The organism is Photorhabdus sp. RW14-46, from assembly GCF_963887965.1.
GTDB classification, from domain to species: Bacteria; Pseudomonadota; Gammaproteobacteria; order Enterobacterales; family Enterobacteriaceae; genus Photorhabdus; species Photorhabdus laumondii.
This window is the reverse complement of the sequence record NZ_CAWPHH010000001.1, coordinates 173,014-230,684: the sequence shown is the minus strand read 5'-3', so window position 1 is coordinate 230,684 and position 57,671 is coordinate 173,014. Positions and strand designations below refer to the sequence as shown.

52 protein-coding genes and 1 other RNA gene (2 of these 53 only partly in view) are annotated in these 57,671 nt (G+C 41.9%); 31 read left to right on the top strand and 22 right to left on the bottom strand.

All coding sequences use genetic code 11. The annotated features are described in order from the left end of the window. From ppiD to AACQ38_RS00950, 3 genes are all read left to right on the top strand, one after another. Positions 1–832, top strand: the end of a protein-coding gene (ppiD, locus tag AACQ38_RS00960; RefSeq protein ID WP_011148004.1) for a peptidylprolyl isomerase. It extends 1,040 nt beyond the left edge of the window; 832 of the gene's 1,872 nt are visible here — the last part of the coding sequence; its start codon lies beyond the left edge, outside the window; the stop codon is at positions 830–832. Positions 833–982: 150 nt separating this feature from the next. Then, positions 983–1,357 carry a ComEA family DNA-binding protein gene (locus AACQ38_RS00955; RefSeq protein WP_011148003.1) on the top strand — a complete coding sequence of 125 codons (375 nt, stop codon included), beginning with the start codon at positions 983–985 and terminating at the stop codon, positions 1,355–1,357. 153 nt (positions 1,358–1,510) lie between these two features. Then, positions 1,511–1,918 carry an acyl-CoA thioesterase gene (locus AACQ38_RS00950; RefSeq protein WP_011148002.1) on the top strand — a complete coding sequence of 136 codons (408 nt, stop codon included), beginning with the start codon at positions 1,511–1,513 and terminating at the stop codon, positions 1,916–1,918. Between the two features lie 28 nt (positions 1,919–1,946). On the opposite strand, the gene queC is transcribed toward AACQ38_RS00950, so the two are convergent. Both queC and AACQ38_RS00940 read right to left on the bottom strand, forming a co-directional pair. Continuing rightward, entirely contained in the window at positions 1,947–2,645 is a 699-nt protein-coding gene (queC, locus tag AACQ38_RS00945) for a 7-cyano-7-deazaguanine synthase QueC (RefSeq protein WP_011148001.1), read from the bottom strand. A 32-nt stretch (positions 2,646–2,677) separates the two neighbouring features. Beyond that, on the bottom strand, positions 2,678–3,730 hold the full coding sequence (locus AACQ38_RS00940) for a PLP-dependent cysteine synthase family protein (RefSeq protein WP_011148000.1): 1,053 nt from the start codon (positions 3,728–3,730) through the stop codon (positions 2,678–2,680). Between the two features lie 127 nt (positions 3,731–3,857). Here AACQ38_RS00940 and AACQ38_RS00935 point away from each other — a divergent pair, with 127 nt between their 5' ends. The 5 genes from AACQ38_RS00935 to amtB all read left to right on the top strand — a co-directional run bounded on the left by AACQ38_RS00935 (position 3,858) and on the right by amtB (position 9,777). After that, a complete protein-coding gene (locus AACQ38_RS00935) occupies positions 3,858–4,319 on the top strand; it encodes an Lrp/AsnC family transcriptional regulator (protein WP_011147999.1) in 462 nt (153 codons plus the stop codon). 86 nt (positions 4,320–4,405) lie between these two features. Then, on the top strand, positions 4,406–6,175 hold the full coding sequence (locus AACQ38_RS00930; RefSeq protein WP_165577199.1) for a SmdA family multidrug ABC transporter permease/ATP-binding protein: 1,770 nt from the start codon (positions 4,406–4,408) through the stop codon (positions 6,173–6,175). Beyond that, on the top strand, positions 6,168–7,952 hold the full coding sequence (locus AACQ38_RS00925) for a SmdB family multidrug efflux ABC transporter permease/ATP-binding protein (protein ID WP_011147997.1): 1,785 nt from the start codon (positions 6,168–6,170) through the stop codon (positions 7,950–7,952). The genes AACQ38_RS00930 and AACQ38_RS00925 overlap by 8 nt, the downstream gene beginning before the upstream one ends. Before the next feature lie 180 nt (positions 7,953–8,132). Continuing rightward, positions 8,133–8,471: a P-II family nitrogen regulator gene (gene glnK, locus AACQ38_RS00920; protein ID WP_049582557.1), complete on the top strand. Its 339-nt coding sequence runs from the start codon at positions 8,133–8,135 to the stop codon at positions 8,469–8,471. Positions 8,472–8,493: 22 nt separating this feature from the next. After that, positions 8,494–9,777: an ammonium transporter AmtB gene (gene amtB, locus AACQ38_RS00915; RefSeq protein ID WP_041381107.1), complete on the top strand. Its 1,284-nt coding sequence runs from the start codon at positions 8,494–8,496 to the stop codon at positions 9,775–9,777. 72 nt (positions 9,778–9,849) lie between these two features. Here the strand turns inward: amtB and tesB are convergent, their stop codons facing one another. Continuing rightward, positions 9,850–10,713 (bottom strand): acyl-CoA thioesterase II, encoded by an 864-nt coding sequence (gene tesB / locus AACQ38_RS00910; protein ID WP_011147994.1) that lies wholly within the window; start codon positions 10,711–10,713, stop codon positions 9,850–9,852. Between the two features lie 250 nt (positions 10,714–10,963). Here tesB and AACQ38_RS00905 point away from each other — a divergent pair, with 250 nt between their 5' ends. Then, positions 10,964–11,410, top strand: a complete 447-nt coding sequence (locus AACQ38_RS00905; protein WP_011147993.1) for a YbaY family lipoprotein — start codon at positions 10,964–10,966, stop codon at positions 11,408–11,410. A 133-nt stretch (positions 11,411–11,543) separates the two neighbouring features. Next, positions 11,544–11,640: signal recognition particle sRNA small type (ffs, locus tag AACQ38_RS00900), an RNA gene on the top strand. 81 nt (positions 11,641–11,721) lie between these two features. Here ffs and AACQ38_RS00895 read toward each other — a convergent pair. From AACQ38_RS00895 to AACQ38_RS00885, 3 genes are all read right to left on the bottom strand, one after another. Then, a complete protein-coding gene (locus AACQ38_RS00895) occupies positions 11,722–11,925 on the bottom strand; it encodes an HHA domain-containing protein (protein ID WP_011147992.1) in 204 nt (67 codons plus the stop codon). Between the two features lie 1,054 nt (positions 11,926–12,979). Beyond that, positions 12,980–16,129: an efflux RND transporter permease subunit gene (locus tag AACQ38_RS00890; protein WP_165577198.1), complete on the bottom strand. Its 3,150-nt coding sequence runs from the start codon at positions 16,127–16,129 to the stop codon at positions 12,980–12,982. A gap of 27 nt (positions 16,130–16,156) precedes the next feature. After that, positions 16,157–17,350 (bottom strand): efflux RND transporter periplasmic adaptor subunit, encoded by a 1,194-nt coding sequence (locus AACQ38_RS00885; protein WP_165577197.1) that lies wholly within the window; start codon positions 17,348–17,350, stop codon positions 16,157–16,159. 129 nt (positions 17,351–17,479) lie between these two features. Here AACQ38_RS00885 and acrR point away from each other — a divergent pair, with 129 nt between their 5' ends. The 4 genes from acrR (at position 17,480) to AACQ38_RS00865 (ending at position 20,424) form a co-directional block, all read left to right on the top strand. Then, complete coding sequence (gene acrR / locus AACQ38_RS00880; protein WP_165577196.1) at positions 17,480–18,121, top strand: multidrug efflux transporter transcriptional repressor AcrR; 642 nt, start codon at positions 17,480–17,482, stop codon at positions 18,119–18,121. A gap of 413 nt (positions 18,122–18,534) precedes the next feature. Then, the gene (locus AACQ38_RS00875; RefSeq protein ID WP_011147988.1) at positions 18,535–19,209 is read left to right on the top strand and encodes an energy-coupling factor ABC transporter ATP-binding protein; all 675 of its coding nucleotides are present in this window, start codon (positions 18,535–18,537) and stop codon (positions 19,207–19,209) included. Then, entirely contained in the window at positions 19,206–19,835 is a 630-nt protein-coding gene (locus AACQ38_RS00870; RefSeq protein WP_165577195.1) for an energy-coupling factor transporter transmembrane component T family protein, read from the top strand. The genes AACQ38_RS00875 and AACQ38_RS00870 overlap by 4 nt, the downstream gene beginning before the upstream one ends. A 40-nt stretch (positions 19,836–19,875) precedes the next feature. Then, positions 19,876–20,424: a biotin transporter BioY gene (locus AACQ38_RS00865; RefSeq protein WP_011147986.1), complete on the top strand. Its 549-nt coding sequence runs from the start codon at positions 19,876–19,878 to the stop codon at positions 20,422–20,424. A 131-nt stretch (positions 20,425–20,555) separates the two neighbouring features. Here AACQ38_RS00865 and AACQ38_RS00860 read toward each other — a convergent pair whose 3' ends face one another. Further along, positions 20,556–21,320, bottom strand: coding sequence for a 2OG-Fe(II)-dependent halogenase WelO5 family protein (locus AACQ38_RS00860; RefSeq protein ID WP_165577194.1), 765 nt, complete (start codon positions 21,318–21,320; stop codon positions 20,556–20,558). A 122-nt stretch (positions 21,321–21,442) separates the two neighbouring features. Here AACQ38_RS00860 and AACQ38_RS00855 point away from each other — a divergent pair, with 122 nt between their 5' ends. Next, on the top strand, positions 21,443–21,880 hold the full coding sequence (locus tag AACQ38_RS00855; protein ID WP_109791804.1) for a DUF1284 domain-containing protein: 438 nt from the start codon (positions 21,443–21,445) through the stop codon (positions 21,878–21,880). Positions 21,881–22,008: 128 nt separating this feature from the next. On the opposite strand, the gene rsmS is transcribed toward AACQ38_RS00855, so the two are convergent. Continuing rightward, on the bottom strand, positions 22,009–22,176 hold the full coding sequence (gene rsmS, locus AACQ38_RS00850) for a pleiotropic regulatory protein RsmS (RefSeq protein ID WP_011147983.1): 168 nt from the start codon (positions 22,174–22,176) through the stop codon (positions 22,009–22,011). Positions 22,177–22,198: 22 nt separating this feature from the next. Beyond that, positions 22,199–22,741 (bottom strand): primosomal replication protein PriC, encoded by a 543-nt coding sequence (gene priC, locus AACQ38_RS00845; protein ID WP_011147982.1) that lies wholly within the window; start codon positions 22,739–22,741, stop codon positions 22,199–22,201. 143 nt (positions 22,742–22,884) lie between these two features. Between priC and apt the strand changes: the two genes are divergently transcribed. From apt to AACQ38_RS00795, 10 genes are all read left to right on the top strand, one after another. Beyond that, entirely contained in the window at positions 22,885–23,436 is a 552-nt protein-coding gene (gene apt / locus AACQ38_RS00840) for an adenine phosphoribosyltransferase (protein ID WP_011147981.1), read from the top strand. Positions 23,437–23,532: 96 nt separating this feature from the next. Next, a complete protein-coding gene (gene dnaX / locus AACQ38_RS00835) occupies positions 23,533–25,509 on the top strand; it encodes a DNA polymerase III subunit gamma/tau (protein ID WP_165577193.1) in 1,977 nt (658 codons plus the stop codon). A 56-nt stretch (positions 25,510–25,565) separates the two neighbouring features. Next, the gene (locus tag AACQ38_RS00830; RefSeq protein ID WP_011147979.1) at positions 25,566–25,895 is read left to right on the top strand and encodes a YbaB/EbfC family nucleoid-associated protein; all 330 of its coding nucleotides are present in this window, start codon (positions 25,566–25,568) and stop codon (positions 25,893–25,895) included. Beyond that, on the top strand, positions 25,895–26,500 hold the full coding sequence (gene recR / locus AACQ38_RS00825; RefSeq protein WP_165577192.1) for a recombination mediator RecR: 606 nt from the start codon (positions 25,895–25,897) through the stop codon (positions 26,498–26,500). Before AACQ38_RS00830 ends, recR begins: the two co-directional genes overlap by 1 nt. A gap of 257 nt (positions 26,501–26,757) precedes the next feature. After that, a complete protein-coding gene (gene htpG, locus AACQ38_RS00820; protein ID WP_207631755.1) occupies positions 26,758–28,650 on the top strand; it encodes a molecular chaperone HtpG in 1,893 nt (630 codons plus the stop codon). A gap of 183 nt (positions 28,651–28,833) precedes the next feature. Then, a complete protein-coding gene (gene adk / locus AACQ38_RS00815) occupies positions 28,834–29,478 on the top strand; it encodes an adenylate kinase (protein ID WP_011147975.1) in 645 nt (214 codons plus the stop codon). Positions 29,479–29,654: 176 nt separating this feature from the next. Beyond that, entirely contained in the window at positions 29,655–30,632 is a 978-nt protein-coding gene (gene hemH, locus AACQ38_RS00810) for a ferrochelatase (RefSeq protein WP_011147974.1), read from the top strand. Between the two features lie 183 nt (positions 30,633–30,815). After that, positions 30,816–31,919, top strand: a complete 1,104-nt coding sequence (wzz(fepE), locus tag AACQ38_RS00805) for an LPS O-antigen length regulator Wzz(fepE) (RefSeq protein ID WP_011147973.1) — start codon at positions 30,816–30,818, stop codon at positions 31,917–31,919. Positions 31,920–32,017: 98 nt separating this feature from the next. Next, complete coding sequence (locus tag AACQ38_RS00800) at positions 32,018–33,328, top strand: inosine/guanosine kinase (RefSeq protein ID WP_011147972.1); 1,311 nt, start codon at positions 32,018–32,020, stop codon at positions 33,326–33,328. Between the two features lie 1,122 nt (positions 33,329–34,450). After that, a complete protein-coding gene (locus AACQ38_RS00795; protein WP_113024580.1) occupies positions 34,451–35,062 on the top strand; it encodes a LysE family translocator in 612 nt (203 codons plus the stop codon). A 412-nt stretch (positions 35,063–35,474) separates the two neighbouring features. Here AACQ38_RS00795 and ybaL read toward each other — a convergent pair whose 3' ends face one another. Both ybaL and AACQ38_RS00785 read right to left on the bottom strand, forming a co-directional pair. Then, positions 35,475–37,181, bottom strand: coding sequence for a YbaL family putative K(+) efflux transporter (gene ybaL, locus AACQ38_RS00790; protein WP_011147969.1), 1,707 nt, complete (start codon positions 37,179–37,181; stop codon positions 35,475–35,477). A 241-nt stretch (positions 37,182–37,422) separates the two neighbouring features. Further along, complete coding sequence (locus AACQ38_RS00785) at positions 37,423–38,640, bottom strand: MFS transporter (RefSeq protein ID WP_011147968.1); 1,218 nt, start codon at positions 38,638–38,640, stop codon at positions 37,423–37,425. A gap of 390 nt (positions 38,641–39,030) precedes the next feature. Between AACQ38_RS00785 and ushA the strand changes: the two genes are divergently transcribed. Then, positions 39,031–40,689, top strand: a complete 1,659-nt coding sequence (gene ushA / locus AACQ38_RS00780; protein ID WP_165577190.1) for a bifunctional UDP-sugar hydrolase/5'-nucleotidase UshA — start codon at positions 39,031–39,033, stop codon at positions 40,687–40,689. A gap of 61 nt (positions 40,690–40,750) precedes the next feature. On the opposite strand, the gene ybaK is transcribed toward ushA, so the two are convergent. Continuing rightward, positions 40,751–41,227 (bottom strand): Cys-tRNA(Pro)/Cys-tRNA(Cys) deacylase YbaK, encoded by a 477-nt coding sequence (gene ybaK / locus AACQ38_RS00775; RefSeq protein ID WP_011147966.1) that lies wholly within the window; start codon positions 41,225–41,227, stop codon positions 40,751–40,753. A gap of 200 nt (positions 41,228–41,427) precedes the next feature. Then, positions 41,428–42,240, bottom strand: a complete 813-nt coding sequence (locus AACQ38_RS00770; protein ID WP_011147965.1) for a TraB/GumN family protein — start codon at positions 42,238–42,240, stop codon at positions 41,428–41,430. A 180-nt stretch (positions 42,241–42,420) separates the two neighbouring features. On the opposite strand from AACQ38_RS00770, the gene AACQ38_RS00765 reads away from it, so the two are divergent. Continuing rightward, positions 42,421–42,738 carry a type II toxin-antitoxin system PrlF family antitoxin gene (locus AACQ38_RS00765; protein WP_011147964.1) on the top strand — a complete coding sequence of 106 codons (318 nt, stop codon included), beginning with the start codon at positions 42,421–42,423 and terminating at the stop codon, positions 42,736–42,738. Between the two features lie 126 nt (positions 42,739–42,864). Here the strand turns inward: AACQ38_RS00765 and copA are convergent, their stop codons facing one another. Then, a complete protein-coding gene (gene copA, locus AACQ38_RS00760; protein WP_165577189.1) occupies positions 42,865–45,600 on the bottom strand; it encodes a copper-exporting P-type ATPase CopA in 2,736 nt (911 codons plus the stop codon). A 141-nt stretch (positions 45,601–45,741) separates the two neighbouring features. On the opposite strand from copA, the gene cueR reads away from it, so the two are divergent. Further along, entirely contained in the window at positions 45,742–46,143 is a 402-nt protein-coding gene (cueR, locus tag AACQ38_RS00755; RefSeq protein ID WP_165577188.1) for a Cu(I)-responsive transcriptional regulator, read from the top strand. On the opposite strand, the gene AACQ38_RS00750 is transcribed toward cueR, so the two are convergent. The 5 genes from AACQ38_RS00750 to tesA all read right to left on the bottom strand — a co-directional run bounded on the left by AACQ38_RS00750 (position 46,137) and on the right by tesA (position 49,934). Next, positions 46,137–46,592, bottom strand: a complete 456-nt coding sequence (locus AACQ38_RS00750; RefSeq protein WP_011147961.1) for an NfeD family protein — start codon at positions 46,590–46,592, stop codon at positions 46,137–46,139. The genes cueR and AACQ38_RS00750 overlap by 7 nt on opposite strands. Positions 46,593–46,594: 2 nt before the next feature. Then, a complete protein-coding gene (locus AACQ38_RS00745) occupies positions 46,595–47,515 on the bottom strand; it encodes an SPFH domain-containing protein (RefSeq protein ID WP_011147960.1) in 921 nt (306 codons plus the stop codon). Positions 47,516–47,539: 24 nt separating this feature from the next. Continuing rightward, on the bottom strand, positions 47,540–48,397 hold the full coding sequence (locus tag AACQ38_RS00740) for a co-chaperone YbbN (RefSeq protein ID WP_058588449.1): 858 nt from the start codon (positions 48,395–48,397) through the stop codon (positions 47,540–47,542). Between the two features lie 68 nt (positions 48,398–48,465). Further along, positions 48,466–49,251, bottom strand: coding sequence for an SDR family oxidoreductase (locus AACQ38_RS00735; RefSeq protein ID WP_011147958.1), 786 nt, complete (start codon positions 49,249–49,251; stop codon positions 48,466–48,468). A gap of 50 nt (positions 49,252–49,301) precedes the next feature. Further along, entirely contained in the window at positions 49,302–49,934 is a 633-nt protein-coding gene (gene tesA, locus AACQ38_RS00730; RefSeq protein ID WP_207631754.1) for a multifunctional acyl-CoA thioesterase I/protease I/lysophospholipase L1, read from the bottom strand. Here tesA and ybbA point away from each other — a divergent pair. Next, positions 49,905–50,591 (top strand): putative ABC transporter ATP-binding protein YbbA, encoded by a 687-nt coding sequence (ybbA, locus tag AACQ38_RS00725; protein WP_011147956.1) that lies wholly within the window; start codon positions 49,905–49,907, stop codon positions 50,589–50,591. The two genes, tesA and ybbA, sit on opposite strands and share 30 nt — an antisense overlap. Beyond that, positions 50,588–53,020, top strand: coding sequence for a putative ABC transporter permease subunit YbbP (gene ybbP / locus AACQ38_RS00720; RefSeq protein WP_165577186.1), 2,433 nt, complete (start codon positions 50,588–50,590; stop codon positions 53,018–53,020). Before ybbA ends, ybbP begins: the two co-directional genes overlap by 4 nt. A 219-nt stretch (positions 53,021–53,239) precedes the next feature. Here the strand turns inward: ybbP and AACQ38_RS00715 are convergent, their stop codons facing one another. From AACQ38_RS00715 to AACQ38_RS00705, 3 genes are read right to left on the bottom strand one after another with little or no spacing between them, the layout of a single operon-like run. After that, positions 53,240–54,304: an LLM class flavin-dependent oxidoreductase gene (locus AACQ38_RS00715; RefSeq protein WP_165577184.1), complete on the bottom strand. Its 1,065-nt coding sequence runs from the start codon at positions 54,302–54,304 to the stop codon at positions 53,240–53,242. Positions 54,305–54,364: 60 nt separating this feature from the next. Beyond that, positions 54,365–55,639: an MFS transporter gene (locus tag AACQ38_RS00710; RefSeq protein WP_011147953.1), complete on the bottom strand. Its 1,275-nt coding sequence runs from the start codon at positions 55,637–55,639 to the stop codon at positions 54,365–54,367. 55 nt (positions 55,640–55,694) lie between these two features. Beyond that, the gene (locus AACQ38_RS00705) at positions 55,695–56,582 is read right to left on the bottom strand and encodes an outer membrane protein OmpK (RefSeq protein WP_339367016.1); all 888 of its coding nucleotides are present in this window, start codon (positions 56,580–56,582) and stop codon (positions 55,695–55,697) included. Positions 56,583–57,620: 1,038 nt separating this feature from the next. Between AACQ38_RS00705 and AACQ38_RS00700 the strand changes: the two genes are divergently transcribed. Continuing rightward, on the top strand, positions 57,621–57,671 hold the beginning of the coding sequence (locus AACQ38_RS00700; RefSeq protein WP_011147951.1) for a riboflavin synthase. 615 nt of this gene lie beyond the right edge of the window; the window shows 51 of its 666 coding nt (coding positions 1–51); its start codon is at positions 57,621–57,623; the stop codon falls past the right edge of the window.

Genomic DNA, 57,671 nt, shown 5'->3' with positions numbered 1-57,671 from the left:
TAATGGCTTCGCTATTTTCCATTTGGATGATGTTAAACCCCAAATAATTAAGCCCTTATCTGAAGTTCGTTCTGAAATTGAGAAAATGGTTAAGCAGGAAAAAGCGGTAGATGCTTTCTATGCTCTGCAACAGAAAGTCAGTGATGCTGCTACCAGCGATAATGAATCTTTAGCTGCGGCTGAGGAAGTTTCAGGTATTAAGGTTGTGACGACTGATTGGTTTGATCGCAATAGTGTGCCGGCAGAGATTAATTTTGGTGCCGTTATTCATGCCATTTTTGAAGGTAATCTTGTTGATGGACAGGGGCCAACAGGAACTAATTCTGATGTTATCTCCGTTGAAGGTGATCGTGCATTTGTTCTGCGTGTAGATAATTATAAGCCAGAAACAGTACAGCCTTTCGAGAAAGTTAAAGATCAGGTTACTGAACTGGTTAAACGCCAGAAAGCTGAAAAACAGCTTCAAGTCGAAAGTGAGAAATTACTGACCGCCTTAAAAGAAGGTAAAGGTGAGCAAGCCTTGAAAGATGCAGGTATTCAATTTGGTGAATCTCAGGTTATTCAGCGTACATCTCAGGATAATGTGTTAGTTGGTGCAGTATTCGCTTTACCACTGCCAAAAGAAGGTAAGGCAGAATATGGTTTGACGAAAAATAGTTTGGATGACGTTGTGTTGATCCAACTGGATAAAGTTACTCCAGGTGTTGTATCCGAAGAACAAATTAAAAGCATGACTGATGGCTATCAGAGTGAAATGGGTAACGCTATGCTGGAGTCTTTACTGATTAGTTTGCGTGAAAAAGCCAAAATTAAGTTAGGGCATACCGAATAAAAATTTGCGGAGAATATCGCAAATATCTTTGTAATTATCTTGTCAACAAAGGCCGCTTTCGCGGCCTTTCGCATATCTGATCTTTGTCCATTGTGCTCAAATTTATCTGTGGCAATCTTTTTTCCGTTCATAAAACATGGAGGAATTAATATGAAAAAATCGGGAATTTTATCTGTTTTGCTCGCTGGCTTGCTTTATGCGTGTGGAGGGCAATTCGCGATTGCCGCCGAGCAAGTAAAAGATAAAGTCGCTAAAGCAGCCAGTACTACCAGCCATTCTTCACCAGAAAAGCAATTACAGCAACAGGACGCTTTGAAAGTAGAAGAAAAGGGAAAGGTGAATATTAATACTGCAAGTGCTGAAGAGTTAGCAAGAGCATTAAATGGTATTGGGGTAAAAAAAGCACAAGGAATTGTTGAATATCGAGAAAAACATGGTGCGTTTACTGCGGTGGAACAATTGCAGGAGGTTCAGGGAATCGGGCCAGTTTTTATTGAACGAAATAGAAGTAAGTTGAGTTACTAGTATATTATCTATCATCCTCATTCATGATTTTTTTGTGAATGGGGATGTTGTGATCAAGGTTGCAAATAAATCACTTTAATTAGTGTGAATTTTTTGTTTTGCTATTGTGAAATCAACCTAGTCAGACGAGTGACTTTAACATAAGGCAATATTATGAGTTCAATTATAAAAGTTCATGGTTATCATATAGATTTGTTTCAACATGTGAACAATGCTCGCTATTTAGAATTTCTGGAAAGTGCTCGGTGGGAATGGTTGCATAAGCATTCTGTAGTGGAATGGATACAGAGAAACAATGTTGGGTTTGCAGTGGTCAACATTAATATTAATTATCGTAGTTCAGCAGTTCTTGGCGATGAATTGGAAGTGGATTGCCGATTGACGGAACTGAGGAACAGAAGTGGTGTATTTTCTCAGGAAATCATACGTAGAAGGAATAATCAACTCATTGCAGATGCTAAGACTACGTTTGTCTGGATTGATAGAAAGACACAAAGAGCATTATCTATTGAAGGTGAATTACGTGAAATAATGGGGGCTTTGGTGAAAACAGGGCAATGAGAGGGAAAGGCTCTCATTGCCATTTGGATTAAACTAGATGTGTTTTTGCTTTCATTTCAGTCATTATTTTCTCCGGAGCATTCAGATATTGTTCTAATCCGTTAGCTCTGAGATGACAAGCTGCACATGTACCACATCCATTACCTTGAATGCCGTTGTAGCAAGTTAGTGTCTGACTACGAACAAAGTCTAAGTGCTGGTAGTAGTCGGACAATGCCCAAGTTTCCGCTTTGTTGAGCCACATCAATGGAGTTTCAAAACGGATATCACGGGCAATGCCAAGGCTTACAGCTTTGTTCAATGCCTTGACAAATTCATCACGGCAATCAGGGTAACCGGAGAAATCAGTTTCGCATACGCCAGTAATAACTGCTTCGGCTTCAACTTGATAAGCATATATAGCAGCCAGTGTCAGGAACAAAATATTGCGGCCAGGGACAAATGTACTGGGTATGGCACTTTTTTCGCTTTCACTGTGGTCGGGGACAGGGATGTTATCACGAGTCAGACTGCTGAGAGCCAGTTCATTAAGTAATGTGACATCCAGTACTTTATGTGCAACAACACCAAGAAAATGGCTGACATTACGTGCAACATCAATTTCGGCACGATGGCGCTGGCCATAATCAAAAGTGACACAATGTACTTCGTCATATTGATTAATTGCCTGAATCAGGCAGGTAGTGGAATCTTGTCCCCCACTGAATACAACAACAGCTCGTCTCATTGTAACATCCTCATTGGAATAAAATGGTTATGTTACTTATAACTACGGAAATTGGGTAGTTGTTTGAGATAAGGAGAGATATCGCCGATGTTATTTTTTACCCAATCTGGATTGTAATAAGTATCGAGATAACGTTCACCACTGTCGCACAGTAAAGTTACTATTGCACCTTGCTCTCCACGCTCATGCATTTGGTTAGCAAGCAGAAGCGCTCCCCAGACATTAGTCCCCGTAGATGCGCCAACTTTTCTGCCTAGTAATTTTTCCAACCAGTAAATTGTTGCAATGCTGGCGCAATCGGGTATTTGGATCATGTCATCAATGACTGAGGGAATAAAAGAAGGCTCTGCTCGAGGGCGGCCAATACCCTCAATCTTGCTGCTATAATTGCCACGAATATCACAGCAATTTTGACGGTAATAGTCATAAAATATAGAGTTTTCTGGATCGACAACAATTAGTTTAGTGTTATGCCCTTGGTAACGGATATAGCGTCCTAAAGTTGCAGAGGTTCCCCCAGTACCAGCGCTCATAACGATATAATCTGGTTCAGGAAATGGTTCCATTTGCATCTGGCGAAAAATACTTTCAGCAATATTGTTGTTACCTCGCCAGTCTGTTGCTCGTTCGGCGTAAGTAAATTGATCCATATAATGACCATTTAGTTCTTTCGCTAGTCGTTCTGATTCGTCATATATTTGTGCTGAATGGTTAACAAAATGGCATTTACCACCATAAAATTCAATTTCCTGAATTTTACGTTTCGCAGTGTATGAGGGCATAACAGCAATAAAAGGTAGCCCAAGCAGGCGGGCAAAATAGGCTTCGGATACAGCAGTGCTACCCGATGAGGATTCAATAACCGGGGTACCTTCCTTTATCCAACTATTACTCAGCGCGTAAAGGAATAAAGAACGAGCAAGCCTATGTTTCAAACTGCCGGTTGGATGGGTGCTTTCATCTTTTAGATATAAATGGATACCTGGAAAAACTGGCAAATTAAGGCGGATAAGATGAGTATCAGAGCTGCGTTGATGGTCTGCTTGAATCTCTCTGATTGCCTTGGTGGTCCAACTGTGTGACATTAATTATTAACTCTATAATTTAAAAATAATTGGCAGCGGGTAGATTAACTTGATACTGGGAGAAATAGATTGTTATTTTTCTTAATATGTGGTTTCTTTATGGAAAATTTTTCTATAAGAGGTAGCTATGTTGGATAAAACAGACCGCAAGTTGCTTAAGTTACTACAGAAAGATTGTAGTCTGTCTCTGAATGCATTGGCGGAAGCTGTTAATCTTACCTCTACTCCTTGTTGGAAACGGTTAAAACGACTTGAAGATGAAGGCTATATCGTTGGTAAAGTTGCTTTGCTTGATAGCGAAAAATTAGGATTAGGGCTGACAGTGATTGTTATGATCAGAACTCAGCAGCATAGCAGTGATTGGTATGAGCAATTTGTTGCATTTATAAAGCAAATGCCAGAAGTCCTAGCTTTTTATCGTATGGCTGGTGAATGTGATTATTTAATGCACGTAGAAGTTGTGGATATGAAAAGTTATGATCTTTTCTACAAGCGTATGGTTAATGGTGTTCCGGGGTTGATTGATGTGACATCGAGTTTTGCAATGGAAAAAATCAAATACACTACAGCATTGCCGATACCAGATTAACCAATTATTAATCTATTGCGTTAATTCAATTATTCTGAGTGTCGTTCAACATTTCTACTATCTATTTCATTTCGGGATATACACGTGTGAGATTGTTTTCTCAATTAAGTTGGTACTTCCGTAGCGAGTGGCGTCGCTATCTTGGGGCAGTAACTCTGCTTATTATTATCTCTATTCTACTACTCATTCCTCCATATCTGGTGGGTGTAATCGTTGATGGGATCAGCACTGCGTCTATGTCATTTTACCAATTGATGGTGTGGGCGGGAGTTATACTGGTTATCGCATTGATTGTCTATATCTTGCGTTATATATGGCGTTTATGGTTGTTTGGGGCGTCATATCAATTAGCCGTTAAATTGCGGAATAATTTTTACCAGCAACTTAGCCGACAAAGCCCTGAATTTTATTTGCGTCACCGCACAGGGGATTTAATGGCTCGCGCTACTAATGATGTGGATCGTGTAGTGTTTGCTGCGGGTGAAGGTGTGCTTACGTTAGTTGATTCGCTAGTTATGGGCTGTGCAGTGCTAATTATGATGAGCATACAAATTAGTTGGCAATTAACTTTACTGTCTCTGTTACCTATGCCGATTATGGCAATCATTATTAAACGATATGGTGATCAACTTCATCATCGCTTCAAATCTGCACAAGGCGCATTTTCTGCTCTGAATAACCAGGCTCAAGAAAGTCTGACCAGTATTCGTATGATTAAGGCGTTTGGCCTTGAAGATCTGCAATCAAATCAGTTTGAACAAGTTGCCGTGGAAGCTGGTCGTAAGAATATGTATGTTGCTAGGGTGGATGCGCGATTTGATCCGACAATTTTTATTGCTATCGGTATGTCAAATTTACTGGCTATCGGTGGTGGTGGCTGGATGGTGTTAAATGGTGTTTTAACACTCGGTGAGCTCACTAGTTTTGTGATGTACCTTGGCTTGATGATTTGGCCAATGTTGGCACTGGCATGGATGTTTAATATCGTTGAACGGGGAAGTGCCGCTTATAGTCGTATCCGTAGCTTGTTGCAGGAGCTTCCAGTCATTAAGGATGGTATTGGCAATTTATTGCCTGAGCGCGGTATTCTGGATGTGAATATCAAAGCGTTTAATTATCCGCAAAGTAACAAAACTGTTCTTAGTCAAATTAATTTCCAGTTATTACCTGGACAGTTATTAGGGATCTGTGGTTCAACTGGTTCAGGTAAGAGCACATTACTTGCGCTGATACAGAGACAGTTTGATGTGACTGATGGAGAAATTCTTTTCCAATCGCTCAAAATTGCAGATATCAGGTTAGATGAATGGCGAGCACGATTTGCTGTTGTCAATCAAACCCCCTTTTTATTTTCAGATACTGTTGCCAGGAATATCGCTTTGGGACGTCCTGATGCAACACAGGAACAGATTGAAGAAGTTGCCCGTCTTGCCAATGTTCATGAAGATATTCTTCGTTTACCTGAGGGGTATCAGACAGAAGTAGGCGAGCGTGGGGTAATGCTTTCTGGTGGGCAAAAGCAGCGTATTTCCATTGCGAGGGCATTACTTTTAGATGCCGAGATTTTGATTCTGGATGACGCTTTATCTGCGGTTGATGGGCAAACTGAATACAATATCCTACAAAACCTCAGTCAGTGGAGGCAACAACGGACGGTTATCATTAGTGCCCACCGTCTGTCTGCATTAACTGATGCGGATAATATCCTGGTGATGCAGCAAGGTTCTGTTATACATCAGGGACGGCATCCGCAACTGGCAGAGCAGCCGGGATGGTATCGTGATATGTATTATTATCAGCAACTTGAAGCAGAATTGGATGGCGAGGAAACAGCAGAAGGGGATAAAGATGACTAAAGTTCGTCAATTGTGGCCGTCTCTGAAGCGTCTGTTGGTTTATGGAAAAAATTATCGTAAGCCGTTGGGGCTGGCTGTGCTCATGTTATGGGGGGCTGCAATTGCGGAAGTCAGTGGTCCGGTTCTCATTAGTTATTTTATCGATAATATGGTTGCAACGGGTAATATGCCTACTAGAGTGGTTATCGGGCTAGCTATAACTTTTATTGTTCTGCAACTGATTACGGCGGCGTTACACTATTTTCAGGCTTTATTGTTCAATCAAGTGTCAGTTGATGTGGTTCAGCAGCTTCGTACTGATGTGATGAATGCAGCATTGCGCCAGCCTCTGAGTGCTTTTGATAATCAACCGGTAGGGCAGTTGATTTCCCGTGTAACGAATGACACCGAAGTCATTAAAGATCTTTATGTTAATGTAGTTCCATCGGTATTTCGCAGCATGGCATTGATTGGTACGATGCTGATTGCTATGTTTATGTTGGAATGGCGTATGGCATTGATTGCAATTCTTATTTTTCCTGTCGTATTGATTGTTATGGCAATATATCAGCATTTTAGTACACCCATTGTCCGCCGGGTACGTAGTTATTTGGCTGATATTAATGATGAGTTTAATGAAGTCATTAATGGAATGAGTGTTATTCAGCAGTTCCGGCAGCAGGCGCGTTTTGGTGAACGTATGTTGTTAACCAATCGGGCCCATTATCAGGCGAGAATGCAAGCGTTGAGATTAGATGGGCTTTTGTTACGCCCATTATTGAGTTTGCTATCTGCTATGGTACTGTGCGGTCTTATCGTGTTGTTTGGAATTAGTGGGCCAGGGGCGATTGGTATCGGGGTATTGTATGCTTTTATTAATTATTTGGGGCGGTTGAATGAACCTCTTATTGAGCTGACATCTCAGCAATCGATTTTGCAACAAGCTGTCGTTTCTGGCGAGAGAATATTTGAATTAATGGATAGCCCTCAACAAGGTTATGGTATGGATGGTCAGCCACTATCCAGTGGTCGAATTGATATAGAAAATGTCAGTTTTTCCTACCGGCATGGAAAAATAGTTTTGCAAGATATTAACTTACAGGTTCCGGCTCATGGTTTTGTTGCTTTGGTTGGTCATACTGGTAGTGGTAAAAGTACGCTGGCAAATTTGCTGATGGGATATTACCCGTGGCAGAAAGGGGAAATTTATCTCGATGGCCGGCCTGTATCATCTCTGTCTCATTCGGTATTACGCAATGGTGTGGCAATAGTTCAGCAGGACCCGGTTGTTCTTGCGGACTCTTTCTTTGACAATATTACGCTTGGTCGGAATATTTCAGAAGAGAAGGTTTGGCAAGTACTGGAAACGGTTCAATTAGCTGAGTTAGTACGTACATTGCCTGATGGACTTCATACTATCTTGGGAGAGCAGGGTAATACGTTGTCAGCCGGTCAAAAACAATTGCTTGCTATGGCGAGAGTGTTAGTGCAAACGCCACAAATTTTGATCCTTGATGAAGCGACTGCAAATATTGATTCTGGTACGGAACAGGCGGTACAACAGGCTTTGAGATTGATTCGTCAACAAACAACATTGATCGTGATTGCTCATCGTCTGTCTACCATTGTGGAGGCTGATACTATTCTGGTGCTGCATCGTGGTGCAGTTGTTGAACAGGGATGCCATCAACAATTATTTGTGAGTCGTGGACGTTATTATCAGATGTATCAGTTGCAACAAGTAGGTGAGACATTAAATGAATGTGGCACAATCTCTGAGAAAGAGGTGTTAATTTAATCAAGCTTGCACTAATTCGGTGCACTCACGGGAGAGTATATTCGCTGCTCTCCTCCCTTCTTAATTCTCCATAATTTTTACTCTCTTTATTATTCTTTGATTTTTATATGTTTTTAATTTCTGGCACACCCTTTGCTATTTCCTTATTGAAAACATAATAGCAGGATGGAAGGGGGATATATGAAGCTCATTACGACAATTATAAAACCATTCAAATTGGAGGATATTCGGGAAGTTCTTTCTGGTCTTGGTGTTCAGGGGTTGACCATAACAGAGGTAAAAGGATTTGGGCGTCAGAAAGGACATGCGGAGCTGTATCGTGGAGCTGAATATAGTGTCAATTTTTTACCTAAAATAAAGATAGATATTGCTGTAGCAGATGAATTGGTTGAGGAGGTCATTCATGCTATTCAGCAATCAGCTTTTACTGGAAAAGTTGGCGACGGTAAAATCTTTGTCATTGAATTACAACAGGCTATTCGTATTAGAACAGGAGAAACTAACGATGCGGCACTGTAACTCACTGATAGAGAAGATAGATATGAAAAGGCAATTCTCAGTGGCTGCCAGTGTTGTGGCCAGTTGTGTACCATCATTATCTCAGGCTGCGGAAGGCGTTGTTGATAAAGCGGATAATGCTTTTATGATGATTTGTACAGTACTTGTTCTGTTTATGACCATTCCGGGAATTGCTCTGTTTTATGGTGGATTGCTACGGAGTAAAAACGTTTTATCGCTAATGGCTCAGGTCATGGTGAGCTTTGCTTTAGTATGTGTGTTGTGGGTGATTTATGGTTATAGCCTGGCTTTTGAGCCAGGGAATGGTTTTTTCGGTGGTTTTAGTCAAGTGATGCTAAAGAATTTGGCATTCACTGACTTAAGTGGCAATTTTTATCAGCTAATTCATGTGGCATTTCAGGGCTCTTTCGCTTGTATCACTGTTGCTTTGATTATTGGCGCGTTAGGGGAGCGTATTCGCTTTCCGGCTTTGTTAGTTTTTACTGTGTTGTGGCTGACATTTTCTTACTTGCCTATGGCGCACATGGTTTGGGGGGGAGGTGTGCTTTCACAAGATGGAGCATTGGATTTTGCTGGTGGTACGGTTGTTCATATTAATGCTGCTGTAGCTGGATTGGTTGGTGCTTACTTACTGGGAAAACGTACTGGCTTTGGGAAAGAAGCATTTAAACCGCATAACTTGCCGATGGTCTTCACGGGCACTACTGTGCTCTATATTGGTTGGTTTGGTTTTAATGCTGGTTCTGCTAGTGCTGCTAATGAGATAGCTGCTTTGGCATTTTTAAATACCATTGTGGCGACTGCCGCCGCTATCCTGTCATGGGTTTTTGCAGAGTGGCTTTTCCGTAATAAACCGTCTCTTTTAGGGGCATGTTCAGGCTGTATTGCTGGGCTGGTTGGTATTACACCTGCGGCAGGAATGGTTGGTGTTGGTGGTGCATTAATCATTGGCCTGATTGCGGGTTTTACCGGACTTTGGGGGGTGGTGGCCTTAAAACGGTGGTTACGTGTTGACGATGTGTGTGATGTATTCGGCATACACGGCGTATGTGGGATCGTAGGTTGCCTTCTAACAGGGGTTTTTACGGCTAAATCTTTGGGAGGGATCGGTTATGCAGAGGGTATAACCATGTTGGGACAAGTTGGTATTCAGGCTTTTAGTATACTGGTTTGTGTGATTTGGTCAGTCGTTGTTGCCTTTATTGCTTTTAAAATAGCAGATCTGTTGGTAGGGCTGCGGGTTACGGTTGAAATTGAAAGGGAAGGGTTGGACATTAATTCTCACGGAGAGAGTGCTTATAATTAAGTTGTAATATAAAAGGGCAGCAATAAGGCCATAAAATGTAATGTTGGTTTCTTAGTTTGCTGCCTTACTCATTTATCTATTGCGTTTCCTAATCAGACCTTCCTGTACAGTGGAAGCAACAAGTATCCCTTCACGATTATAAATCTGTCCCCGAACAAAACCACGGGCACCGGAAGCTGAGGGACTATCTACAGCATATAGCAGCCAGTCATCTAGTCTAAACGGGCGGTGGAACCACATAGAATGGTCAATTGTTGCTATCTGAATATTTTTCTCAAGGAACCCGACACCATGTGGCTGTAATGCTGTTGGCAGAAAGTTAAAATCGGAGGCATAGCCAAGCAGATATTGATGAATAAAAGGATTATCAGGCATATTGCCGTTACTGCGGAACCAAACATAGCGTATAGGTTCTTCTGGTGGACAATTGAATGGACTGTGATATTTTACGGGTCTCATTTCTAACGGGCAGGGAAAAAGAAGCGTATTCTGCATCTTCTGTGGCAGCAGATGCGACATTTTTTTCACAATTTCATCCTGAGGGATAAGTTCTTCTGGATAGGGTACATCCGGCATTATATTTTGGTGTTCAAAACTTTCTTCGTGACTTTGAAATGAGGCAGTCATATAAAAGATAGGTTTACCATTCTGTATTGCACTAACTCGCCGGGCACTAAAACTTCCCCCATCCCGCAAAATCTCAACATCATAGACGATAGGCTTGTGACTGTCACCGGGGCGTAAGAAATAGCTATGGAAAGAGTTGCCCATTCGGTCATCGACAACGGTTTGTTTGGCAGCATACAGTGCCTGACCAATCACTTGTCCTCCGAAAACCTGAGGAAAACCGAGATCTTCGCTTTGCCCTCGGTAAATACCTTCCTCAATTTTTTCCAATTTCATCAAATTTATCAGATTCTGTAATGACTTGCTCATAATATGCCTTTGTTTTCTATTAGGTTATCGAGAGTACAAGGGATGATTATTGTCTCATTAATAGATGATTAATAAATAACTAAATTGTAAATGTTTTAAGTCCTAACAGCGGTGCAATAAAGAATGTGAGATTTATTGGCGTTTTATGTTCAAATTTTTAATCTATAATTCAAATGATTTAGATTTAATGATTTGATATTTCAATTTATTTTAATATTTATATAGATTAGTTAATAATGGAGGAATGTGTATGAAATTATGGCAGTTACCCGCTGGCGTATTACTAGCGGTTGCTTTGGTTGGGTGTAATGTCAAAGGTGCTGAGGTAGCAGATACTCAGGTGGAACAGATTGAAAATCTAATGAAACGGTCTTTTGTTGAAGGTAATATTAATATACTACAGCGTATAGCATTGCCAGCAGATGCTGTTTTGACAGTGGCGTTATCTGATGTGTCTTTGGCTGATGCGCCTTCAGTTACTTTGTCTCAGAAGGTAGAGCGTTTAGGTGGGAAACAATCACCTTTCCATTTTGTTTTGCCTTATCAGCCAAACAAAATTAAGCCGAATGCACGCATTGTTGTCAGAGCTTCTGTTTCGCTGCATAGCCGCTTGATGTTTGTTACAGATACAGCATATGAAGTGATTAATAATGGGAAGACTAAAGATGTCGAAATTACGTTGAAAGCCGTTAGATAATACATTTCCTTATTGTATTGATTTGCAATGTGCAATAAACCAGCATTCGGGCCTGCTTGTCTTGCTATTTAAGTAGGTATGAATGATAATGGCGACGCTTTAGAGTTAAAGCAACACGTCACAATGGGGGCTCTGTTGGTTCTCCCGCAACGCTAACTTGTTAACTTGGTCAGGTCCGGAAGGAAGCAGCCATAGCAGGGGATGTGTGTGCCGGGATGTCGCTGGCAGAGCCCTCGCCAATTTCATTGGTAACCTAATAAGCCGATAGCACTTTACCGGCTCGGATCACTTTCTATCTGATAAAGACTATTTTAGCGAACGTATTTCCATACTGAAGGTGGAATTCTATCATACAGTTTATTCATGGTCAGCTCAGCTAGGCGATGATCCGCAGCAGAGTAGAATAGTTCAAGTTCATCTCCTGAAAGTTCATATTTGTTCTTTTCAATCACACGTTCCAGTGTATCAATCGTGGTGCATTTTCTTAAACGCATCAGATAATCAGTTTTAGTCATAATCGCCTTTCTTATTTAACATATATAAAAAATTATTGAGGGAAATATTCAATCAAATTTTGCTCAAGGAGCAATTTAAATCCTGTAACAGGACGCTGGTTAAGCGTTCATTAGTTTTTTTACCATTCCATAAGTTTAGAAACGCTAATCTTAATTTGTTTCTAAACAAAGTATAACTATATGTATTATCAATACATTTATCAATTCAAGTGAGAAGGCTGAAATCATCAGAATATTTTATTTTAAAGTACCAAACGAAAGTTGATATGTATTCAATCTATTTGTTTAGCTTTAAATTATCCTGAGATGTAGAAGCCATTTTTACAACCAGTCTCATCTCTGTGTACTCTACACTAGAAGTACTTCTCGCCTTAGATTTTCACATAAGCATTCTAATTCATCAATGTTATGTCATCTTGAGTGAATATTCATCCATGCTATGTTGATCTTGCTGTATATGCCATTACTTAATTTTTTTGAGTTAAACACTAAGCATATACACGTAAAATAAAATTTTTTTCAAGAGATTATTATTATGTATCTATAATCGTTCTTTGGGATTATTTATCTTTTCTACAGATGGCTCTGATTCGCTTCTAGTAAACCAGAATCAGCTCTTAACAAAAATTCATACCTTAACTCAATAAACTATAAATAGCGGCTAGTATGTGTGAGTGAATATGTAGATTTATATAAAACAGTATTACCCTCAGATACCAGTAACGGCAGATTATAGCCTGATGGCTACAATAATCAATGAATATAACATCATTATTACATAAGTCACTATGTGCTGGTATTGTTTTTTGTCATTTAGTGTAAAAAAAGATAAAGTAATTTTTGTCCGACAAATTTTATATTAATTTTATTAAAGTCACTAATGCTTGGATTTTTAAAGCTATTTTATACTCATAAGTGGTGATTATAATTAAATTTAAACGAAATTACTTAAATATTAAGCGGATAGATTAATGTTCAGAATCTTATCAGATGGAAGCAACGATTATATTTAAGAAGGCCGATTTGACGGCCTTCTGGTTATTGTTGGTAGCATTTAGTGAGATTCTGATGCGGGTTCAATCTCCTCAGCTTTCTTACTGAAACGTCGTCTTATAACCACAAAGAATACCGGCACGAAAAAGATGGCTAGCGAGGTTGCTGCAATCATTCCGCCTAATACCCCAGTACCCACTGCGTTTTGAGAGCCGGATCCTGCACCATTACTCAGTACTAGGGGGATAACACCTAACATAAATGCTAGTGATGTCATTAGGATTGGGCGAAGACGCATTCTTACCGCATCTAGCGTAGCTTCTATCAACCCCTTGCCCTCTTTTTCCATCAGGTCCTTGGCGAATTCAACGATGAGTATCGCGTTCTTAGCTGACAAACCGATAGTGGTCAACAAGCCAACTTTAAAGTAAACATCGTTATCCAAGCCGCGGAATGTTGTTGCTAACAAGGCTCCAACGATACCTAATGGTACTACTAGCATAACTGAGAATGGAATTGACCAGCTTTCATACAGTGCAGCCAGACAGAGGAATACCACTATCAATGATAATGCATATAGAGCTGGGGCTTGATTACCAGACAAACGTTCCTGATAGGACATACCTGTCCAGTCGAAACCGATTCCATTTGGTAGCTTAGATGCCAGCTCTTCCATTAGGGCCATTGCATCACCGGTACTTTTACCCGGAGCGGCTTCACCCAGAATTTCCATTGATGGTAAGCCGTTGTAACGTTCCAGACGTGGTGAACCGTAGGTCCAGGGTTCTTTGGACGTGTCTGTAAAGGCAGAGAATGGAACCATTTCACCCTGTTTGTTACGGACATACAGCTTGTAGATGTCACTTGGCAACATACGATAAGGTGCTTCCGACTGAACGTAAACTTTTTTGACACGACCGCGATCAATAAAGTCGTTCACATAGTTACTACCAAACATCGTGCTGAGTGTTGAGTTAATATCAGCGATGGAAACACCGAGAGCTTCAGCTTTTTCCTGATCAATTCTGAGCCGATATTGAGGGGTATCTTCCTGACCATTAGGACGAACACCTACTAACATATCTGGATGCTGTTGTATCATGCCAAGTAATTGATTACGGGCTGCTGTCAGTTTGTCATGTCCAAGGTTTGCTTTATCAATTAATTCAAAATCAAAGCCAGTTGCTGAACCTAACTCTACAATTGCCGGGATGTTAAACGCAAAAACCATACCTTCTTTGATTGTCTGGAAGTGAGCACTAGCCCTGGCAACAATAGCAGGTACTTTGTTTTCAGCCCCCGGACGTTCACCCCAGTCTTTCAGGCTTATAAATCCCAACCCAGTGTTTTGACCTTGCCCACTAAAACCAAAGCCACTGACAGTAAATACAGAAACCACACGATCTTTTTCTTCTGTATTGAAGTAATCGCTTACTTTATCTAGAACTTTTTCTGTTTGTTCCTGTGTCGCCCCCGCAGGTAATTGAACCATTGTCAGCAATACTCCCTGATCTTCTTCAGGAAGAAAAGAGGATGGTAAACGTGTGAACATGACGGCCATACCTGCCACCAGGAATACATAAATTACCAGATAACGGCCTGTATTACGTAGAATGCGACCAATGCTGTCAGTATAGTGGTGGGTACTTTTGTCAAATATGCGGTTGAACCAGCCAAAGACGCCGGTCTGCTTACCATGGCTACCTTTGGCAATGGGTTTCAACATGGTAGCACATAGAGCTGGTGTCAGGATTAATGCTACCAGCACAGACAATACCATTGCAGATACGATAGTGATCGAGAATTGACGATAAATTGCACCGGTTGAACCGCCGAAGAAGGCCATTGGGATAAATACAGCAGACAGCACCATTGCAATACCAACTAAGGCGCTTTGGATTTGTCCCATTGATTTCTTGGTTGCTTCTTTTGGCGATAGACCTTCTTCCTGCATAACACGTTCAACATTTTCTACAACAACAATGGCATCGTCTACCAGTAAGCCAATGGCAAGAACCATAGCAAACATGGTTAATGTATTTATTGAATAGCCAAATGTAGCGAGTATTGCAAATGTTCCTAAGAGTACGACTGGGACTGCAATGGTTGGAATGAGTGTTGCGCGGAAATTTTGGAGAAATAGGTACATTACCACGAACACCAGCATAATTGCTTCAACCAGTGTTTTTACCACTTCGTTAATAGAGATTTTAACGAATGGTGTGGTGTCATATGGATAGACGATTTTCAGCCCGTGAGGGAAGAAAGGTTCCATATTTTTTAGCGCTTCTTTTACTGCTTTGGATGTATCCAAAGCGTTAGCGCCTGTCGCTAGTTTGACACCGATACCCGCAGCAGGTTTACCGTTATAGCGGGCAATGATGTTGTAGCTTTGTGCACCTAGTTCCACCTTTGCTACATCTTTTAGACGGACCTGAGAACCGTCGGTATTGACGCGCAAGAGAATATTACTGAACTCTTCCGGTGAAGTTAGACGTGTTTGAGCAATGATCGACGCATTCAGGCGTTGACCTGGAACCGGAGGGGTTCCCCCTAATTGACCGGCGGCTATTTGGTTATTTTGCGCTTTGATTGCATTTATTACATCCAAAGTCGTCATCTTGTAGTTAACGAGCTTGTCAGGATTTAACCAGATACGCATGGCATACTGGTTACCGAAAAGCATTGTATCACCTACACCGGTTACGCGACTTAAAGGGTCCTTGACAGTTGCACCAACGTAGTCAGAGATATCGTCCTGTGACATTGAACCATCTTCAGAGATGAATCCGGCAACCATCAAGAAAGAGGTCGTGGACTTATCTACACGTATACCTTGCTGTTGCACTTCTTGTGGTAACAGAGGCATAGCGAGTTGTAGCTTGTTTTGCACTTGTACCTGTGCAATATCGGGATCAGTACCGGCCTCAAAGGTTAGTGTGATATTCATGTTTCCAGCAGAATCACTGTCGGAAGACATATAAACCAGGTTATCGATACCATTCATGTTCTGTTCGATAACCTGAGTCACTGTGTTTTGTACAGTGGTGGCATCTGCGCCGGGATAAGTTGCAGAGATAGAAATCGCCGGTGGTGCAATAGTAGGATATTGCGCTACGGGTAATTTCATAATTGCCAACAGCCCAGCCAGCATGGTGATAATTGCGATTACCCATGCAAAGATTGGCCGATCTATAAAAAATTTAGGCATGAATCACTGACTCCTATGAATCCTAAATTAAGACTTTTTCGCAGGTTCAGCTTGGTTCGCAGCAGGTTTTGCATTTAAGTCCACTTCTTCTGCTTTAACCGGGATGCCGGGTTTAATTTTTTGCAAACCAGTAACGATGACCCGATCACCTGCTTTCAGACCGGAAGCTACTAGCCATTTATCACCAATAGCTTGGTTGGTAGTGATAACGCGCGGTTCGACTTTTTCGTCTGCACCAACCACCATGACAGTAGCTTCACCACGAGGTGTACGGGTAACTCCTTGCTGAGGAACCAGTATTGAATCCTGGCGAATACCTTCTTCCAGTTTTGCACGAACAAACATGCCTGGAAGTAGCTCTTCATTTGGGTTAGGGAATATTGCACGGATAGTGATAGAGCCTGTTGTTTCATCTACAGTAATATCAGAGAATTCTAAGTAACCTGTTTCACTGTAGTTTTTACCATTTTCCATGATTAGGTGAACTTTAGCCTTATTGTCCTCTTTCTGCACAATACCTTTAGCGATTTCATTTTTAAGACGCAGATAATCATCACTTGACTGAGTGACATCCACATAAATTGGATCCAGTTGTTGAACAGTTGTCAGTGCTGTTGGTTGACCAACAGAAACCAGAGCACCTTCAGTTATCGTAGATTTGCCGGAACGACCACTAATCGGCGCTGTAACTTTGGTATATGCCAAATTGATACGGTTGGTCTCTACGACCGCTTTTGCTGCCTGTACTATAGCATCCGCTTGTGCGTAGTCGGCGCTGGCTTTATCAAATTCCTGTTGACTAACATAGTTTGTACCTAACAGTGATTTATATCGGTTCGCTGTCAAGCGTGTGATCTCTGCATGAGCCTGAGCTTTTGCCAAATCAGCTTTAGCACTGTCATAGTCAGCCTGGTAAGTTGCTGGATCTATCTGATATAAAGAAGCGCCTGCTTTTACATCGCTACCTTCTTTATAATTTCGTTTCAGAATTATACCACTTACTTGTGGACGAACTTCTGCAATGCGGAAGGCTGATGTTCGGCCTGGAAGTTCCGTCGTGACCATCAGAGGTTCAGTTTTCAGCGTCACGATACCGACTTCAGGAGCCTGTTGGTTCCCAGCAACTTGCTGAGAGTCTTTGTCGTTACATCCTGAAAGAGCTAAGCTGCCTGAGAGTACCAGTACTGTAGCCAGAGGCAAAACTCCCCTGTTTATTCGCATAAGTAAACCTCAATATTTTTAGATGTTGACCCTTCAATCCGTAAAACCATTACTCCATTAATAACAGCATGCTATAATACAAACATACGTGAATGTATGTAAATCCATTTTAGGTTAAAAATAGAGTGTATGGCACGAAAAACTAAACAACAGGCTGAGGAGACCCGGCAACAGATTATAGACGCAGCTATAAAAGAGTTTTCTGAGCGCGGTGTCTCGGCTACTTCACTGACAGATATTGCCACAACGGCTGGGGTAACCCGTGGGGCAATTTACTGGCATTTTAAAAATAAAGTAGACCTGTTTTCCGAAGCCTGTAGAATAACAGATTCTAAGATTGACGAATTAGAAAAAGAGTATCAAGCAAAATATCCTAATAATCCACTCCTGATTTTAAGAACTTTAATCATCCATATCCTGACGTCGGTCGTTGATGATCCGAAAAACCGGCTATTAATGGAGATTTTTTTCCACAAATGTGAGTTTGTTGGTGAAATGTCTGCCTTGGTGGAAGTGCGTCAGGAACTGTGTGTTGCAGACTATGTTCGTATTGAAGAGTCTCTTTCTGGTTGTATTGCATTAGGCCAGCTTCCTTATAATCTTCATCTGCGGCGAGCGGCTATCATGTTAAGAGGATTGATAACGGGCTTGTTGGAAAATTGGTTATTTGCACCAGATAGTTTTGATATTCAGAAAGAAGCGGAGTCGTTAGTGGATAGTTTTATCGATATGCTTAAATATAGTGAGCATATGAAAATTGCTGAAAAATGAAGAACCAGAATAATAGAGGTGAATTCTATTTTGGTAATTGCTAACAATGTGGTTAATGGCCAAAAGTCATTATCTTATGCTTTTTGCTTATCTGCTGTTATATAAGGGATTAGACTGAGAAACTAAGCTGAAATTATTTCTAATATCAGATACTGCTGCCGGTTTTGTTAGAGAAGAGATCAAAGAAAGGCTATACCCTAAGGTAAATGTTGAAGATTCTGGTTGTGTAAAATGTACTGATTAAATTCGGCAAGTGTGGAGTAAGGGCTTGTAATATCAGTAAGTTGGAACTGATTGATAACGCTGAAATCAGTGTATTGATTGAATTTTCCCTACGGATTTTGCAGGTAGACACCGTGCTAAATGGGGGCAGTGTTAAGTTGCGGGCCACAATTGTTAAGGGATAACCATCTATGCTGGAAATACGAAATGTAACGTACGCCTATGGCGAGCGAGTGATATTGCAAGAATTAAATTTGCAGCTAAAGGAAAAACGCATTGCCATCATAGGTAGCAACGGTTGTGGTAAAAGTACATTTGCACGTCTTCTTAATGGATTATTGGTGCCGAAAAATGGTGATGTTTTGGTGGATGGTTTGAACACCAGAACGGAGGGTAAAGCGATCCGGCGTAAGGTTGGTTTCGTATTTCAGAATCCTGACAATCAGATCGTGTTTCCTGTTGTTGAAGAAGATTTGGCCTTTGGAATGAAAAATCTTGGTTTTTCCAAGGACACGATTCGACAAAGAACTCAAGAGGCGCTTTCACGCTATGATTTACTTCAATTTAGGGAGCATCCAGCCCATCTTTTAAGTGGTGGTCAGAAACAACTCCTTGCGATTTCCGGTGTTCTGGTGATGGAGCCCGATTACATTATTTTCGATGAGCCTACAACCTTGCTGGATTTACGAAACAAGCGCCGTGTTGCCGCAGCAATCGATAACTTATCTCAAACTGTAATTGTAGTGTCTCATGACCTTGATTTTTTGGCGGGATTTGATCGTGTTCTGGTTTTTGATGATGGTCGTGTCGTTGTTGATGACATACCCTCTATTGCTATTCCTGAATACGTAAGGATGATGTTATGAGCCTGTCTGGATATAATCCTGGTTCATCATTTGTGCATCGAGTGAGTCCTGGGTTTAAAATTATTTCTTTGCTCATTCTGGGAACATTGCTTTTCGTTGTTCCGCGTATCGATCTTTCTGCTGCGGCATTGGCGGGCATCGTACTTTTATACTTGTTAGCCAAAATCTCATTAAAAACGGCTTGGATGCAATTACGGCCGGCGTTATGGATCTTCGTGCTTATTTTTATAGTCCAATTGTTTCTACACCACTGGACCACAGGTGTACTTGTAATAGTTCGTCTTATCTCTCTTTTATTGTTGGCCTCGCTGGTCACTCTCACTACTCGTTCTTCTGATATGATCGACGCGTTGGAAAAGGGGCTTGGGTGGCTGTATTATTTTGGTATCAATCCTGGAAAGGTGAGCTTGGCTTTATCGCTTGCTTTGCGGTTTATCCCTGTTCTGGCGTCAATTACAGAAGAAGTACGGGAGGCGCAGAAAGCAAGAGGTCTTGATAAGAGTGTCATTGCAATTGCAGTTCCTGTTATTGTGCGGATGCTCAAAATGGCAGACGATATTTCTGCCGCGATTGAAGCGAGGTCTTATGATCCAGAATTTGACAAAAGTAAATCAAGCAGCAAGTAAAACAGAGGCTGTGGTTTTATTGAAAAGAGAGGGGGATTAAATGTCTACCAAAGATATTGTTTATATAGCACTATTTGCCTCTTTAACCGTAGCACTGGGTTTATTTCCGCCACTGACACTTCCCGTTGTGGGCGTTCCGATAACAGCGCAGTCAATGGGAGCAATGCTTGCTGGTGCCATTATTGGTGCGAAACGGGGTGGATTGGCATTGTTGCTCTTTTGTGTGTTTGTTTCCGTTGGATTACCGGTAATGTCTGGAGGGCGGGGAGGATTGAGTGTATTTCTCAGTCCAAGTGGTGGTTTTATTTTGGCATGGCCGATTGCCGCTTTTGTTATCGGTTATTTGTATGAGAAAAATCTTGCAAAACTGAATACCTTTAAAGAAGCTGTATTTCTTGTCTTTGGCGGAATTATGGTTGTTTATGTAATCGGTATCCCGTGGATTGCCGTATTTGCTAATATCAGCACTTGGCAAGCAGCCGTAGGTTCAATTGGGTTCATACCGGGAGATATTATCAAAATCGTACTGGTTATTTTGATTGCGAAAACGGTTCGTCGGGCTTACCCCACTCTTGAACCGCGTTCTTAAGCGTCATTGTGCCTATTGTGACGTTTCTCCTGAGATAATTGTTACAATAAATACAATGATGGTAGAGAATGATGGTAGAGTAAGAAAAAGCAATCTTAATATTCAGGTCCCAAATGTTTCGCTGAGATGTATTACGACCATAAAATCAGCTTCTTCTCATTTAATACACCGATGAAGGAGCCTGTTGCAATGCGATTGCCACTTGCAGGCAGGACAATATGAGGGTTAGTTGTGTTGAAAATAACGACTGAACCAACTTGAGGTCGAAAAGTGAAAGATTCGCAATCAACTAATAGAGAACTGTCATACGGCTTGTATGTTTTATCAACCACAGTACTCTTGAATGGTTGATTATAGATCACGGTTTCTCCTCCCTGAGAGGGAGATAAAATATAGAGGTTCCAAGCAAGCTGAGTCGATATATCTCCGATGGTTAAATTCCCTTTCGCAAAAGTGGGTGCGTAATCTACATGTAGATCTGAGCCACCGGAGATAATTCGGACGATACCGGCAAAATAGGGACCGAACCCCGGCTCTTCTGCGACTGAAATGCTGAAATTTGTATCGTGATTGGTGTATCGCATGAACCGATCAACTGGATCAAAAGCTTGATTGATAATTTGGATGCGATCTTGTTCAGCTACGCTAACTTGAGAAAAATATTGCTCTTTTGGTCGATCACGATAATGAGCGAGTGTATTTCCCAAATAAAACCCCGGCCTTCCGAATTCATAGGGTTTTGCCTTTATGCTCAGGATTGCAGACGAAAGTTGTTCTGTTTCTTCTGTCGTTGCAAAATCATCTATCATCGCAGCTGGAATCTTGTTGTCTATGATTGCCTGCAAGCTTTCTGATGATAATTTGACAAGCTCGTTTGATACCCACCGTGACGACATAATAGTCGACTCCTAGCCGATTTTCTTTATATTAGAAAAATTGATCTATTGATGGTCAGTATTAATCATATAGCATTGGTTGTATAAAAATGCAACATTTGATCACATTCAGGAACGCAACAATGACAATATCTCTGAGAGGTCATCACCTTTTGTGTATTCTTACCTACGCTGGCAACGGATATTCCACTGGTTTTGTTGAAAATTACAATAGGATTATTCCTCGAATTCGGGACGAGGATATCTTGATTGTGGCAGGGCCGGATGACATATGTATTCCTTTGCTTGGAGAAGACAAACCTCATTGCTTTGGCGAGAGTGTCATTGTCCGGGATAGTCGAGCTTTGGACGCTGTTGGTTCTCTTATGGGCCGATCAATTGATATAGGTCATACGTTGAGGCTTGATGAGACCTATTTAAAACAGGCGCGATGGGCTTTCAATCGTGGGATCATAAGATCTGCTTGTATAGGCTGTGAATGGGAATCGCTTTGCACTCGAATTGCTGCGGATGATTATTCTTCAACGCTTCTTAAACGAAATAGTGGAAAGAGTGAATGACGATATAAAGCCGTTTGAAATTTAGCAAAGGCTGATATTGATATGAATGTATGATCACATACTTAAGACAAATGAGAATCTTTTATAGTATCGATCAAGATATCTATTAAGGTGTTGAAGTAAATCGCTCAATACTCCTTTGCCGACGGTGATTGCTTCGCTAATTTTGCTTGATAATCGTGTTTGACTATTTCCAGTGCGGCGAGTGCGATTTCAGGAGTGATTTCATTGCATTCCAGTAAATAGATCAGATCAACAGCAAGTTGAACTTCGGGTGGTGCATGTTCGACGGACATAAAACATTCCTCATCTGAATCGTTAGTCCATGTTCTCTTTGTATTCGATTGATTTTTCAATACGCATCAGAGATTGACGGCAACGTGCTAGTCTTCCGGCTAATGCCGCGATTTCTTTCTGTATTTTTTGTTGATGACTAAGTGTAGTTTGTTGATTCAATTTTAGCTCTCTATCATTGATCATTGCGAGCAGGCGGCGTTCATAATCCTGATGTTCAGCCAGTTTGTGATACAGGTCAGTAGCTTGTTGTTTATGCTCAAATCGGCTCTCTTTTTTTCTCAATGACTGGGTAGACAATTCACGCCTTAATGCTTCTATTTGGGCAACTAAGCGTTCAGTCAGAAATGCGACCTGTTCGGTTCGGTGATCTTGAACACACTCTTTGAGTTGTTCCATGTTGTGCCTGACTTCTTGTAGATAACCACGGAGTTTATCGCTGTGTCGGTTAAATAAAGCCTGATCAAACCGGGCAGTAGAGAATGGTGTGTCTGCTAATGGTGCTATCTCTTCCGCCAGTATATCGACCTGTTTTTCGAGTAAATTTAATAACGGCTGCGTATTCATTTATACCTTAAAATGGTTATGCCTTGCGAAGCGGAATTAATCTGGGACGACAAAAAGTAGGCTGGTGCGTGTTCATTAGTTGCTTTTTTCTATCAGTTTGAATAGATTTTAGCACCTTCGTGTTCTACTCATTGGCACCGATTATGACCGCAAATGCGCAGCAACTGCAATTTATTAAAGACAGTATTGAAACTATTCCTGATTATCCAAAACCGGGGGTTCTTTTTCGTGATATTACCACTTTACTGGATAACCCTCTTGCCTACCAGGCAACAATTGATCTTCTGGTAGAGCGATATCAGGGCAAAGGCATCACAAAAATAGTTGGCACTGAAGCTCGCGGTTTTCTGTTTGGAGCCCCGGTTGCATTACGCCTTGGTGTTGGTTTTATTCCTGTTCGTAAAGCGGGCAAACTACCTCGGGAAACATTGAGTGAAACGTACAATCTGGAGTATGGCACTGATACGTTGGAAATGCATAAGGATAGCGTAAGAGAAAACGATAAGGTGCTGGTTATTGATGATTTGCTGGCAACGGGTGGTACGGTTGAAGCCACTGTTCGTTTAATCCGTCGTTTAGGTGGTGAGGTTTCTGAAGCGGCTTTTATTATTGGTTTGCTTGGCTTAGGTGGTGTTGAGCGTCTGCAAAGACAAGGTGTAAGTAGTTTTACTCTACTTGAATTCCCAGATCATTAATCTGCTTATTTTCGTATTACTAACATATCGGCCTCGCTGTCTATAGTGAGGCTGTGTTAGCATGGTGCTCAACTGTATTCGATTTTCCCGGTATCAATGAGCTATCAGGTACTTGCCCGTAAGTGGCGCCCACAAATATTTTCTGATGTAATTGGTCAGGAATATATCCTGACCGCGTTAGCTAATGGTCTTGCCCATGGCCGGCTTCATCACGCCTATTTATTTTCTGGCACGAGAGGTGTCGGGAAAACAACGATCGCCCGTTTGTTTGCTAAGGGGCTAAATTGTGAAATAGGTATTACTGATAAGCCTTGTGGTAAATGTGTTAATTGCCTTGAAATTGAACAGGGGCGATTTGTCGATTTAATTGAAATTGATGCGGCTTCCCGTACTAAAGTTGAAGATACGCGTGAATTGCTAGATAACGTGCAATATGCTCCGGCTCGTGGGCGTTTTAAAGTCTACTTGATTGATGAAGTACATATGCTTTCTCGCCACAGTTTCAATGCATTATTGAAAACGTTGGAGGAGCCACCTGAGCATGTGAAATTTCTACTAGCAACGACTGATCCGCAAAAATTGCCAGTGACTATTCTTTCCCGTTGTTTGCAATTCCATCTCAAATCGTTGGATATAGGTCAAATAAGCGATCAGCTTGAGCGTATTCTTAAAGCTGAACATATAGAGAGCGATAACCGCGCTCGTCAACTATTGGCTCGTGCTGCTGATGGTAGCATGCGTGATGCTTTGAGTCTGACCGATCAGGCTATTGCTATCGGACAAGGCTTGGTGACAACTGAAATAGTCAGCTTGATGCTAGGAACGTTAGATGATGAACAGCCATTATCAATCATTGAAGCATTGATTCGAGCTGACGGTCAGCAGGTTATGGCATTGGTGGAACAAGTCGCTTCACGGGGGGCTGATTGGGAGGATTTGCTCGTAGAAATTCTTGCATTGCTGCATCGTATTGCAATGCTCCAATTGTTACCTTCTCAGCCAGAGAGCGATTCTTCATCAATTGAAGGCCGTTTGCGGATAGTGGCAAAAGCTGTTTCACCGGAAGATTTGCAACTTTATTATCAAACTTTGCTGATTGGTCGTAGGGACTTGCCGTATGCACCGGAACGCAGGATGGGTGTTGAAATGGCTCTGTTCAGAGCTTTGGCATTTCATCCGAAAACAGTTATTGAAGAGGTTGCGGCACCGGTGGTACATCCTGCGGTTATACCATCAGTTACAGCACAGCCGAAACATAGTGCTCAGGGAGATGTGCCACCTGCTAATGATATTAATGAACCGGCACCATTGGATAGAGCTTCTCAGTCGGAACCCCAGATACCTCAGGCGCTTGCATCAAGCCCAACCGCGCAGTTGCTGAAAGCAAGGAATGTGTTATCCCGACAGCAAGAGCAAACGCCAACAAAAAAGCCTGAATCGGCTATGCCTGTTAAGATGAAGTCAGCAACTTCAGCATTGGAACGGCTTGCCGCAGTGTCAGGACAGCGACCTCAGTCATCAATAGATAAAAAACAGGAAAACAAACCTGAGAAAAAAGAAGCTTACCGTTGGCGTGCCAAGAATATTGAGGAGAAAACAGAAACTCATGTGGCCACACCAAAGGCTTTAAGAACAGCTTTGGAACATGAAAAAACACCAGAGCTGGCAGAGAAATTAACGGAAGAATCTAAACAGAGAGATGCATGGGCCGCAGAAGTTGGTAAACTTAAAATTCCTAAACTGGTGCAGCAATTGGCATTAAATGCATTCAAAGAGCAGATTAGCGCAAATAATATCCGTTTACACTTGCGTTCGAGCCAGCGCCACCTTAATTCTGCTTTCGCACAAAAGTCATTAGCGGGGGCTTTAAGTGAGTTGTACGGCGTAACGGTTGAATTCAGTATTATTGAAGATGATAATCCTGCGGAGAAAACTCCGCTGGAGTGGCGACAAGCCATTTATGAAGAGAAATTGGCACAAGCTCGCCAATCAATTATTGCGGATAAAACTATTCAAACATTGCGGCAGGTATTTGATGCTGAATTGGATGAAGAGAGTATCCGACCGGTTTAACCATGCTGCAATCTGTACCTTGTTGTACGATGTAGCCATAGCGAAGAGAGAAATCTATGTTTGGTAAAGGTGGTTTGGGCAATTTGATGAAACAGGCCCAGCAAATGCAGGACAAAATGCAGAAAATGCAAGAAGAGATCGCCAGTCTGGAAGTGACGGGGGAATCGGGAGCAGGTCTGGTTAAAGTGACTATCAATGGTGCTCATAATTGCCGTCGTGTTGAGATCGATCCAAGTCTGATGGAAGATGACAAAGAGATGTTGGAAGACCTGATTGCTGCCGCATTCAATGACGCAGCCCGTCGTATTGAAGAGACTCAGAAAGAGAAAATGGCAGGCATTTCCAGTGGTATGCAATTGCCACCAGGCTTTAAGATGCCATTCTGATGCAAACCAGTCCTCTCCTTGAATCCTTGATGGAAGCATTACGCTGTTTACCAGGGGTTGGCCCTAAGTCTGCACAGCGGATGGCTTTTCATCTGCTACAGCGTAATCGCAGTGGTGGAATGCGTTTGGCACAGGCATTGACCAGAGCAATGTCAGAAATTGGACACTGCAAATATTGCCGGACTTTTACCGAACAAGAACAGTGCACAATTTGTGCTAATCCACGCCGTCAACAAAATGGTCAAATCTGTGTGGTTGAAAGCCCTGCGGATATTCATGCTATTGAACAAACCGGGCAGTTTGCCGGGCGTTACTTTGTATTGATGGGGCATTTATCCCCATTAGATGGCATTGGTCCAATGGATATTGGTTTAGATCGTCTTGAGGATCGTCTCTCCACTGAGGAGATTTCCGAGGTGATTCTGGCGACTAATCCGACAGTGGAGGGAGAGGCCACTGCCAATTATATCGCAGAGATATGCGTTCAGTATGGTGTAACAGCAAGCCGTATTGCTCATGGTGTGCCGGTTGGTGGTGAACTTGAGATGGTAGATGGTACGACATTGTCCCATTCACTTGCTGGTCGGCAGAAGATTACTTATTGATTTTACGTTAATGTTTTACGGTTTTATTTAGGTTGGAAAGGAATGGTGTTGTAACCCTGTGTAAATCAAATCGTAAAGACTTTGAGGCGCTACATGTATGTGGCGCGTGTCTCTTAGTCCATTTTGCTATGATCAAAAGTGACTTCATAATTCTTTTGGATAATCAAACTTGAAATTCAACTTATTTATCCCCATCTGCATATTATCGTCTGATTTTGTCTGTCTGAACTGGATTTAGATTGAGGTAATAAATGAGTATGAAAGGTCAGGAAACCCGTGGATTTCAATCTGAAGTAAAACAACTTCTGCAATTAATGATCCATTCACTCTATTCCAATAAAGAGATTTTCCTTCGTGAGCTAATCTCAAACGCTTCCGATGCTGCTGACAAATTACGTTTCCGCGCATTATCTGTTCCAAAACTTTATGAAAATGATGGTGAACTACGCGTTCGTCTTTCTTTTGATAAAGAAAAGAGATGCATCACGATTAGTGATAATGGCATTGGTATGACTCGTGATGAAGTCATCGATAATCTTGGAACAATCGCTAAATCAGGAACAAAAGCTTTTCTGGAATCTATTGGTTCAGATCAGGCTAAAGACAGCCAGTTAATTGGTCAGTTTGGTGTTGGGTTTTACTCTGCATTTATTGTGTCTGATAAAGTCACTGTACGTACTCGTGCTGCCGGCGCTTCAATTGATCAGGGCGTATTTTGGGAATCTGCTGGTGAAGGTGATTACACGATTGCCGATATTGAAAAAGAAACCCGTGGTACAGAGATCACCCTTCATTTACGTGAAGGAGAAGATGAATTCCTGAATGACTGGCGTTTGCGTTCTGTTATCAGTAAATACTCTGACCATATTGCCTTGCCGGTTGAAATTGAAACCAAAAATAAGAGCGAAGAAGAAGGTGAAGAGGATACAGTAACTTGGGAGAAGATTAATAAAGCCCAAGCTTTGTGGACTCGTGGTAAATCTGAAATTACAGATGAAGAGTACAAAGAGTTCTATAAACATATTTCTCATGATTTTACTGATCCGCTGATCTGGAGCCATAACCGCGTAGAAGGTAAGCAGGAATATACTAGCATGCTCTATATTCCATCTCAGGCTCCGTGGGATATGTGGAACCGTGAGCATAAGCACGGGTTGAAATTGTATGTCCAGCGTGTGTTTATTATGGATGATGCGGAACAGTTTATGCCGAACTATTTACGCTTTGTCCGTGGCTTGATTGACTCCAACGACTTGCCGCTGAACGTTTCCCGTGAAATTTTACAAGATAACTCTATTACCCGTAATTTACGTAATGCATTGACCAAACGTGCATTACAGATGCTGGATAAACTGGCGAAAGATGATGCAGAAAAGTACCAGCAATTCTGGCAACAGTTTGGTCTGGTCATGAAAGAAGGTCCGGCAGAGGATAGCACCAACAAAGAAGCTATCGCTAAATTGCTACGTTTTGCTTCTACTCATAATGACAGCTCGGCACAAACCGTTTCTCTGGAAGAGTATGTTAGTAGGATGACGGAAGGTCAGGATAAGATTTACTACATCACCGCAGACAGTTATGCTGCGGCGAAAAACAGTCCTCATCTGGAGTTGTTCCGTAAGAAAGGTATTGAAGTTCTGTTACTGTCAGAGCGCATTGATGAATGGATGATGGGATACCTCACTGATTTTGATGGTAAAAAATTCCAATCAGTCAGTAAAGCTGATGAATCCCTGGATAAACTGGCAGATGAAAACAAAGCCGAACAGGAAGAAATTGAAAAGCAGCTGGAGCCGTTTGTTGAGCGTGTAAAAACATTGCTTGGTGATCGCGTAAAAGAGGTTAAATTGACTCACCGTCTGACTGATACTCCAGCAATTGTCACAACAAATGTGGATGAAATGAGCACGCAGATGGCGAAATTGTTTGCTGCGGCTGGTCAACAGGTGCCGGACGTTAAGTACAATTTTGAACTGAATCCTGATCATCAGTTGGTAAAACTGGCTGCTGATATCAGTGATGAAGTTCAATTCGCGGATTGGATTGAACTGTTGCTTGAGCAGGCATTGTTTGCTGAGCGTGGCACGTTGGAAGACCCAAATCAGTTTATTCGCCGTATGAATCAGCTATTGTTGTCTGAGAAAGCTTGATTTAATCATTTTTTTGGTGACGATTAGAAACCACGCCTCTGATAATGAGATGGGGCGTGGTTTATTTTTACAGAAAAATATCACGAAATCGTTTACCTGTTTCCTTGAGCGAACCCCATGCTAAATGGTATGGTGACTCGTTTTCTCAAAATATAAAAACTAACTAGCAAGGGGATTTACGCAATGCGTATCATTCTGCTGGGCGCTCCGGGCGCCGGTAAAGGGACTCAGGCGCAATTTATCGTGGAGAAATATGGGATCCCTCAAATTTCTACTGGCGATATGTTGCGTTCTGCGGTTAAGGCTGGCACAGAATTGGGTTTAAAAGCAAAAGCGCTGATGGATCATGGTAAGCTGGTTACTGATGAACTGGTTATTGCTTTGGTCAAAGAGCGCATCAAACAAGATGACTGCCGCAATGGTTTCTTGTTGGATGGGTTCCCCCGTACTATTCCCCAAGCTGATGCGATGAAAGAAGCGGGCATTAATGTTGATTATGTTCTGGAATTCGATGTTCCCGATGAACTGATTATTGAACGTATCATTGGGCGCCGTATACATGCGCCATCCGGCCGTGTTTATCACATCAAATTTAATCCACCGGTAGTGGAAAACAAGGATGATGTTACAGGTGAAGAGCTGACAGTTCGTAAAGACGATCACGAAGATATCGTGCGTAAACGTTTAGTTGAATACCATCAGCAGACAGCACCTTTAGTATCCTACTATCAAAAAGAAGCAGAAGCAGATTATACCAAATATTTTGGAATTGATGGTACTCGTAAGGTATCTGAGATTAGTGAAGAATTATCTAAAATTTTGGATTAATCAGCCTGAGTGATTCTTATAAGGCGACTAATAAGTCGCCTTATCCTATATTATTTATTTACTGTATCAGGTAAATTAATCGATTTTTCCTCATTGTTTTCGTAGATAAACATGATTTTCATCTGTATTTTATTATGTTAGGGTTTTCACTAGCGAAATAATGAAGGATCGACATAATGAACAACGGTAAATTTGGTGTTTTATTAGTTAATCTTGGCACTCCTGATAAACCGACAACTGCGGCTATAAGACGTTATTTAGCTGAGTTTCTTAGCGATAAAAGAGTCATAGATTTATCTCGATTTATCTGGAAGCCAATATTATATGGTTTTGTTTTGCCTTTCCGCTCTTCACGTGTAGCAAAGTTATACCAGAAAATTTGGACTGATGAAGGTTCTCCTCTGTTAGTATATGGCCGTCGGCAACAGAAATTACTGGCAGAAAGACTTGCTGGCATCCCTGTTGAACTGGGAATGAATTACGGTTCTCCATCTCTTGAACAAGCGATTGACAACTTACTTAAGCAGAATGTTGAGCAGCTGATTGTTTTACCACTTTATCCCCAATATTCTGGTTCCTCATCTGCGGCTGTATTTGATGGTGTCAGTCTGGTATTGCAAAAATACCGCACTATTCCTGGGATGCACTTTATTCGTAGTTATGCTGATCATCCGGCTTATATTTCTGCACTGAAAGAAACTATTGAGCAGAGTTTCGATAAGCATGGTCAACCAGACAGATTATTGCTTTCCTATCATGGCATTCCGCAGCGTTTTGTTGATACGGGTGATATTTATGCTGAGCAGTGTAAGTTAACAACACGATTGCTAAAGCAAGCAATTAATTATCCGACAGAGCAGGTAATGATGGCTTATCAATCACGTTTTGGCCGTGAGCAATGGCTGACACCATACGTAGATCAAACGATGAAAACGCTACCTAATCAGGGAATAAAACATATTCAGGTACTTTGCCCTGGTTTTTCGTCTGATTGTCTGGAAACGCTGGAAGAGATAAAACAGCTAAATAAAGAGATGTTTCTTAATGCTGGTGGGGAAAAATTTGAATATATTCCGGCGCTTAACGACAATGCTAGTCATATTTTACTACTTGAAGAGTTGGTCAACGGGTTTGTCAGAAATAGGGATGAATAGTGATAGGATTAATCTATCATTAGGGTTCATTGGCTTTTTAAGGTATATTGCTACACGGATGCTAGCCTAGTGGAACTGCCATACTTGTTTCAGAGTAAATGGGAATTAACCTATAGGCTCGCTCAGTGGGATGATGTTTTGTATATCAATTAGTAACAGCATATTTGGATTTGGATATAAATAATGAGTAATAAACCGATTAAAGGCACTAATTTCAGTGAAGAATATTTTAATTATTACAATTCAAAACAAGATGATGAAATTGATTTGTTTGAGTTATTCTCTGTTTTATTTCAATCAAAGTTATTGATTATTACTGTTACCATCCTTTTTGCTGTTATTGGCTTTGTAGCAGCATCTTTGATGCCACAAAAGTGGAGCAGTTCGGCTTCTATTGTTAAGCCTCAACTTGAAGAAATACAACCACTTAAAGATATCCTGACTAAGTTAGAGGTTTTAAATCTACAACCATCAGTAACTTCATCATCACTGTATAATAATTTTTTAAATAATTTTAATTCACGGGTTTTGCGTGAAGAATATCTGGTTAATACAGAATATTTTAAAAATCTGGTGGCTGAATCAGGTGATCATTCACCACTTGTAAAAAGAAAACTTATTGAAAAGATTGTGAATGATAATATTTCATCTTCTTCAAAAGCGGAAAAAGATGATGAAAATGGTGAAACTAAATTGACTTTCAGTGCTGGAACCGCAGAAGATGCATATAATCTGTTAAATGGCTATATTGACTATGTGTCGTCTGTTGTCCATGAACAGGTGAAGAGTGAATTAAGTGATATGGTAAAACAAAAGCTTAATTACTCTGAAGGTTTGTATAGCGTTGATTTAAACCGTGTGAATAATATACAGGAAGCTAATGTTGAGCGATTGAAACATGCATTATCTATCGCTAATTCGGCAGGAATTAAAAAGCCTATTTCCAGTGAAGGGGCAATGATCAAAGACGATCCAGATTATTCCATTGCTTTGGGGGCTGATGCATTACAACGTAAGTTGCAGATTACAGAGGAGATAAAAGATCCCACTTTGATTGATGCTGACTTACGTAACCGTTTGTTCTATATAAAAGAGCTGAAAGCACTTAAAGTAGATAAAGTTAACTTCCAACCATTTAGATATATGCAGGCTCCTTATGAGCCGACAGCGAAAGATTCACCGAAGCGTCTACTTATCTTAATAGGCAGTGCTTTCCTTGGGCTGATCTTGGCTGTGGTGTCTGTTCTAATTCGTCATATGGTACGTAGTCGTCAGCAAGCGGCTTAAGTTTTCCTTGGCAGTAAATGTCGTAGTGACATTTGCTGCCTGTCCGTTTTTATTGTGCTAATATGCTGCACCTTTTGGCGTTATAGCATCAATCAAAAATGAAATTCCCTGGTAAACGTAAATCAAAACACTATTTTCCCGTCAGTCTGCGTGATCCTTTACTCCAGCCAATTAAAGAGATGATGGATGGTGAGAATAACCGAGCTTATATCGTTGGTATCGATCAGACATTAGTGGATATTGAGGCGAAAGTAGATGAAGATTTTATCCAGCGCTATAACCTCAGCCAGGGGCATTCATTAGTTATTGAAGATGATGTAGCTGAAACCCTGTATAAAGAACTTACTGATAATAATCTTATTAGCCACGAATTTGCTGGTGGCACTATTGGTAATACTTTACATAATTACTCAGTTCTTGCCGATGATCGTTCCGTCTTACTGGGCACTATGTGTAGTAATATTCAGATTGGCAGTTATGCTTACCGCTACTTATGTAACACGTCTAGCCGTACTGATCTGAACTATTTACAGGGAGTGAATGGGGCAATTGGTCGCTGTTTTACGTTAGTAACGGAAAATGGTGAGCGGACTTTTGCCATTAGTCCTGGGCAAATGAATCAACTTAAACCGGAAAGTATTCCTGAGAAGATTATTGCTGAAGCTTCTGCTTTGGTATTAACTGCTTACTTGATTCGTTGTAAACCGGGAGAACCAATGCCAGAAGCAACCATGAAAGCTATCGAATATGCGAAAAAGCATAGTGTACCTGTGGTTCTGACGCTAGGGACGAAATATGTTATTGCTGATGATCCACAATGGTGGCGTGATTTTCTGGTTGAGAATATTTCTGTTCTGGCAATGAATGAAGATGAAGCTTATGAGCTTACGGGTTTCAGTGATCCACTATTGGCTTCGGATGTGGCACTAGATTGGGTCGATTTAGTTTTGTGTACCGCAGGTCCGGCTGGATTATATATGGCAGGTTATACGGAAAAAGATTATATGCGTCAGACAACCCATCCATTGTTACCGGGTGCTATTGCTGAATTTAACCGTTATGAGTTCAGCCGTGCTATGCGTAAATCTGATTGCCAAATCCCGATGAAAGTTTATTCCCATATTGAGCCTTATATGGGGGGACCAGAAAAAATCATGAATACTAATGGGGCAGGTGATGGTGCTTTATCTGCTTTGCTGCATGATATAACGGCCAACAATCACCACAGAATGAATGTGCCTAATTCCAGTAAACATATGCGTACTTATCTAACATATTCATCGCTTGCTCAGGTATGTAAATATGCCAACAGAGTTAGCTATCAGGTATTGAGTCAGCATTCCCCACGATTAAGCCGTGGTTTACCCGAAAAAGAAGATAGTTTGGAAGAATCTTACTGGGAACGGTAATTTTAAAATTTCGGCACCGTATAAATTAATAAGGTGCCGAAATTTAGCTATAAAATCATTTATTAAGATTGTAAATGATAGTTAGAGTTTATTTTATTAATAGCAATGATTTTTCGTCTAATTTATAAAATGAAAAGTATATTTATATATCTGTTTAAATAAATTGAAATAATATTCAAAAATGTCCTAGAATAGAATATTTATATCACTCAGATAGCAATAATATGCAAATAAAATTTTCTATTTATTTTTTATATTTAACTTATGTTGTTGTTTTTTATATAAAAATTTCGCGTATCGGCACATTTATAATATAGCTATACCCTATGGATTTCAAGATGCCTCGCGACGGCAAGGGAACGAATCCCCGGGAGCATAGATAACGATGTGACCGGGGTGAGTGAGTGCAGCCAACAAAGAAGCAACTTGAAAGATAACGGGTATAGATACCGCTAAAATCACCCATCCGATTCATACTGATTTGATTATTTACCTAATTTTTCTATTTATTATAATAGGGATTAGCTAAAGGAAGAATTTGGACTAAAATCACAATTTTTAAAAATCTTGGAACTGATTTTTCAATTGTTGATTTTACTAATTATAATCAAGATGATTGGCTAGAGAATACTCCTTTATTAGTAATATACTGAAATGATATTCTTTATATATTGAAATGATATTAGTTATATATGGATTGGGGCTGCTATATTCTAGAAATAGCCATTGGGCTGATACGGAGTTTCATATTTTTGTATAGTATTGATATGTGGATTAGTATTTTTTGATACTAATTCCGATAGCGAAGTTTTAGCTATGATTGATAACTTAGAAGGATCATTTAGCGAAATAGTTTTTGTTTTCTGTAATTATTTGAATTTGTGGCCTATATTAGGACAGGTTTTATGTATCTTTTATTATTGAATTGGAGTTATTGAGATTATTAACATTTGAAGAAAAGATGAAGCTAATAGCTATTAAGTGAAAGTAATGGTATTTAATGACCGTAACTTATTATTGTTAATTTAAAGAGAGGAAGGAGCATGATGAAATTTTTTATTAAAAATTTCCTATTATATTTCAAATAATTAATTATTATGTATAACAGCCGCTGAGGATACTATGAATAGTTACTACGATTATATAAGAATTGCCAGTATGGTGAGTATGGTCTTAATTATGCCGGGACCAACAAATACTCTTTTAGTATCATCTGGATATTCACATGGTTTTATTAGTACACTCAGGCTGATATTAGCTGAGGCATTGGGTTATATAACAGCAATTAGTTTGTGGGGGTTATTTTTATCTACAGTCTCTCATGTTTTCGTATGGTCACTGGTCATCTTAAAGATGTGTGCTTCGACATACATTGCTTATCTGGCTTTTAAAGTTTGGCATTTCTCATTAGACAAGAACGTAGCAAAAATCCATTTTATCACGGTATTATTTGCCACATTGCTGAATCCTAAGGCTTTTGTGTTTGCTACATATATATTTCCTCTTACTGCATTTACTTTGTGGTCAGAATACATTCCATGCATGACGGTTTTTGTTTGTGCACTATTACCCATTTCCTTGATTTGGGTGGGGGTTGGGAAAATACTATATGTAGGAAAGTTGGGAAAAGGAATTTTAAAACCCGATTTGTTTTATCGTCTTGCTTCTTTAGTGTTATGTGTTTTCTCTGTTTCAATGTTTTACACGTCAATGAAAGGTGTTTTATATCTTTGACGTAATCGAATGTTTGATATTGCGCCCTCCCGACTGATTGGCTTTTTCATTAATAGTCTCATTAAGCTAATCGTGGTTGAGGGTAGCTTGGATTGTATAGAGTTTCCTTGTTGTAGTTGGGTAAATACCATGATCATGTTAAGTAACGCTAAAAATTCAATGTATGGTATTTACCCTTCCTATTAATAAAAAAATATTTACCTCAATAGGTTGCTGAATCTTGTCTTGAATGGGCTAAGGATTAATTGATAATCCGATTGATTTTTGTTGTACAGAATTGAGTAAAGCGATACTTCAACTGAACATTTTGTCCCCTCTGAGCCGTTCTTATCACCGATACTTAAGTGATAAAAACGGCTCATGATCCTTACTTGGTAGGGACTAGAGAATGATTCATCAGCAGTCGCTTTCCTCAAAGTGATGGTGAAAAAGGCGATGCTGGAGGGGGTTCAATCGAATAGCTTTGCTCACTGTTGGCGAATACAGTTGCCATTGTTTTAGCAATTTCATGCTCACCAATAATGACGTGGCTAGCTCCACGCTCTGTGATATAGGTAACTTCATCGTCATAGTCGGCTCGGACGATAATATTAATATCCGGGCGTGCTTCTCTTGCACAGGCGACAATCTCACCGGCTTCATAGCCATTAGGAATAGTCAGTAGGAGGGAGCAGGCGCAATCCAAGCGAGCCAGTGACATAATATCTTTGCTGGCAGCGTTACCCATGACTGCACTAATACCTTGTTCACCGAGTTCCTCAAATTTGGCTCGGGTGTTCTCAATAACAACCAGAGGGATCTCTTTTTCCTGCAAGCGTTGGCATAGCAAGCTGCCGACCCGCCCGTAGCCGACAACAATAGTGTGGCCGCAGATATCGACAGGAATCTGCGTCTCTTCTTCCAACGTTTCTTCCAGTAACTGCTCCTCAATGGTTTCTGTTTTTTCCAGATAGCGATCTAACAGACTAAATAGAACTGGGTTTAGCATGATAGAAACAATCGCGCCAGCCAGAACAAGGTTACGGGCATTTCCATCAAGCAGGCCGAGTGCAACCCCAAGACCGGCTAGAATAAAGGCAAATTCACCGATTTGTGCCAGACTGACTGAAATCGTCAATGCGGTCCGGCGTGAGTGGCCGAACATCTTAACGAGTAACATTGCAGCGGCGGACTTACCAATAATAATGATTGCCAACGTTGCCAGTATCGATAGTGGTTGTTGAATGAGGACCATTGGGTCGAACAGCATACCAACAGAAACGAAGAACAATACGGCGAAAGCATCTCTGAGTGGCAGCGTATCTTGGGCGGCACGGTGGCTTAGTTCTGATTCGTTTAATACCATACCGGCGAAGAACGCCCCTAGTGCGAATGAGGCATCAAACAGAGCAACGGCACCGTAAGCGATACCCAAGGCGATAACCAGTACGGCAAGGGTAAATAGCTCCCTGGAGCCGGTACTCGCGGTTTTTGCCAATACCCACGGGATTAGACGGCGGCCAACAACAATCATCAGCAAGATAAAAGCGATAACTTTGCCGACTGTCATGGCAAGTTCCATAATTAGCTGCCCGATATTGGCTTCCTTATTACCAAGAATACCGGCAGCCGCGGGCAGTAATACCAGAGTCAGCACCATCGCCAGATCTTCGACAATCAGCCAGCCGATAGCTATTTGACCTCGTTGGCTATCGATGAGTTGGCGCTCTTCTAGCGCTCGTAACAGAACAACGGTACTGGCGGTTGATAGACAGAGACCAAAGACGATGCCGCTAAATAATTCCCAACCTAGTATTGCTGATAGCCCTACTCCGAGTAGTGTCGCGACCAGTATTTGCGCAATAGCGCCGGGGATAGCAATGGATTTTACGGCTAGCAGATCTTTAAGTGAAAAATGCAGTCCAACACCAAACATCAATAAGATGACACCAATTTCTGCCAGTTCGGGGGCCAGTGATGCATCAGCGACAAAACCAGGAGTGAAAGGACCAGCGAGGACTCCCGCAGTAAGGTAACCAACCAGCGGTGAGATTTTCAGGCGTTGTGCCAGCATACCAAGCAGATAAGCGATAAAGAACCCGCCAACGAGAGTGGTGATAAGTGGTGTCGAGTGCTCCATTAAGACTCCTTCTTGCTGAGGCTAGTAAATAGCATAGTGAAGAGGTAGGTGTAACTGTATTTTATAGATAATTCGAGGTAAATTCGCTAAAAAAATGAATAAAACATCAAAAAATATGGATTGAAAGGATTAAATTACCCGTAACAGGTATTTGTGTTGCTCTATTTGAATATTTATGAGGTAAATAAGCACTATTCCCACATAAAAAGTAAATTTTATGTGGGGTTGTATGGTGCTTTTCCTAGTTCTTATCTTCTATATTAGGTAATAAAGCGGTAAATATGCCAAGTAACGGCAGAAAAGCACAAATCTGATAAACCAGTTCAATACTTGTTCTGTCCGCAATATCACCAAGTACCGCTGCGCCAATACCTCCCATACCAAAAGCCAGCCCGAAAAACAGGCCGGATACCATCCCGGTTTTACCTGGAATAAGTTCCTGAGCGTATACCAGGATCGCAGAGAATGCAGATGCCAGAACCACACCAATAATCACTGATAGAATACTTGTCCAGTACAGAGAAGCGTAAGGCAGAGCTAATGTAAAAGGTGCAACTCCAAGGATAGATATCCAGATAACATACTTTCTGCCGATCCTGTCACCAAGCGGTCCACCAATAATGGTTCCTGCTGCAACTGCGAATAAAAAAATAAACAGATGAAACTGGGCGCTTTGTACGGAAATGCCAAATTTGTGTATTAAGTAAAAAGTATAATAGCTACTGATACTGGTGAGATAAAAATATTTGGAAAATATTAAGATGAGCAAAATAACCAAGGAACCTATCACGGTTTTTCTTGATAAAACTTTAATGGCTGGGCCAGTTTTGGCTTGATTTTTCTTGATATAATTCTGAACGTTATACCATTTACTGATCTGTAACAGCACAATGATACCCAGTAATGCGGCTAGAGAGAACCAGCCAACGTTGCCTCTGCCATAGGGAGCAATAAACAGAGCGGCTAGCAAAGGCCCAAGGGAGCTGCCAAAATTACCGCCGACTTGAAAAAGAGATTGAGCTAATCCGTGGCGACCACCGGATGCCATACGCGCTACGCGCGACGATTCCGGGTGAAATACTGAAGAACCTGTTCCGATTAATGCCGATGCTAATAGAATTAACGGGAAATTGTTGGCGTAGGCCAGCAGTAATAGACCGGATAAGGTGAAACTCATTCCAACAGGTAATGAATAAGGCTGTGGATGTTTATCAGTATAGAGACCTACCAGTGGTTGTAATAAAGAGGCGGTAATCTGATAGGTCAGGGTAATCATACCGATTTGCACAAAACTTAGGTTAAATTCTAATTGTAGTAAAGGATAAATCGCCAGAATCAGCGATTGGATCATATCGTTCAATAAGTGTGAAACACTGATTGCCCCAAGAATAGTAAAAACGGTATTCCTGGTTTTTTTGGGGTGAGATGGAACTATGGTGGTATTACTTTGTTCGCTCATATTTGCTGCCAACCTGTCTTAATCAATAGTCAGTATATTGGTTATTCGTTGAATTTTAATACATATTAGGCAGAGAGTTGATTTTTTACTATCTTGGATATAGTTTTATAGTACACTCGCGAAGACGAAATAAAACATGTTCTATACCCTATGGATTTCAAGATGCATCGCGGCGGCAAGGGAGTGAATCCCCGGGAGCATAGCAAACTATGTGACCGGGGTGAGCGAGTGCAGCCAACAAAGAGGCAACTTGAAAGATGACGGGTATAAATATCTAATAACTGCATAACATACATAACCTGTCTCAAGAAATGATCAATTTATCCCGCCTTGTTAGCTTTAAAAGCTGTTTTTGCATGGCAATTCACTAAAAAAACATGGAGATATACCATGAAACTCTCGTTCAAGACCTCAGCTTGTGCTTTGGTTGTATCTATAGCACTACTTCCAGCAATCGCAAATGCATGGGAGAAAGACAAAACCTATGACATTACCATTTTGCACACCAATGACCATCATGGTCATTTTTGGCATAACGATTATGGTGAGTATGGCTTAGCCGCGCAAAAAACGGTAGTTGATGAAATCCGTCAAGAGGTCGTGAAAAAAGGGGGGAGTGTGTTACTGCTTTCCGGCGGAGATATAAATACCGGTGTACCAGAATCTGATTTGCAAAATGCCGAGCCTGATTTTAAAGGTATGAATTTGGTGGGCTATGATGCAATGGCGTTGGGTAACCATGAGTTTGATAATCCTCTGTCAATACTGCGTCAACAGGAAAAATGGGCAACTTTTCCATTTCTGGCTGCCAATATTTACCAGACAAGCACCGGCAAACGTTTGTTCAAGCCTTATACCATTTTCGATAAGCAGGGTGTAAAAATTGCAGTTATTGGCCTGACGACTGATGATACGGCGAAAATCGGTAACCCGGCTAATTTTCCTGATGTTGAATTTCGTCTTCCTGCGACAGAAGCCAAAATGGTTGTTGAAGAATTAAAGAGAGATGAAAAGCCAGATGTGATTATTGCCGCAACCCATATGGGGCACTATGACAACGGTAATCATGGTTCTAATGCGCCGGGTGATGTTGAAATGGCTCGCAGTTTGCCTGCGGGCTATCTGGATATGATTGTCGGTGGCCATTCACAAGATCCGGTCTGTATGTCCGCGGAAAATAAAAATTATAAGCAGATTGATTATGTGCCAGGAACCCCATGTTCGCCAGATCGTCAGAACGGTACCTGGATTGTTCAGGCTCATGAGTGGGGTAAATATGTTGGTCGTGCTGACTTCCAGTTCTGTAATGGTGAATTGAAGTTGACTCACTATCAGTTGATCCCTATTAACCTCAAAAAGAAAGTGCAGAAGGAAGATGGTTCTACTGAACGTACTTACTACACTCATGAAATTGCACAAAACCCGGATATGTTAAAGTTGCTGATGCCTTATCAAGATAAAGGTGATAAACAGCTTGGTGTAAAAGTGGGGTCTGTTGAGGGTAAATTGGAAGGGGATCGCAGCAAAGTTCGTTTTGTTCAGACTAATATGGCTCATGTTGTTCTTTCTGCCATGATGGAACGCGCGGACGCTGATTTTGCGATTATGAGTGGTGGTGGTATTCGCGATTCGATTGAATCAGGTGATATCACTTATAAAGATGTGTTGAAAGTGCATCCATTTGCCAACACATTGGTTTACGTTGATATGAAAGGCAATGAAGTCAAACAATATCTGGCGGCGATTGCTAATATGAAAGTTGACTCTGGTGCTTATGCACAGTTTGTGAATGTTAGCCTGATTGCTGATGGTAAAAGTGTTAAAGAGGTAAAAATCGGTGGAAATCCATTAGATCCGCATAAAACTTACCGCATGGCAATGCTTGACTTTAATGCTATTGGTGGTGATGGCTATCCACGTGTTGATAATTATCCAACCTATGTCAACACCGGTTTTGTTGATGCAGAAGTTTTGAAAGACTATATCGAGAAGCATTCACCACTGAAAGCGGCTGATTATGAGCCAAAGAGTGAAATTATTTATCAATAATCCCTGACAGAATGATAAATCGAAAGGGCTGCAATTTTAGCAGCCCTTTTTGGGTAATAATTTAAGTTTTTGCAATATCAGCAAAGTTGCCTTTCACCAACCTACAGAGATCAGCCGACGCCAATTCAATATCTAACCCTCGTTTACCACCAGAGACAAATATAGTTGAGAACTGTTGCGCTTGGTTATCAATAACCGTTGGCAAGTGTTTTTTCTGTCCTAGCGGACTGATCCCGCCGACGAGATACCCTGTTACTTTCTGGGCGATTTGGGGATCAGCCATTTCTGCTTTTTTGACTTTAAAAACTTTGGCGACCTTTTTTAAGTCCAGCTCACTTGAAACGGGGGTGACGGCTACCACCAAATTTTTAGCCTCACCATTAAGTGCAACCAGTAAGGTCTTGAATACTTGCCTGGCATGGAGTCTTAATTTCCTCACTGCTTCATCACCAAAATTATGTTCATTTGTGTCGTGCTCATAGGCATGAAGAGCGAAGCTAACTTTCTGTTTTTCTAACAAAATGATCGCAGGTGTCATAATTTCATTACATAGGGTAATTTTATAATTAAGGATAACGGATGAAATGGAACGATGGAATTGATAATCTGACTATGGCTCTGTTGCTTGTATACAAACAGGTAATATCCCGTACTTAATAAGAACAACGAAAATGACAGATTATTCCTCATATGATTGGCCAATATTATTATAGCAATGTAGGTAATATTGGCCTTTTTTTAATGCTGTTTTTCTGCCAGCATCTTGGGCAAATTTCCTTCACCATACAGATGCAAAACACCAACCGCAACGAGGTATCGACCGGCAGGTAATCCCCGTAAATGTTTATTCCATTGTTTATTACGTTCAGTCATCAATAGTTGGTATATCTCTTTACTGAAAGTTGTTGGTAGAGCATGTTCTTGCTGTTTAGGTTGATAGTCCATCCACCAACTGATCATGGTTTGTAAAGCACGGGCATTTGCGTGCCAATGGGTTAATGTATCTTCTAATAGTGGCAGGCCGTTATTGGGAATTTGATTAAGTAAATTAATTTGTGATTCAGTACCTTCTAGTTCAATAATCGTTTTTCCTAGAGCTTTGGCTGCATTTAGTAGCTGATAATCGATACCGTATTGGGGATGTAATCCAAGGTTTTGTGCTTGTCCAGCTTGTAAAATTAAAGCGATTTGCCATGAGGGCAATAGATTGAGGAATTCTTCTTGCTGTTGGATTTCATTGCAACAGTCCTGAAAGTTCTGATACATCTCAGAAGATAAACGTTGTTCGATACGGTGATATGATTGAAACTCATCATGAAATGGGGAGTCTGCCTGAGTAATATCTGCTTCCACGATTAATGTATCGGATTGATTAAGCTGTTCTATCAATATTTCTGAAAGTGGGAACATATTTTTCGTACCCATATGAATACTGCCTACCAGATGCAAATGTCTATCACCTGCCAGTGTAATATCGTGAGCAGGATAGGGATAACGGTGGAGGGCATTGATTCCTAATATATTGGTAAGGTGTTTAATCAGTCGTCCCATTTGAGCTCCGGTTTAGCATTTATTCTTTAGGCTAACTATTTTTTCAGGTTAATATTACAACTGTATCTCTATCCATTTCTATTGAATGTTCTTTTACTACTATTCAGTATACAAGGAGATTTTATTTGGCCGCTGTATTTACTTTTCTAGTTCTTTGAAAATGGTAACTAGGGGTTTGTTATGTCAGATATTTATGAGCTGGTAACATTGATTCCTAAAGGTCAGATCACGTTACCTTGGTTCATCCGTCAGGTATTGAGTGTTGATACCGGTAGCACATTGGTATTTGAGTTGCGTAATGGTGAGGTTGTTGTGACTAATGTAAGCGTTGAATACGAAGACCAGTTAATTGGGGCATTCCTTGACTTGCTGTCTGCCGACATTCAGGTCGGGTACCATGTGAGTGATTTACCTAAGGAATTGGACGAGGCTATGCAGCACAATACGGGGCACGTTATCGATCTGAATGAAAACATTGTCGGAGATGTGATGATTTGATGCAGTAACGTGGATGGACATTGCTATATGAAAAAGTGCTGGGGTAGAAGTGTAAAATGCGATCATGGATATGCATTTTTACGATTCACCCCAACATCATTAAAGCAGACTTATTTCTTTAGTGATTCAGAACTTAGGCTTAAACCTCAGTAATCGATTAGCATTACTCACTACCGTAATTGAAGAGAGCGCCATTGCCGCACCTGCGACTACCGGATCTAACAGGGTTCCAGTAAAGGGATAGAGCACACCAGCGGCGATCGGAATCCCCAATGTGTTGTAGATAAATGCGCCTAATAGGTTCTGTTTCATATTGCGCAGAGTGCCTTTGGATAGCTCAACCGCATCAGCCACGCCATGTAAACTATGGCGCATCAGCGTTATTGCGGCGGTTTCAATGGCGATATCACTACCACCACCCATTGCAATGCCCACATCAGCTTGCGCTAGGGCTGGAGCATCATTAATACCATCCCCCACCATAGCAACTTTACGACCTGCTGCTTGTAGTTTCTTAATCGCCTCAGCTTTGCCGTCAGGCAATACACCTGCGATCACTTGATCAATACCCGCTTCTTTGGCAATCGCGTTGGCAGTCACTGGGTTATCACCGGTTAACATCACTAAACGGTAGCCTTGGTGATGTAATCGCTGCAATGCAGTCATAGTATCTTCACGCAGTGGATCGCGAATAGATAGCACTGCCGCCGCTTGACCTCCTGCTGCCAGAAGAACCGGTGTGATGCCTTGTTCTGCCTGTTGAGCAATCAACGATTTTAATTCTTGCGTATCAATTTGATTTTGCTCTAGCCAAGCTTGATTACCTAGCAACAAGGTTGTGCCATTCACTTCACCGCTGATACCGAGTCCAGCCAGAGTGCGGAATTGTTCAACTTGCGGCAACGTCAGCCCTTTGGTTTTGGCAAGAATGGCTTTGGCTAATGGGTGGTTAGAACCTTGTTCCAGTGCGCCAGCCCACCGCAATACTTCTTGTTCACTGTACCCATTAAAAGTATGGATATCAGTCACTTGAGGCATACCCTCTGTCAGCGTACCAGTTTTATCGAAAACAAGGGTATCCAAGGTGCTGGCTTGTTGCAGCGCATCCGCGTCTCGCACCAGTACCCCGAATTCTGCTGCCCGGCCGACACCAGAGATAATTGACATAGGGGTTGCCAACCCAAGGGCACAGGGACAGGCAATAATCAACACAGTGGTAATAATGACCAATGAATACATAATCTGTGGTGCTGGCCCAACGAAATACCAAATAGCGCCGGCAATCAGGGCAATGGCGACAACAACAGGAACAAATACGGCGGAAATTTTATCTGCTAACTGACCGATTTCGGGCTTACTACTTTGTGCCTGACGGACCAGTTTAATAATTCGAGCTAATGTTGTCTGGCTGCCAACCACGGCGGCAGTAAACAGCACTGTACCGTCTTGCACCGTCGTACCGGCATGAATGTTATCGCCTTTGATTTTTTGCTGTGGAATCGGCTCACCGGTGAGCATTGCCTCATCTATCCAAACCTCACCTTGAATGATTTCACCATCAACGGGAACACGATCACCGGTTGTCAGACGTAACGTCATGCCGGGTTTGACATCAGCCAGCGGTATCTCTTTTTCGCCATCTTCTGTCACCACACGGGCAGTCGGTGGTGTCAGATCCAGCAGACGCTCCAGTGCTTTTGAAGAACGCTGACGGGCACGCTGTTCCAGAGCATGCCCCAGGTTTATCAGACCAATAATCATCGCGCTGGCTTCATAATAGAGATGACGGGCTTGTGGTGGAAAAATATCTGGCCATAGGTTGACACTGATGGAGTAAAGCCAGGCTGCACCCGTTCCCAATGCCACTAATGTGTCCATTGTCGCACTGCCGTTTTTCAGGCTTTGCCACGCATTACGATAGAAGTGACCACCGGCAAAAATCATCACGGCAAGCGTGATAACGCCAATAGTCAGCCAGATATGATGGTTTTCAGGTGTGAGCATCATATTATCGCCCATCATGCCCCATACCATTACGGGAATACCGACGACTAAGGCTAATGCTGACTGCCAACGAAAACGGCGCATATTAGCGTCAGAAACTTGTTGCTGGCGTTCACGCCGCTTAGTTTCGTCCTGAATCAGTTCTGCGTCATACCCGGCTTTTTCTACTGCTTTAATCAGTGCCTCTGGTGAGGCACTGCCAGTAATTAAAGCGCTGCGTTCAGCAAGATTCACTCTGGCATTTTCCACGCCGTCAACACCTTGTAATGCTTTCTGAACTTTATTCACGCAACTGGCGCAAGTCATGCCATCCAACAGCAACTGGATGCTCTCATTGCTGTCACTCACAACGGATACGTCAGCTTTTTCGACCGGAACAGAGGAGGTTGCCGCTGCCAAAGGTTCCGGTCTGTTTGAAGCAGGTAATGTCAGCGGCTCAGATTTTGGGGAGTTTTGACCAGAAGCGAGTTTTGCATGGTAACCCGCCCGCTCAACAGCGGCAATCAAGGTATCCGCATCGGCTTTACCGTAAACTTTAGCTTTTTCGGTATTCACCTCTGCGGCGATAACACCATCTACGGCCTCCAGCGCTTTACGTGTCGTACCTGCACAATGCATGCAACTCAGTCCAGAGAGTGTCAGTTCAACATCGGGTTGGCTGGCAATCATCGCATCGTAACCGGCTGCTTGAATGGTTTCGATTAATGATTCAGTAGAGGCTTTACCGATGATTTTGGCATAATCAATTGTAATATCCGCCTGTTCCACATCTGTACGATTTGCTAGTGCCTTTTTCACACTGTTAACACAGTGCATACAGGAGAGTCCCTGCAAGGTTAAAATAGTTGTGTATGACATAAAAAACTCCTAACACATAGTGATGTAATTATTCTTCATACCTGTGTGATAATTGGTGATGAATATCTACACAGTTCAAGTGAGTTTCTGACTTGTTGGGGAGGTTAAACCTTCCCTCAAGGGTAAGGTCAAGGGGAAAAAATGAACATTAGTGAGATTGCCCAAAAAACCGGTCTTACCAGCAAAGCTATCCGGTTTTATGAAGAAAAGGATCTGATTACACCGCCGGAAAGGGGGGATAACGGCTACCGTTATTATCAGCAGAAACATATTGATGAATTAACACTGTTACGTCAGGCAAAACAGGTCGGTTTTACGCTTGATGAATGCCGTGAGTTTTTAGTGTTATTTCGCAACCCCAATCGTCATAGTGCTGATGTAAAAGTGGCAACATTGCATAAAGTGGCTGAAATAGAAAAGGCGATTGAAGAGTTGCAGAAAATGAGAAGTAAATTGTTATCCTTAGCGGAAGAGTGCCCTGGAGATGACGGGGCTGCATGCCCCATCATAGATCACTTATCGGGTTGTTGCTCTCATCACTGAGAACTGACCGGTTTTACTTTCAGGGTAATGCCATCAACAGCGATCACTTCTACTTCGGTGTGGGCTGGTAGTTCACTATTACAGTGAACTCGCCAGCTTCCATCAGCTAGTTTGACCCGGCTGTAACCATTTTCAGTATCGGTAGTCAGTTTGGCTCGGATACCGATGAGCTGGTGCTCTTTCTGGTTCAGGGTATCGCCGCCTTTTGATGGGCGGCGACGTAACCAGTAGCGCCATAGCATTGCAGAAAGCAGCGTCAGAGTGGCAAACAAAATGCCTTGCCATTCCCAATCTATTCCTGGTAGCAGCCAGGTGACAAACGCAACAACGATAGCGGCTATGCCCGTCCATAACAGATAGCCGCCAGTTCCCAGAAGCTCTGCAATTAACAGTAAGCCGCCGAAAGAGAACCAGAGCCAAGGAGTTTGCGCCGCAATCTGTGCAATCATGGTTATTTACCTTTTTTGCTTTCGCCAATCAATTCAGTAATACCGCCAATCGCACCCATTAGGTTGCTCGCTTCCAGAGGCATCATAATGACTTTGCTGTTACCGGAAGCGCCAATACTGGTCAGGGCATCCGTATATTTCTGGGCAACAAAGTAGTTAATTGCCTGCATGTTACCGTCAGCGATCGCATCGGACACCATTTTAGTTGCGCGAGCTTCCGCTTCGGCGGCACGTTCACGTGCTTCTGCCTGGAGAAATGCCGATTGACGTTCCCCTTCTGCTTTCAGAATTTGAGACTGTTTTTCTCCTTCTGCTTTCAGAATAGCCGCCTGACGGATACCTTCTGCTTCCAGAATATCAGCACGTTTTGTACGTTCTGCTTTCATCTGGGCGTTCATGGCAGAGATCAACTCTTTTGGTGGACGCACATCACGGATTTCAATACGGGTAATTTTCACCCCCCATGGGTTAGTGGCTTCATCAACAATATGTAATAGGCGGCTGTTGATGGAATCACGCTGTGACAGCATTTCATCCAGCTCCATTGAACCCAAAACGGTACGGAAGTTGGTCATCGTCAGATTGATAATGGATAGTTCAAGGTTGCTGACTTCATAAGCAGCTCGAACAGGATCGACAACCTGAATAAAGCAGACCGCATCAATAGTAACATTGGCGTTATCGCGGGAAATCACTTCTTGTGAAGGAATATCCAACACTTGTTCCATCATGTTAATTTTACGGCCAATGCGATCGATAAAAGGGACGATAATATGCAAACCCGGTAATAAAGTTCGGGTATAACGGCCGAAACGTTCTACCGTCCATTGATAGCCTTGTGGCACGGTTTTTACGCAAGTAAAGACAATAACCACCGCAATAAATATCAGAATGGGTACGGCACCAAAAGCGAATAAATCCATAGCAATTCCTTACAATTAAATAAATCAGTAAAGCAGTGAGTAAACTTGGCGACGGTATTTCGAAGCCAAGGTATTACCGGTCCCCATTGCAGACATAATATCCATCATTGTTTTCCGTACCGCCCCGTTGGCAGCAGAAAGGTCCTTTTTTAGGAAGCTGAGTAATAATTCCAGAGCTTCTTCATTACGGCTGACTTCGTGCAGTTTCAGCGCGAGCTTAACAGCTAGCTCGGCATTCTCCGGTTGAATGGCGAATTCTTGCTGCAATTGTTGGATCTCTGGTGTATCCGCCGCTTGCTTTTGTAACTCAATTTGAGCCAGTAAACTGTGATAATGAGTATCTTGATCCTGTAATGGAATAAGATTCAGAATTTCCTGGGCTTCCTCTATATTATTGAGCATAATTTGCACTTTGGTCAACATAAGTGCAATTGCACTGTTTTTGGGCGCTAATTGCCAGGCTTCTTTCAATAACGGTAGTGCTTCCTGATGTTTTCCTTCGGCGATAAGTTCTTCCGCCTGAGCGGCTTTCAACTCTTCCGGCTTCGGTAATACGCGAGTCAGCATCTCTCTGATAACGTTTTCAGGTTGTGGCCCCTGAAAACCATCTACGGGTTGACCTTGTTGCATAATATAAACCGTAGGAATGGCGCGTAAACCAAATTGTGCGGCGACCATTTGCTCTTTATCGCAATCCACTTTTGCCAATATGAATTGATCCGCATATTCTGCGGCCAGTTTATCCAGTGTTACGCTTAATTCTTGGCAATGGGGGCTACGTTCGGACCAGAAATAAAATAAAACAGGTACAGTCATAGACTGTTCAACGATTTGATGGAGGTTGCTTTCGTTAACATTAATTCCAATAGAGGTCGGTAACATATAATTAGTCTCTTAAATTTGGTTATCGCAGGGTACGATTAAATAGATTGAGGTTATTTTCTTAACTTTCAAGTTGTACCACTTTGTTTGCTCAGTATTTTATCCATTACTCTTCCTGGTAAAATCCGGCGCATAATAGCGACTGCATGGGTTACCCAAGTCACTGGGTAACGTAATTTAGGATTCGGACTTTCCAGAGCATGAATTAGTTTATTCACAACGGCTTCGGGAGTCAGGGTAAAGTGACGGGCGATCCTGGGGTTTTTGACAGGTTTATCGCTTTGCGTTTGATTCACGTTTTCTGAAAAACGTGTTTTTATCGGGCCAGGAACAATCAAACAGGCTTTAATTCCTGTGCCGGCTAATTCCATTCTTAGCGCATCTGACCATGCTTCCAAGGCATATTTACTGGCAGAGTAAGCACCACGGCCTGGGGTTGAAATCAGTCCCATAACTGAACTGGTTTGAATAATACGGCCTTCACCATGAAGTTGCATTGCGGGAAGTAATAAGCAGGTAAGTTGATGTGTACCAAATAGATTAGTAGAGAATTGCCGTTCCAGTTGTTCACGACTGATAGTATTGAGTGGGCCATAAATACCAAAGCCGCCATTATTAAACAGCCCGTAAAGACGGCCATTGGTTAGCTTGATGACCTCGGCGGCGGCACGTTCAACACTCATTTTGTCATCAAGATCCAATTCGATAGGTTCCAGTCCTAATTCGCGCATATGCTGTAAATCTGCGGGTTTCCGGCAGGCTGCTAATACTCTGTAGCCCCGCTGATGTAGTGTTTTGGCCGCCACCAGACCAATTCCACTGGAACAGCCTGTGATAAGAACTGACTTTTGCATAACTTTACCTGCTTATAGACATCAATTTGTTGAAACTAATAGTTTACTACTTAAGAATAATTAAGATGTGCTGATAGTGTGTCAGACATCCAATCGGCGATAAATGGTTGGGCTGCCAGATTAGGATGTAACCCATCTTGTTGCACCCACTCCGGTTTAATGGCGACTTGCTCCATATAAAACGGGAGCAGGGGAATTTGATTATGTTCTGCCAGTTTGGGGTAAATCTTGGCAAAAGACTCGGTATAACGGCGCCCATAGTTTGGTGGTAGACGGATCTGCATCAATAAAGGCTGAATATTGGCTTGTTTCACTAAAGTAATGATCTGTTGTAGATCTTGTTCGGTGTGTTGTGGAGGAAAACCGCGTAATCCATCGTTGGCACCCAGCTCTATCAGTACCCAACGGGGTTTATGTTGTTTAAGTAATTCAGGTAGCCGCTCAAGGCCCTGAGCGGCGGTGTTGCCGCTGATGCTGCCGTTGATGACCGTGATTTTATTGCCGGATTTTTGCCACTTTTTTTCCATCAAAGCAGGCCATGACTGCTCAATAGGCAGATGGTAACCGGCACTAAGGCTATCACCGAGAATCAGAAGGGTATCAGCCGCAGTCGCTCTGGCGCTAAATAGCACCATCAGTAAAAGGAAAAGTAAATGGTAACGGGGAATATTCTTGAAGTTCAGCATCTCAGTAAGCACGTTGGTCAGGGAGGACATAAGATCACTATATTGCAGGGAGTTGAGTTGGTTGTCGAGTCGGCACAGACTATCGCTTTGGTGGGAGAGTCGGGTTCGGGTAAATCCACATTGCTTGGCATTATTGCCGGGTTAGATGATGGCAGTGACGGTGAGGTTCGGCTGTTAGGGCATAATTTAAGCCAGATGAATGAAGAGCAGCGGGCGCAACTCCGGGCTGAAAGTGTTGGTTTTGTCTTTCAGTCCTTTATGTTAATTCCGACATTAAACGCATTAGAGAATGTCCAGCTTCCTGCCTTATTACGTGGTGAGTCTGAAAATAGTAGTAGGAAACAGGCGGTTGAATTGCTTGAACAACTGGGATTGGGGAAGCGTTTGAAACATATGCCAGCACAACTTTCTGGCGGTGAACAACAGAGAGTGGCATTGGCACGGGCATTCAGCAGCCAACCCAAAATTCTGTTTGCTGATGAGCCAACAGGTAATCTGGATCGGCAAACCGGTGATCGTATTGCTGATTTACTGTTTTCTCTGAATCGTGATTATGCCACAACATTAATTTTGGTCACTCATGACAGCCAGCTTGCGGCCCGTTGTCAACGTTGCTTGCGGTTGGTTGATGGAAAATTGAGGGAAGAAAGATGATTTGGCGTTGGTTTTGGCGCGAGTGGCGCACACCTTCTTTATTGATTGTCTGGTTATCTCTTACCTTGGCGGTAGCTTGTGTGCTGGCCTTAGGAAGGATTAGTGATCGCATTGATCAAAGTGTTCATTACCAGAGTCGGGATTTTTTGGCGGGTGATTTAGTCCTGCGTGCTGCTTATCCGGTAGATGAAGAATGGCTACAGCAGGCGAAAAAACGGGGATTAAAATTAAGTCGCCAACTCTCTTTCACCACAATGACTTATGCTGGGGACATTCCTCAACTTGCGAATGTAAAAGCCGCAGACAGTCATTACCCGTTATATGGTGAACTGGAAACCCATCCACCGGGTTTGAAAGCGGAAAAAGGCACAGTGCTGGTTGCACCTCGCTTGCTTGAATTGTTGAAAATCAAAGTTGGCGATAATCTCGATGTGGGTGATACCACGCTTAAGGTGAGTGGAGAATTAATTCAGGAACCGGACAGTGGTTTCAATCCCTTTCAGATTGCACCAAGGATTTTGATCAATCTTGATGATGCGCCATCTACCGGGGCGATTCAGCCGGGTAGCCGCCTGACTTATCGTTATATGTTTTCGGGTGATAAAGAAGCAGTTTATCAGTATCAGCAGCTCATTGATCCCCAACTTAAAGCTGATCAGCGCTGGTATACCTTGAAACAGGACAGCGGGGCGCTGGAAAAAACGATTGAAAGGGCACAACAATTCTTGTTGTTATCGGCTTTACTGACATTATTACTCGCTGTCGCCGCGGTAGCAGTATCAATGACTCACTATTGCCGTAGCCGCCATGATTTGATTGCTGTGCTTAAAACATTGGGTGCGGGGCGTTGGGCGTTGCGTAAATGGGTGATTGGTCAATGGCTGGTGATATTAATTGCGGCGGCGCTGGTGGGAACGCTTCTGGGATTGATGTTTGAATATCTGCTCGTGCAGATTTTGGCCCCTATGTTGCCGAAGACCTTACCAGTAGCAGGATTCTGGCCGTGGATATGGGCGTTAGGTGCGTTATCTGTTATCGCCTTACTGGTGGGAATACGTCCGTATAAGCAGTTAATGGCAACCCAACCATCACGAGTGCTGCGTAATGATATTATCGCGCCTATCTGGCCGTTACGTTATTACTTGCCGTTGGCGGTATTGGTGGTCATTAGTGGGCTGAGTCTGTTAGTTGGCACCAAGCCCATGTTATGGGCGTTACTTGCAGGCATGATGATGGTTGCGCTATTACTGGCGGTGTTTGGTTGGGGAGGATTGTGGTTATTACGTCATTTGAAACTTCGCCAACTCAGTTTTCGTCTGGCGGTTAATCGACTACTGCGGCAGCCGTTTCAAACAGTAGCTCAATTGGCGGCTTTTTCTTTATCATTTATGTTATTTGCTTTGTTGCTGGTGGTCCGGGGAGACTTGCTTGACCGTTGGCAGCACCAATTGCCACCAGATAGTCCAAACTATTTTCTGATTAATATGACTGGACAGCAAATTCCACAAGTAGAACATTTGCTGGCTCAGTATCAGGTTAAACCTACGGCATTCTATCCGGTGGTATTGGCTCGCTTGACGGAAATTAATGGTCAGTCAGCTATCGCGTGGGCAGAGGCCAGAGAATCGGATAGCAACACGGTACAGCGGGAATTGAACCTGACATGGAAAGAGGAGTTACCCCCGTTTAATACCTTGGTGGAAGGTCACTGGCCGCTAAAGAAGGACGAGGTTTCTATCGAGCAAGGGCTTGCTGAGCGTTTGGCAATCAAAATCGGCGATAAGCTGACATTCAGTGGTGACACGCAGCAATTCAGTGCCATCGTTAGCAGTATTCGACTGGTGGATTGGGAAAGTTTGCGGCCAAATTTTTTGTTTATTTTCCCGAAACAAGCATTAGAAAATCAGCAGCAAACTTGGTTGACCAGTTTCCATTATGAGGGAGAGGGTCGCCTTCTGACGGATCTTAATCGTCAGTTTCCGACGTTGAGCCTACTTGATACCGGCGTGATGATTAAGCAAATTCAGGGTATTTTGCAGCAGGTAAGTAAGGCATTGGAAGTCATGGTTGGATTGGTCATGGTTTGTGGCGCATTACTGCTATTGGCTCAGGTTCAGGTAGGGATGCATCAACGGCAACTTGAATTAGTGGTTTATCGCACTTTGGGAGCCAGTAAACAGTTACTGCGTCGTACGCTTTGGTATGAATTTGCTTTGCTTGGATTAATGGCGGGTTTTACTGCGGCATTAGGGGCTGAGGTTGCGCTCTGGTTATTACAGACCAAGGTATTTGATTTTCCGTGGCAACCAGAATGGCAGATGTGGCTGTTATTACCAATAATCAGCAGCTTGTTACTTTCATTGTGTGGGAGTGGGTTGGGGCTTCGGTTATTACGGGGTACGGGATTACACCGGCGAGTTCAGGGGTAAAAGGGCGATATTTGCAGACGTTTAGGGAATGGGTAATCGCTCGTCGAGATGTGGAGAATCCATTCCCTGGCTTATTGGCCTATTATCGTTGTTTATATCCGTCATCTTTCAAGTTGCCTCTTTGTTGGCTGCATGTTGGCTGCACTCTCTCACCCCGGTCACATCGTTATCTATGCTCCCGGGGATTCACTCCCTTGCCGTCGCGATGCATCTTGAAATCTATTGGGTATAGATAAATTCAGCTCTAAGTTGTGGCAAGATTTTCTCGCCGAAAGTGGTCAACCCCTGAACATAATCAGGGAAGATCAACATAACTCCGTCCAGTTCGCATTCACGCAGCAAATCTGATAATTGTTGGCGGCACGTTTCCGGGTTGCCGATAGCGGTGTGGGTCATAAAAGCGTTTTGGGATCTTTCAACCATCGCATTGCTTTTTTCGCCAACATCGACGCCAAAACTGTGCATCATGCTTTTAACTGCGTCTATATCCAAGCCATCACGATAGAACTCGGCCAGCGTTTTAGCTTCTTCATCTGTTTCAGCGCAAATAATCGTACACATACAAAAGGTTTTGGTGGTTGTGCCGTATTCGGCTGCAAGACGTTTAGCCATCAGACTAATTTGTCGCGTTTCTTCTTCATCTTTACCACCAATGAAACACACATCGGTGTTACGCACACTAAAACGTAGCCCACATTCTGATTGACCGGCACAGACCAAATAAGGGCGCGGAACGGAAACAGGTTTAGGTTCAGAAACACAATTCTTGAAATTAAAGTAATCTCCCTGATGATTAACCTGCTTCTCACTCCAAAGCCGTTTGATCAATTGGGTCCACTCTTCGGTCATTGCGTAACGTTGATCGTGATCTAAATTGTTATCCCATTCCCCCATCTGTTCAAATTCGTCTTTGAATGAGCCAGAGACAATATTCAGCCCGGCGCGCCCATGACTAATTTGATCCAATGTCGCAATCATTTTGGCTGTCACGGCAGGATTATGCAGCCCGGCGTGCATGGTTGCGATAAGCCGAGCATGATGAGTCACTTCGGCAATACCTGCCATCATCGTAAGGGATTCCAACGAACAGCCCCAATGTTCCGTTTCGCCACCAAAGCCACGCCATTTGCTCATTGACATGATGAAATCCAAACCAATTTGATCAGCCAGAATAGCTGCTTCACGGTTTTGCTGATAAGAAGCATCAAGTGGTGGTGTGTTTTTAGAAATAATCCATCCACCTTTAGCTATGGGTAGAAATACACCGAATTCTTTTTTTGCCATGATGAATTCCTTGTTTGTCTGTGGTAAGGAATATCTTATAGGTTCATTTTATTTCTAAATTCAGTTAAGTAATGTGCTGTTATCAGAACATTTCTTCACGATTTGTAACGGTGGTTGCATTATGAATGTGATAATCAGAATAGTTAGCACCGGTATGGCGATAATGAGAAATGCCGGTGTAAAACTACCTGAATAATCTTTAATTGCTCCCACCAGAAAAGGGGCGATACAGGCGGTAGTAGAGATCAGATTCATCACTGAGAACAGTTCCAGATAAGGCGTGCGCCCAAAATAATTGAACAGTAAAATACTGGATGCCAGAAAAGTCATGCCATAACCGATGCCAATACACAACGTGAACAGGATTAAAAATGTCCATGAAGTGGTGGCACTGAGTGCGATAAGGCCGCAGATAATTATCGACAGACTACCGATAAGCAATTTTTTGGGATCGAGCCATTCACCAACAGCGCCTCCTGCAAATCGTGAGAATGCATTGATAAAAGCCAAGATACTGAGCGAGGAGGCGGCAACAGACTCACTGAACCCGTTTTCAGTAATATGGGCGACAGCGAAGCTATTAACGGTTATCCCACACAGTAAAAAAGAGGTATAAGCGGCGGCAATGGCATAAAATTGCCAAGTGTGCAGCGCCTGCCGGACATTCCATATTTCCTTGGTGCGATAGATACTGGTGGGGAGCTGGTCTTGTTGATTTTTGCTAATTCTTTCAGCGTGGGCGTTTTCCTTTTTACCTTCGCGCATAAATAAAATGGTTAATAGACTAATCAGGGTGAGTGATATCCCGGAAATTGCCCAGTGCATACGCCAGTTTTCCCAAAATACGGTTGCCAGGAAATAGATCCACGGACCGACCACGCCTCCTAATCCCCCGATAGTGAAATAGATACCAAAAGCCAACGACTGCTTTTTAAAAAGTCGGCTAATGACATAAGTGCCGGGAACCGTTGCCATAAGACTAAAGCCGATCCCTAGTAGGGTGGTACCGGTAAAATAGGCCGCGATACTGTGGGTGTTATAGAGGATATAAAAACTGGTGATAAAGGTAAGCGTACCGATAATTAAGGTAGCGCGGACGCCGGTACGACGAATAAACATCGCTGGAAGGTAACTGGACAGCCCACATGACAAGCCCAGTAAAGTGAACCCCAAACCGGCATCCGTCCAACTCCAGTGTAATTCCTTGATCATGCTAGGTAATACAACACCTAGCGAAGTAAATGTGGTTGCGGTGACCAGAAAATAAACTAAACCCAAAAGTATCAGTAGGAGCCACTGATAAGTACGTCCGAACTGGTCATGTTGAGTGGGCATTTTGACTCCATCAGGATAAAGGCCATCAGAAAATTTCTGATATTTTATTCCGATATCAGAAAAAACTATATCGAATAAAGACCCCATAACTAAATTGATCCGTTCGATAATAAGGGGTATCTCTTATTTTGTATTTATTTTTTATTGGGTTCAGGACAATGCCAGTCCATAAATGACCGGGTTGATTGCCAAGGCGTTTTCCTAAATCATAGTGCAATTCTGGTTTGAAATCGATAGTTTCAGGTTGCCCATGCAAACCTAAGGTATAATCAAAAGTACCGACAACACGGAAATCACCTAAACGGTTATTGAAGGGAATTCCGTAGTCGATATGGATTCGCTGATCATTCCAGCTTCCTTTGGCATTATTCTCAAAATAAAAAATTGTACGTAACCAGCTAATCCAACTAGCTTGCCAGTCGATACTGATACCGGGGAAATAGTCGTAATCTATACCTTTAGTTTTGGCAACCCATTGAGCGAACAGAATATCTTTTACCGGCCCAAAAGAGATGTCATTCCCAGTGACTTTACTCAAGCTCACTCTAGGGACAAATTTATAATAGTAGGTGCTTTTGTCACCTTGGTAATCACTTTGCAGCGAATTTTGCCAAATACTATAGACATACATATCGCCGATACTGTAGTCGCCGAAAGCCTCTAAAATCGGTGAAATGGTTTTTCTGGGATCGACCCGATTTTCAAATTGCATATAAAGGCTGGTATCAATCGATTGAAAATTAACAAAATGACCGGCTTGAGCTTGATTGATTGCCGACAGCAATAATAGCATTGCAGGTAATCCGCTTTTCTTTAATCGGGTGCCGATCCAACGCCAAGTCATTGCCAGATAAGCGGTACAGGAAAATGGGAAAGAGGGCTTTAAGGTGAAAAAAAGCCGGGCGTAGTTTTTCGTATTATGGATTTTTGTGGCAAGTAACACGAAGGTTCCCTTTCTCATACGGTATCGGGCTGGTGGTTGCTAACATTGATCTAATAAGACGGTTTTGTCAAAGGGATATTTGATTTTATTGATGAAAGGTGGAGGGAGTAGAAAGATAAAATTATTTTAACCTTGGTGATTTTTCGGTGTTAGTAATATGTTGATTATTTAATTAACGATAGGTTGTTTATTCAACTTTGTTTTGGTTATTGGGAAAACATTGTTAATTAATGGTTTTATGAAAATATTTGTGTAATTATATTTTAGTTAACTTAAATATATAATTTATTTTTCTTAATTAATTCTGATTTTTAATGGGGAATAACCATGATAAATAACAATAATAAATGGGTGCCTGTTTTGGTATAATCAAAACCATTTTCGACTTTAAATAATTATTGCTTTGTTTTTAAAATATAGAGATAAAATATCTTTTTTAATATTTATCTTGAGTAATTATCTTTCATGGAATAAAAATATAATAAATGTTTAAAATGATAATTCGTTTGATTTATTTATAATAAAAAAGAGATTATGAATTAAATGTTGTAAATTATAATTTTTTGTCTGACAATTTTATTGTTATATTTTTTTAATTAAATAATAAATATTCAAAGTAAAGTGTTTCCATAAGTTAGAAAAATAATCTTTGACTCTATTTTTGTTCATGTTTGATAATTGTCAATTTAATAGTAAAAAATCATCCATTTCACAAAAAGCTTGATATAATTAAAAATTATAGGGTAAAGTAGTTTTTTGGCTTTATAAATGTGTTATTAAAATTTTGATTTAAATTAAGTATATATACCCAATGGATTTCAAGATGGATTGCGACGGCAAGGGAGCGAATCCTCGGGAGCATAGATAACGATGTGACCGGGGTGAGAGAGTGTAGCCAACAAAGAGGCAACTTGAAAGATAACGGGTATAAAAGATATTTTGTAAATATGGGGTAGGAAAATGTGGTTAATAGAGCTAATAAAACTTTATTAATGTAACAAGGGCATTTCTACTTAATATAAATAAAAGAGGGTGATTATGTATACTGGAATTGTGCAAGGAAAAGAAAAGGTATTATCTCTTGAGAAA

Excerpts from the sequence above, each read along its gene's own strand:
- AACQ38_RS00935 (WP_011147999.1), top strand. The coding sequence starts at position 3,858 with ATGTTGGATAAAACAGACCGCAAGTTGCTTAAGTTACTACAGAAAGAT.
- AACQ38_RS00800 (WP_011147972.1), top strand. The coding sequence starts at position 32,018 with ATGAAATTCCCTGGTAAACGTAAATCAAAACACTATTTTCCCGTCAGT.
- AACQ38_RS00895 (WP_011147992.1), bottom strand. The coding sequence starts at position 11,925 with ATGACTAAAACTGATTATCTGATGCGTTTAAGAAAATGCACCACGATT.
- cueR (WP_165577188.1), top strand. The coding sequence starts at position 45,742 with ATGAACATTAGTGAGATTGCCCAAAAAACCGGTCTTACCAGCAAAGCT.
- hemH (WP_011147974.1), top strand. The coding sequence starts at position 29,655 with ATGAACAACGGTAAATTTGGTGTTTTATTAGTTAATCTTGGCACTCCT.
- tesB (WP_011147994.1), bottom strand. The coding sequence starts at position 10,713 with ATGAGCAAGTCATTACAGAATCTGATAAATTTGATGAAATTGGAAAAA.
- htpG (WP_207631755.1), top strand. The coding sequence starts at position 26,758 with ATGAAAGGTCAGGAAACCCGTGGATTTCAATCTGAAGTAAAACAACTT.
- AACQ38_RS00890 (WP_165577198.1), bottom strand. The coding sequence starts at position 16,129 with ATGCCTAAATTTTTTATAGATCGGCCAATCTTTGCATGGGTAATCGCA.
- AACQ38_RS00875 (WP_011147988.1), top strand. The coding sequence starts at position 18,535 with ATGCTGGAAATACGAAATGTAACGTACGCCTATGGCGAGCGAGTGATA.
- AACQ38_RS00830 (WP_011147979.1), top strand. The coding sequence starts at position 25,566 with ATGTTTGGTAAAGGTGGTTTGGGCAATTTGATGAAACAGGCCCAGCAA.
- AACQ38_RS00885 (WP_165577197.1), bottom strand. The coding sequence starts at position 17,350 with ATGCGAATAAACAGGGGAGTTTTGCCTCTGGCTACAGTACTGGTACTC.
- ybbP (WP_165577186.1), top strand. The coding sequence starts at position 50,588 with ATGATTTGGCGTTGGTTTTGGCGCGAGTGGCGCACACCTTCTTTATTG.
- acrR (WP_165577196.1), top strand. The coding sequence starts at position 17,480 with ATGGCACGAAAAACTAAACAACAGGCTGAGGAGACCCGGCAACAGATT.
- copA (WP_165577189.1), bottom strand. The coding sequence starts at position 45,600 with ATGTCATACACAACTATTTTAACCTTGCAGGGACTCTCCTGTATGCAC.
- AACQ38_RS00770 (WP_011147965.1), bottom strand. The coding sequence starts at position 42,240 with ATGGGACGACTGATTAAACACCTTACCAATATATTAGGAATCAATGCC.
- ushA (WP_165577190.1), top strand. The coding sequence starts at position 39,031 with ATGAAACTCTCGTTCAAGACCTCAGCTTGTGCTTTGGTTGTATCTATA.
- AACQ38_RS00955 (WP_011148003.1), top strand. The coding sequence starts at position 983 with ATGAAAAAATCGGGAATTTTATCTGTTTTGCTCGCTGGCTTGCTTTAT.
- AACQ38_RS00855 (WP_109791804.1), top strand. The coding sequence starts at position 21,443 with ATGACAATATCTCTGAGAGGTCATCACCTTTTGTGTATTCTTACCTAC.
- AACQ38_RS00735 (WP_011147958.1), bottom strand. The coding sequence starts at position 49,251 with ATGCAAAAGTCAGTTCTTATCACAGGCTGTTCCAGTGGAATTGGTCTG.
- AACQ38_RS00740 (WP_058588449.1), bottom strand. The coding sequence starts at position 48,397 with ATGTTACCGACCTCTATTGGAATTAATGTTAACGAAAGCAACCTCCAT.
- adk (WP_011147975.1), top strand. The coding sequence starts at position 28,834 with ATGCGTATCATTCTGCTGGGCGCTCCGGGCGCCGGTAAAGGGACTCAG.
- apt (WP_011147981.1), top strand. The coding sequence starts at position 22,885 with ATGACCGCAAATGCGCAGCAACTGCAATTTATTAAAGACAGTATTGAA.
- glnK (WP_049582557.1), top strand. The coding sequence starts at position 8,133 with ATGAAGCTCATTACGACAATTATAAAACCATTCAAATTGGAGGATATT.
- AACQ38_RS00765 (WP_011147964.1), top strand. The coding sequence starts at position 42,421 with ATGTCAGATATTTATGAGCTGGTAACATTGATTCCTAAAGGTCAGATC.
- rsmS (WP_011147983.1), bottom strand. The coding sequence starts at position 22,176 with ATGTCCGTCGAACATGCACCACCCGAAGTTCAACTTGCTGTTGATCTG.
- AACQ38_RS00785 (WP_011147968.1), bottom strand. The coding sequence starts at position 38,640 with ATGAGCGAACAAAGTAATACCACCATAGTTCCATCTCACCCCAAAAAA.
- ybbA (WP_011147956.1), top strand. The coding sequence starts at position 49,905 with ATGGTAACGGGGAATATTCTTGAAGTTCAGCATCTCAGTAAGCACGTT.
- AACQ38_RS00745 (WP_011147960.1), bottom strand. The coding sequence starts at position 47,515 with ATGGATTTATTCGCTTTTGGTGCCGTACCCATTCTGATATTTATTGCG.
- AACQ38_RS00795 (WP_113024580.1), top strand. The coding sequence starts at position 34,451 with ATGAATAGTTACTACGATTATATAAGAATTGCCAGTATGGTGAGTATG.
- AACQ38_RS00750 (WP_011147961.1), bottom strand. The coding sequence starts at position 46,592 with ATGATTGCACAGATTGCGGCGCAAACTCCTTGGCTCTGGTTCTCTTTC.
- AACQ38_RS00950 (WP_011148002.1), top strand. The coding sequence starts at position 1,511 with ATGAGTTCAATTATAAAAGTTCATGGTTATCATATAGATTTGTTTCAA.
- ybaL (WP_011147969.1), bottom strand. The coding sequence starts at position 37,181 with ATGGAGCACTCGACACCACTTATCACCACTCTCGTTGGCGGGTTCTTT.
- AACQ38_RS00940 (WP_011148000.1), bottom strand. The coding sequence starts at position 3,730 with ATGTCACACAGTTGGACCACCAAGGCAATCAGAGAGATTCAAGCAGAC.
- priC (WP_011147982.1), bottom strand. The coding sequence starts at position 22,741 with ATGAATACGCAGCCGTTATTAAATTTACTCGAAAAACAGGTCGATATA.
- AACQ38_RS00905 (WP_011147993.1), top strand. The coding sequence starts at position 10,964 with ATGAAATTATGGCAGTTACCCGCTGGCGTATTACTAGCGGTTGCTTTG.
- AACQ38_RS00860 (WP_165577194.1), bottom strand. The coding sequence starts at position 21,320 with ATGTCGTCACGGTGGGTATCAAACGAGCTTGTCAAATTATCATCAGAA.
- AACQ38_RS00870 (WP_165577195.1), top strand. The coding sequence starts at position 19,206 with ATGAGCCTGTCTGGATATAATCCTGGTTCATCATTTGTGCATCGAGTG.
- AACQ38_RS00710 (WP_011147953.1), bottom strand. The coding sequence starts at position 55,639 with ATGCCCACTCAACATGACCAGTTCGGACGTACTTATCAGTGGCTCCTA.
- AACQ38_RS00925 (WP_011147997.1), top strand. The coding sequence starts at position 6,168 with ATGACTAAAGTTCGTCAATTGTGGCCGTCTCTGAAGCGTCTGTTGGTT.
- dnaX (WP_165577193.1), top strand. The coding sequence starts at position 23,533 with ATGAGCTATCAGGTACTTGCCCGTAAGTGGCGCCCACAAATATTTTCT.
- recR (WP_165577192.1), top strand. The coding sequence starts at position 25,895 with ATGCAAACCAGTCCTCTCCTTGAATCCTTGATGGAAGCATTACGCTGT.
- queC (WP_011148001.1), bottom strand. The coding sequence starts at position 2,645 with ATGAGACGAGCTGTTGTTGTATTCAGTGGGGGACAAGATTCCACTACC.
- ybaK (WP_011147966.1), bottom strand. The coding sequence starts at position 41,227 with ATGACACCTGCGATCATTTTGTTAGAAAAACAGAAAGTTAGCTTCGCT.
- AACQ38_RS00865 (WP_011147986.1), top strand. The coding sequence starts at position 19,876 with ATGTCTACCAAAGATATTGTTTATATAGCACTATTTGCCTCTTTAACC.
- AACQ38_RS00715 (WP_165577184.1), bottom strand. The coding sequence starts at position 54,304 with ATGGCAAAAAAAGAATTCGGTGTATTTCTACCCATAGCTAAAGGTGGA.
- amtB (WP_041381107.1), top strand. The coding sequence starts at position 8,494 with ATGAAAAGGCAATTCTCAGTGGCTGCCAGTGTTGTGGCCAGTTGTGTA.